The 55,459-nt window shown below is 69.5% G+C and carries 47 protein-coding genes and 1 tRNA gene; 28 read left to right on the forward strand and 20 right to left on the reverse strand.

Going from position 1 to position 55,459, the window contains the following annotated elements; genetic code table 11:
* Positions 1-121: 121 nt before the first annotated feature.
* The 6 genes from thrB to argS form a co-directional block, all read right to left on the reverse strand.
* Positions 122-1,063 (reverse strand): homoserine kinase, encoded by a 942-nt coding sequence (gene thrB, locus ACQ3HB_RS18345; protein ID WP_430922025.1) that lies wholly within the window; start codon positions 1,061-1,063, stop codon positions 122-124.
* Positions 1,060-2,139 (reverse strand): threonine synthase, encoded by a 1,080-nt coding sequence (gene thrC / locus ACQ3HB_RS18350; RefSeq protein ID WP_430922026.1) that lies wholly within the window; start codon positions 2,137-2,139, stop codon positions 1,060-1,062. The genes thrB and thrC overlap by 4 nt, the downstream gene beginning before the upstream one ends.
* Positions 2,139-3,458, reverse strand: a complete 1,320-nt coding sequence (locus ACQ3HB_RS18355; RefSeq protein ID WP_430922028.1) for a homoserine dehydrogenase — start codon at positions 3,456-3,458, stop codon at positions 2,139-2,141. Before ACQ3HB_RS18355 ends, thrC begins: the two co-directional genes overlap by 1 nt.
* Positions 3,455-4,858, reverse strand: a complete 1,404-nt coding sequence (gene lysA / locus ACQ3HB_RS18360) for a diaminopimelate decarboxylase (protein WP_430922030.1) — start codon at positions 4,856-4,858, stop codon at positions 3,455-3,457. The genes ACQ3HB_RS18355 and lysA overlap by 4 nt, the downstream gene beginning before the upstream one ends.
* A gap of 298 nt (positions 4,859-5,156) precedes the next feature.
* Positions 5,157-5,942, reverse strand: a complete 786-nt coding sequence (locus ACQ3HB_RS18365; protein WP_430922032.1) for an LmeA family phospholipid-binding protein — start codon at positions 5,940-5,942, stop codon at positions 5,157-5,159.
* Positions 5,943-6,130: 188 nt separating this feature from the next.
* Positions 6,131-7,807, reverse strand: a complete 1,677-nt coding sequence (gene argS, locus ACQ3HB_RS18370; RefSeq protein WP_430922034.1) for an arginine--tRNA ligase — start codon at positions 7,805-7,807, stop codon at positions 6,131-6,133.
* Between the two features lie 187 nt (positions 7,808-7,994).
* Between argS and ACQ3HB_RS18375 the strand changes: the two genes are divergently transcribed.
* Positions 7,995-8,069: transfer RNA gene (locus ACQ3HB_RS18375), tRNA-Arg, on the forward strand.
* A 44-nt stretch (positions 8,070-8,113) separates the two neighbouring features.
* Positions 8,114-8,830, forward strand: a complete 717-nt coding sequence (locus ACQ3HB_RS18380; RefSeq protein ID WP_430922036.1) for a 4'-phosphopantetheinyl transferase family protein — start codon at positions 8,114-8,116, stop codon at positions 8,828-8,830.
* A gap of 187 nt (positions 8,831-9,017) precedes the next feature.
* Here the strand turns inward: ACQ3HB_RS18380 and ACQ3HB_RS18385 are convergent, their stop codons facing one another.
* Positions 9,018-10,337, reverse strand: a complete 1,320-nt coding sequence (locus ACQ3HB_RS18385; protein WP_430922038.1) for a M1 family metallopeptidase — start codon at positions 10,335-10,337, stop codon at positions 9,018-9,020.
* 35 nt (positions 10,338-10,372) lie between these two features.
* The gene (locus ACQ3HB_RS18390; protein ID WP_430922108.1) at positions 10,373-14,356 is read right to left on the reverse strand and encodes a Pls/PosA family non-ribosomal peptide synthetase; all 3,984 of its coding nucleotides are present in this window, start codon (positions 14,354-14,356) and stop codon (positions 10,373-10,375) included.
* 359 nt (positions 14,357-14,715) lie between these two features.
* Here ACQ3HB_RS18390 and ACQ3HB_RS18395 point away from each other — a divergent pair, with 359 nt between their 5' ends.
* Positions 14,716-16,044, forward strand: a complete 1,329-nt coding sequence (locus ACQ3HB_RS18395) for an aminotransferase class III-fold pyridoxal phosphate-dependent enzyme (RefSeq protein ID WP_430922040.1) — start codon at positions 14,716-14,718, stop codon at positions 16,042-16,044.
* 172 nt (positions 16,045-16,216) lie between these two features.
* On the opposite strand, the gene ACQ3HB_RS18400 is transcribed toward ACQ3HB_RS18395, so the two are convergent.
* Both ACQ3HB_RS18400 and ACQ3HB_RS18405 read right to left on the reverse strand, forming a co-directional pair.
* Complete coding sequence (locus tag ACQ3HB_RS18400) at positions 16,217-17,050, reverse strand: DUF3097 domain-containing protein (RefSeq protein ID WP_430922041.1); 834 nt, start codon at positions 17,048-17,050, stop codon at positions 16,217-16,219.
* Between the two features lie 134 nt (positions 17,051-17,184).
* Positions 17,185-17,931, reverse strand: coding sequence for a gamma-glutamyl-gamma-aminobutyrate hydrolase family protein (locus ACQ3HB_RS18405; protein WP_430922043.1), 747 nt, complete (start codon positions 17,929-17,931; stop codon positions 17,185-17,187).
* A 418-nt stretch (positions 17,932-18,349) separates the two neighbouring features.
* Here ACQ3HB_RS18405 and ACQ3HB_RS18410 point away from each other — a divergent pair, with 418 nt between their 5' ends.
* The 6 genes from ACQ3HB_RS18410 to ACQ3HB_RS18435 all read left to right on the forward strand — a co-directional run bounded on the left by ACQ3HB_RS18410 (position 18,350) and on the right by ACQ3HB_RS18435 (position 25,402).
* Positions 18,350-20,389: a TPM domain-containing protein gene (locus tag ACQ3HB_RS18410; protein ID WP_430922045.1), complete on the forward strand. Its 2,040-nt coding sequence runs from the start codon at positions 18,350-18,352 to the stop codon at positions 20,387-20,389.
* Positions 20,390-20,546: 157 nt separating this feature from the next.
* A complete protein-coding gene (locus tag ACQ3HB_RS18415; protein WP_430922047.1) occupies positions 20,547-21,341 on the forward strand; it encodes a PspA/IM30 family protein in 795 nt (264 codons plus the stop codon).
* 148 nt (positions 21,342-21,489) lie between these two features.
* On the forward strand, positions 21,490-22,440 hold the full coding sequence (locus ACQ3HB_RS18420; protein WP_430922048.1) for an arginase family protein: 951 nt from the start codon (positions 21,490-21,492) through the stop codon (positions 22,438-22,440).
* A complete protein-coding gene (locus ACQ3HB_RS18425) occupies positions 22,437-23,846 on the forward strand; it encodes a dihydrolipoyl dehydrogenase family protein (protein ID WP_430922050.1) in 1,410 nt (469 codons plus the stop codon). The genes ACQ3HB_RS18420 and ACQ3HB_RS18425 overlap by 4 nt, the downstream gene beginning before the upstream one ends.
* On the forward strand, positions 23,843-24,241 hold the full coding sequence (locus ACQ3HB_RS18430; protein ID WP_430922052.1) for a Fe-S oxidoreductase: 399 nt from the start codon (positions 23,843-23,845) through the stop codon (positions 24,239-24,241). The genes ACQ3HB_RS18425 and ACQ3HB_RS18430 overlap by 4 nt, the downstream gene beginning before the upstream one ends.
* A gap of 126 nt (positions 24,242-24,367) precedes the next feature.
* Entirely contained in the window at positions 24,368-25,402 is a 1,035-nt protein-coding gene (locus ACQ3HB_RS18435) for an LLM class flavin-dependent oxidoreductase (protein WP_430922054.1), read from the forward strand.
* Between the two features lie 246 nt (positions 25,403-25,648).
* Here ACQ3HB_RS18435 and ACQ3HB_RS18440 read toward each other — a convergent pair whose 3' ends face one another.
* On the reverse strand, positions 25,649-26,107 hold the full coding sequence (locus ACQ3HB_RS18440) for an SIP domain-containing protein (protein ID WP_430922056.1): 459 nt from the start codon (positions 26,105-26,107) through the stop codon (positions 25,649-25,651).
* Between the two features lie 64 nt (positions 26,108-26,171).
* Positions 26,172-26,672, reverse strand: a complete 501-nt coding sequence (locus ACQ3HB_RS18445) for a carboxymuconolactone decarboxylase family protein (protein WP_430922057.1) — start codon at positions 26,670-26,672, stop codon at positions 26,172-26,174.
* A 270-nt stretch (positions 26,673-26,942) separates the two neighbouring features.
* Between ACQ3HB_RS18445 and ACQ3HB_RS18450 the strand changes: the two genes are divergently transcribed.
* The 10 genes from ACQ3HB_RS18450 to ACQ3HB_RS18495 all read left to right on the forward strand — a co-directional run bounded on the left by ACQ3HB_RS18450 (position 26,943) and on the right by ACQ3HB_RS18495 (position 37,491).
* Positions 26,943-27,953 carry an alpha/beta fold hydrolase gene (locus tag ACQ3HB_RS18450; RefSeq protein ID WP_430922059.1) on the forward strand — a complete coding sequence of 337 codons (1,011 nt, stop codon included), beginning with the start codon at positions 26,943-26,945 and terminating at the stop codon, positions 27,951-27,953.
* A 225-nt stretch (positions 27,954-28,178) separates the two neighbouring features.
* Positions 28,179-29,534, forward strand: coding sequence for an O-acetylhomoserine aminocarboxypropyltransferase/cysteine synthase family protein (locus tag ACQ3HB_RS18455; RefSeq protein ID WP_430922060.1), 1,356 nt, complete (start codon positions 28,179-28,181; stop codon positions 29,532-29,534).
* 10 nt (positions 29,535-29,544) lie between these two features.
* Positions 29,545-31,041, forward strand: coding sequence for an ABC transporter substrate-binding protein (locus ACQ3HB_RS18460; protein WP_430922061.1), 1,497 nt, complete (start codon positions 29,545-29,547; stop codon positions 31,039-31,041).
* Positions 31,038-31,997, forward strand: coding sequence for an ABC transporter permease (locus ACQ3HB_RS18465; protein WP_430922062.1), 960 nt, complete (start codon positions 31,038-31,040; stop codon positions 31,995-31,997). Before ACQ3HB_RS18460 ends, ACQ3HB_RS18465 begins: the two co-directional genes overlap by 4 nt.
* Positions 31,994-32,971: an ABC transporter permease gene (locus ACQ3HB_RS18470; RefSeq protein WP_430922064.1), complete on the forward strand. Its 978-nt coding sequence runs from the start codon at positions 31,994-31,996 to the stop codon at positions 32,969-32,971. The genes ACQ3HB_RS18465 and ACQ3HB_RS18470 overlap by 4 nt, the downstream gene beginning before the upstream one ends.
* Positions 32,968-33,762 (forward strand): ABC transporter ATP-binding protein, encoded by a 795-nt coding sequence (locus ACQ3HB_RS18475; RefSeq protein WP_430922066.1) that lies wholly within the window; start codon positions 32,968-32,970, stop codon positions 33,760-33,762. The genes ACQ3HB_RS18470 and ACQ3HB_RS18475 overlap by 4 nt, the downstream gene beginning before the upstream one ends.
* Entirely contained in the window at positions 33,755-34,639 is an 885-nt protein-coding gene (locus ACQ3HB_RS18480) for an ABC transporter ATP-binding protein (RefSeq protein WP_430922068.1), read from the forward strand. Before ACQ3HB_RS18475 ends, ACQ3HB_RS18480 begins: the two co-directional genes overlap by 8 nt.
* The gene (locus tag ACQ3HB_RS18485) at positions 34,636-35,625 is read left to right on the forward strand and encodes an LLM class flavin-dependent oxidoreductase (RefSeq protein WP_430922070.1); all 990 of its coding nucleotides are present in this window, start codon (positions 34,636-34,638) and stop codon (positions 35,623-35,625) included. Before ACQ3HB_RS18480 ends, ACQ3HB_RS18485 begins: the two co-directional genes overlap by 4 nt.
* Positions 35,618-36,238, forward strand: a complete 621-nt coding sequence (locus tag ACQ3HB_RS18490; RefSeq protein WP_430922072.1) for an LLM class flavin-dependent oxidoreductase — start codon at positions 35,618-35,620, stop codon at positions 36,236-36,238. Before ACQ3HB_RS18485 ends, ACQ3HB_RS18490 begins: the two co-directional genes overlap by 8 nt.
* On the forward strand, positions 36,235-37,491 hold the full coding sequence (locus ACQ3HB_RS18495) for an LLM class flavin-dependent oxidoreductase (protein ID WP_430922073.1): 1,257 nt from the start codon (positions 36,235-36,237) through the stop codon (positions 37,489-37,491). The genes ACQ3HB_RS18490 and ACQ3HB_RS18495 overlap by 4 nt, the downstream gene beginning before the upstream one ends.
* Positions 37,492-37,584: 93 nt before the next feature.
* Here the strand turns inward: ACQ3HB_RS18495 and ACQ3HB_RS18500 are convergent, their stop codons facing one another.
* Positions 37,585-39,030 (reverse strand): amidase, encoded by a 1,446-nt coding sequence (locus tag ACQ3HB_RS18500; RefSeq protein WP_430922075.1) that lies wholly within the window; start codon positions 39,028-39,030, stop codon positions 37,585-37,587.
* Positions 39,031-39,222: 192 nt separating this feature from the next.
* On the opposite strand from ACQ3HB_RS18500, the gene ACQ3HB_RS18505 reads away from it, so the two are divergent.
* From ACQ3HB_RS18505 to ACQ3HB_RS18515, 3 genes are read left to right on the forward strand one after another with little or no spacing between them, the layout of a single operon-like run.
* Positions 39,223-39,585 (forward strand): GntR family transcriptional regulator, encoded by a 363-nt coding sequence (locus tag ACQ3HB_RS18505; RefSeq protein ID WP_430922076.1) that lies wholly within the window; start codon positions 39,223-39,225, stop codon positions 39,583-39,585.
* Entirely contained in the window at positions 39,582-40,517 is a 936-nt protein-coding gene (locus ACQ3HB_RS18510; protein WP_430922078.1) for an ABC transporter ATP-binding protein, read from the forward strand. The genes ACQ3HB_RS18505 and ACQ3HB_RS18510 overlap by 4 nt, the downstream gene beginning before the upstream one ends.
* Positions 40,514-41,293, forward strand: a complete 780-nt coding sequence (locus ACQ3HB_RS18515; RefSeq protein WP_430922079.1) for a hypothetical protein — start codon at positions 40,514-40,516, stop codon at positions 41,291-41,293. The genes ACQ3HB_RS18510 and ACQ3HB_RS18515 overlap by 4 nt, the downstream gene beginning before the upstream one ends.
* Before the next feature lie 145 nt (positions 41,294-41,438).
* Here the strand turns inward: ACQ3HB_RS18515 and ACQ3HB_RS18520 are convergent, their stop codons facing one another.
* From ACQ3HB_RS18520 to ACQ3HB_RS18540, 5 genes are all read right to left on the reverse strand, one after another.
* Positions 41,439-42,020: a GNAT family N-acetyltransferase gene (locus ACQ3HB_RS18520; protein WP_430922081.1), complete on the reverse strand. Its 582-nt coding sequence runs from the start codon at positions 42,018-42,020 to the stop codon at positions 41,439-41,441.
* A gap of 9 nt (positions 42,021-42,029) precedes the next feature.
* Positions 42,030-42,863, reverse strand: a complete 834-nt coding sequence (locus tag ACQ3HB_RS18525; RefSeq protein ID WP_430922083.1) for a uracil-DNA glycosylase — start codon at positions 42,861-42,863, stop codon at positions 42,030-42,032.
* A gap of 126 nt (positions 42,864-42,989) precedes the next feature.
* Positions 42,990-43,541, reverse strand: coding sequence for a hypothetical protein (locus ACQ3HB_RS18530; RefSeq protein ID WP_430922085.1), 552 nt, complete (start codon positions 43,539-43,541; stop codon positions 42,990-42,992).
* Entirely contained in the window at positions 43,541-44,314 is a 774-nt protein-coding gene (locus tag ACQ3HB_RS18535; RefSeq protein WP_430922086.1) for a Type 1 glutamine amidotransferase-like domain-containing protein, read from the reverse strand. Before ACQ3HB_RS18535 ends, ACQ3HB_RS18530 begins: the two co-directional genes overlap by 1 nt.
* Positions 44,315-44,470: 156 nt before the next feature.
* A complete protein-coding gene (locus tag ACQ3HB_RS18540; protein ID WP_430922088.1) occupies positions 44,471-45,112 on the reverse strand; it encodes a phosphoribosyltransferase in 642 nt (213 codons plus the stop codon).
* 85 nt (positions 45,113-45,197) lie between these two features.
* Between ACQ3HB_RS18540 and ACQ3HB_RS18545 the strand changes: the two genes are divergently transcribed.
* Positions 45,198-46,712: an MFS transporter gene (locus tag ACQ3HB_RS18545; protein ID WP_430922110.1), complete on the forward strand. Its 1,515-nt coding sequence runs from the start codon at positions 45,198-45,200 to the stop codon at positions 46,710-46,712.
* Positions 46,713-46,835: 123 nt separating this feature from the next.
* On the opposite strand, the gene ACQ3HB_RS18550 is transcribed toward ACQ3HB_RS18545, so the two are convergent.
* The gene (locus ACQ3HB_RS18550) at positions 46,836-47,657 is read right to left on the reverse strand and encodes an SDR family oxidoreductase (protein ID WP_430922090.1); all 822 of its coding nucleotides are present in this window, start codon (positions 47,655-47,657) and stop codon (positions 46,836-46,838) included.
* Positions 47,658-48,007: 350 nt separating this feature from the next.
* Here ACQ3HB_RS18550 and ACQ3HB_RS18555 point away from each other — a divergent pair, with 350 nt between their 5' ends.
* The 5 genes from ACQ3HB_RS18555 to ACQ3HB_RS18575 all read left to right on the forward strand — a co-directional run bounded on the left by ACQ3HB_RS18555 (position 48,008) and on the right by ACQ3HB_RS18575 (position 53,960).
* A complete protein-coding gene (locus ACQ3HB_RS18555; protein ID WP_430922092.1) occupies positions 48,008-49,333 on the forward strand; it encodes a bifunctional o-acetylhomoserine/o-acetylserine sulfhydrylase in 1,326 nt (441 codons plus the stop codon).
* 207 nt (positions 49,334-49,540) lie between these two features.
* The gene (gene metX / locus ACQ3HB_RS18560; protein WP_430922094.1) at positions 49,541-50,746 is read left to right on the forward strand and encodes a homoserine O-acetyltransferase MetX; all 1,206 of its coding nucleotides are present in this window, start codon (positions 49,541-49,543) and stop codon (positions 50,744-50,746) included.
* 162 nt (positions 50,747-50,908) lie between these two features.
* Positions 50,909-52,084: a sensor histidine kinase gene (locus tag ACQ3HB_RS18565; RefSeq protein WP_430922096.1), complete on the forward strand. Its 1,176-nt coding sequence runs from the start codon at positions 50,909-50,911 to the stop codon at positions 52,082-52,084.
* Positions 52,081-53,313, forward strand: a complete 1,233-nt coding sequence (locus ACQ3HB_RS18570; RefSeq protein ID WP_430922098.1) for a hypothetical protein — start codon at positions 52,081-52,083, stop codon at positions 53,311-53,313. Before ACQ3HB_RS18565 ends, ACQ3HB_RS18570 begins: the two co-directional genes overlap by 4 nt.
* Positions 53,310-53,960, forward strand: coding sequence for a LuxR C-terminal-related transcriptional regulator (locus ACQ3HB_RS18575; protein ID WP_430922100.1), 651 nt, complete (start codon positions 53,310-53,312; stop codon positions 53,958-53,960). The genes ACQ3HB_RS18570 and ACQ3HB_RS18575 overlap by 4 nt, the downstream gene beginning before the upstream one ends.
* Before the next feature lie 65 nt (positions 53,961-54,025).
* Here the strand turns inward: ACQ3HB_RS18575 and ACQ3HB_RS18580 are convergent, their stop codons facing one another.
* Positions 54,026-55,300 carry an MFS transporter gene (locus ACQ3HB_RS18580; protein WP_430922102.1) on the reverse strand — a complete coding sequence of 425 codons (1,275 nt, stop codon included), beginning with the start codon at positions 55,298-55,300 and terminating at the stop codon, positions 54,026-54,028.
* Positions 55,301-55,459: the final 159 nt, after the last annotated feature.

A 55,459-nucleotide genomic window follows, 5' to 3' on the forward strand; every position in this document is an offset into this window, starting at 1 on the left:
CGAGTTGTCTCAGCTGAGGAATCGCTTTGTCTCAGCAGAGGAATCACTCGAATCGGGAACCACACAGACGCGATCAACTGGTGCGAAAGCGATGAATGTGCAGAATTGCCCCGGAAGCCGGTTACGTCGTAGCGACGGGATGGGCCGGGTGCACCCCTACTGTAGCACCCTTGAAGTCCACCGCGAGCAGGAGCGCCTGCCACGGCGTCGTGGCGTGTTCGGCTACGAGTGCAGCCGCTGCGAGACGCTGTCCCGGGTCGTCCGCGAGGACGAGGATCGAGGGTCCCGCACCGGAGACGACGGCCGCGAAGCCGTGTTCCCGGAGGAGCGTGATGAGCGAGTTGGTCTCCGGCATGGCCGCCGCGCGGTAGCTCTGGTGGAGTCGGTCCTCTGTCGCTGCGAGCAGGAGCTCAGGGCTCTGGGTGAGCGCCGCGACGAGCAGCGCCGAACGGGATACGTTGAACGCGGCGTCGGCGTGCGGCACGTTGGCCGGCTGCAGGCTGCGCGCGAGCTGCGTCGACATCGTGTGCTCCGGCACGAGCACGAGCGGCGAGACGCCCCGGTGCACGATGAGCTTCTTGTGCTGCGGGCCGGTCTCCGTGGTCCAGGCGATCGTGAGGCCGCCGAAGAGGGCGGGCGCCACGTTGTCCGGGTGCCCTTCCATCTCGGTCGCGAGGCGCAGGAGGTCGTCGGAGGTGAGTTCGACCTCGCCTTCGAGGAGGCCCTTGGCCGCCATGATGCCGGAGACGATGGCCGCGCCGGACGAGCCGAGGCCACGGCCGTGCGGGATCGTGTTGCGCGCGATGACGTCGAGGCCGGGCAATTCGCGGCCGACGTCGGTGAACGCGTGCGCGATGGCCGTGATGACGAGATTGCTCTCGTCCGTCGGGACCTCGCCCGCACCGACGCCGATGACGTCGACGAACACGCCAGGCGCCTCGCGGACCGTGACGGTCAGCTCGTCGTACTGCGCGAGCGCGAGGCCGAGCGTGTCGAAGCCGGGACCCAGGTTTGCCGAGGTCGCAGGCACCTTGACGGTGACGCTGCGACCGACGAGCGTCATGCCTGCGCCTTCAGGCCGAGCACGTCCGCGACCGCGGAGGTCTCGGCGGAGACGATCGTCGGCTCGGCCTGCGTGCCGTCCTCGAGACGGAGGCCCCACTGCGGGTCCTTGAGGCCGTGGCCCGTCACCGTGAGGGTCACGGTCGAACCGGCCGGGATCTCGCCGGCGGCGGCGCGCTCGAGGAGGCCCGCCACGCTGATCGCGGACGCTGGCTCGACGAAGATGCCGACCTCGGAGGACAGGATGCGCTGCGCTTCGAGGATCTTGGTGTCCTCGATGGCGCCGAAGTAGCCGTTCGTGCGGGTGCGGGCCTCGAGTGCGAGCTCCCATGAAGCGGGGTTGCCGATACGGATCGCGGAGGCGATCGTGTCGGGGTTCTTGACGACCTCACCGTGGACGATGGGGGCGCTGCCAGCGGCCTGGAAACCGAACATGCGCGGGAGCTTCGTCGTGACGCCTCGCTCGAGCTCCTCCGTGAAGCCGCGAGTGTACGCCGTGTAGTTGCCGGCGTTGCCGATCGGGATGAAGTGGAAGTCGGGAGCATCCTCGAGGACCTCGACGATTTCGAACGCGGCGGTCTTCTGGCCCTCGATGCGGTCGTTGTTGACCGAGTTGACGAGGTGGACCGGGTAGTGCTCGGCGAGCTCGCGAGCGATCTCGAGGCAGTCGTCGAAGTTGCCCTGCACCTGGATCAGCTGACCGTTGTGGGCGACGGCCTGGCTGAGCTTGCCCATCGCGATCTTGCCCTCTGGAACGAGGACGGCGGCGGTGATGCCGGCGTGCGCCGCGTAGGCGGCGGCCGAGGCCGAGGTGTTGCCGGTCGAGGCGCAGATGATCGCCTTCGCACCGTGCTCGACGGCCTTCGAGACGGCCATCGTCATGCCGCGGTCCTTGAAGGATCCGGTCGGGTTCATGCCTTCGAACTTGACCCACACCTTCGCGCCCGTGCGCGCGGAGAGCGCCGGAGCCGGGAGGAGGGGCGTGCCGCCCTCGCCGAGGGTGATCACGGGGGTCGCATCCGTCACATCGAGACGATCCGCGTATTCACGGAGAACTCCACGCCACTGCTTGGCCACTATTCGGCTCCTTCAACTCGTAGGACTGACACCACTGCCTCGACGTGGTCATGGGCGGCGAGCTGCTCGACCGTGGCCGCGAGGGCCGATTCGAGAGCTCTGTGGGTGCCTATGACCAGGGTAGCGGTCGATTTCGTGCCGTCGGTCGACGCCACGGACTGCTGGACGGTTTCGACGGACACGTCGCCGTCGCTCAGGACGCCGGCGATGCCGGCGAGGACACCGGGCTGGTCGACGACCTCGAGCGTGATCTGGTACCGCGTGGAGACCTTGCCGATGTCCAGCACGGGCAGGTCCGCGTGCGTCGACTCCCCCACACCGGGTCCGCCCGCGACGTGTCGTCGGGCTGCGGAGACGACGTCGCCGAGCACTGCGGAAGCCGTCTCCTTGCCGCCGGCGCCTGCGCCGTAGAACATGAGGCTGCCGGCGTTCTCCGCTTCAACGAAGACGGCGTTGTTGCCGCCGTGGACCGCGGCGAGCGGGTGCTCACGGCTGATGAGCGCCGGGTACACGCGGGCGGAGAGGCCCTCCGCACCGGTCTCGGGATCGACGATGCGCTCGGCGATCGCGAGGAGCTTGATGACGTAGCCCTCCGCACGCGCCGAGTCGACCTGCGCCTTCGTCACGCTCATGATGCCCTCGCGGTGCACGGCGTCCACCGGAACGGTCGTGTGGAAGGCGAGGCTCGCGAGGATCGTCGCCTTCTGAGCGGCGTCGTAGCCCTCGACGTCGAGCGTGGGGTCCGCTTCGAGGTAGCCGAGCTGGCTCGCGATCGCCGCGGCGTCCTCCATCGTGTCGCCGAAGCGGTCCATGCGGTCGAGGATGTAGTTCGTGCTGCCGTTGACGATGCCGAGGATACGGTTGATCCGATCGCCGGCGAGGCTGTCGCGCAGCGGACGGATGATCGGGATCGCGGCGGCGACGGCGGCTTCGTAGTACAGCTGCGCGCCGACCTGCTCCGCGGCCTCGAAGAGCTCGGGTCCGTGGTTCGCGAGGAGCGCCTTGTTGGCCGTCACGACATCGGCCCCGGCGTTGATCGCCTGCAGGATGAGCGTCTTGGCCGGCTCGATGCCGCCCATGAGCTCGATCACGATGTCGGCGCTCACGATGAGCTGCTCGGCGTCCATCGTGTACAGCTCCTGGGGCAGCTCGACGTCGCGCTTCGCGTCGACGTCGCGCACGGCGATGCCGATCAGCTCGAGGCTCGCCCCGGCACGAGCGGCCAACTCGTCCGCGTGCTCCAGGAGGAGCCGTGCCACCTGCGATCCGACCGATCCCGCGCCGAGCAGCGCGATCTTCAGTCCTCGGTACTCGATCATTCGCTGTCCAATCCGGCGTCGCGGCTCAAGAGGTCGTGTTCGGTCTCGCCGCGCACGATGACGCGGGCCGATCCGTCGCGCACGGCGACGATCGGCGGACGACCGAGGTAGTTGTAGTTGCTCGCCAGCGACCAGCAGTAGGCGCCGGTCGCAGGCACGGCGAGCAGGTCCCCGGCACGGACGTCGGAGGGCAGGTAATCCGCATTCACGACGATGTCGCCCGCTTCGCAGTGCTTGCCTGCGATGCGCACGAGGGCCGGTTCGGCATCGCTCGTGCGGTTCGCGATGCGCACGGCGTAGTCGGCCCCATAGAGGGAGGGACGCGCGTTGTCGCTCATGCCGCCGTCGACGCTCACGTACCGGCGGGGCGCAGTGCCGCCGTCGGGCAGCGAGACGGTGACGTCCTTGATCGTGCCGACCTCGTAGAGCGTGACCCCCGCGCCGCCGACGATGACGCGGCCGGGCTCGAAGGCGAGCGCCGGGATCGGCACGCCGTGCTCGGCCGCCGCCGCCGCGACGCCGTCGACGATCGCCGCGGCGAGCTCGTCGATCGGAGTCGGGGTGTCGACCGAGGTGTAGGCGATGCCGAAGCCGCCGCCGAGGTTGAGCTCGGGGACCGGGCCGCCGCCCAGCAGACGCGCGTGCACGGCGAGGAGACGGGCCGCGGACTCCGCGAAGCCCTCAGCGCCGAAGATCTGCGAACCGATGTGGCAGTGGAGGCCGAGGAAGCTGAGGCTCGCGTGGCCGCGGATCGCGTCGACGGCATCGGCCGCGCCTTCGAGGGGGAGACCGAACTTCTGGTCCTCGTGCGCCGTGGCGAGGAACTCGTGGGTGTGGGCGTGCACACCGCTGTTGACGCGCAGGCGGACGGACTGGACGCGTCCGGCACGCTCAGCGGCCTCGGCGACGCGCTCGATCTCGACGAGGCTGTCGATGACGATCGCCCCGACGCCCACCTCGACGGCACGTGCGATCTCGGCGAGCGACTTGTTGTTGCCGTGGAAGCCGAGCTTCGCGGCATCGACCCCGGCAGCCAGCGCGACGGCGAGCTCGCCTCCGCTGCAGACGTCGATGCGGAGACCCTCGGCGCTCACCCAGCGGGCGACCTCCGTGGACAGGAGCGCTTTGCCCGCGTAGTAGACGGTCGCGGTCGTGCCGTGCTTCGCGGTCTCGCGGTCGAAAGCTTCACGCACGTCGCGGGCGCGGGAGCGCACATCGGTCTCGTCGACCACGTAGAGCGGCGTGCCGAAGCGGTCACGGAGGCTCTCGGCGTCGACACCGCCGATCGTGAGCACACCGGCGTCGGTGCGAGCGGCACCGCGCGGCCAGACGGCCGGATCGATGTCATTGGCATCGGTCGGCTCGACGAGCCAACCGGGGGCGAGGGGATTTCTGGCCACGGGGTGTCCTGAGTCCTGAAGAGTCGGATGAGGAGGTCTCGTTGGGCGAGCGGACCCGGTTTGGCCCCTGAAGCACCGTATGAGTGTCGCGATTCACGGAAACAGGAAGCTTCCGCGGGACCGCTGAGCATCTGTGGACACGCACCGGACAGCCGCTGGTGAACCGCAGACGTCACCGCCGGATCATGCGGCGGGTGTGCGTCAGAGTCTACTGATCACCGGCCGTGGAGCCGAATCGAGGACGTCACAGAGCGGCTCGATCCGGCATCCGACCGCCAGCGCCACGAGACGGACAGCCTCAGGAGCAGGTGCCGAGGTCCTGCAGCGAGGCGGCGTCGAGACGGAGGCTCGCGGAGGACAGCTTCGCCGTCGCCCTCGACGGCGTGACCACGAGCTCATCGAGCACCGTGCCCTTCGGGAGGTACTGCGCGACGCAGATGCTCGGCGGGTCGTTCTGCAGCAGTGCCGTGGCCGCGCCGCTCAGGTCGACGACGCCGAACGCGCCCGTGTCCACGTTGACCGACGTCGGCGTGAGGGTCACACGATCTGCGGAGGCCGTCGGCTGCACCTCGAAGTCGTACGGGACCGTGAGACCGAGGACCCGCAACTCGTCCGCGTAGCCGATCGCATCGGTTCCGAGGGTGATCGTCCCGGACAGTCCTGCCGCGTTCGCGACCTGCTGAGTCGCCGTCGCATCGAGCGCGATCGTGGCCCGGACGTCCTGGATCGTCTTCGTCTGGTCGACGGGGACCCCCTTCGCCGTGACCTCGACGTTCAACGGGATACCGTCGACCGTCGTCTTCGGCGCCGACAGGCGGACCTCCTCGAACGAACCCGTGAGGTATTGGGCGATGACGGACGCGCCACCGATCGAGACGTCGACGTCCGCGCGCACGTTCGACGGGAGGTGCTGTTCGATCTCCGACTGCACGCGCTGCTGGGCGACGCCGCGGACGATCGTGTCCGCGAGGAAGAAGAGCGCGACCAGCACCACGAGGACGCCGAGGACGATGACGATGACGAGCGGCAACCAGGGGCGTCGACGGGGTGCTGTCACGGTCGTGCCTGGGGCCTGGGTCGTCATCGCTCCAGCGTATCCCCGCGACCTCCCCCGTTCGAGGGCCCGTCAACCGCCCAAACCTCCGTTTTCGTGCAAGAAGTGCCCTCGAAAACGGGCGTATTGCACGAAAACGGAGGTTTGGGGACGTTCAGGGATCGCGGCGACCGGGATCGGATCGTTACATGCGCTGACGCGTCGGCGGAGCTCCGGCGCTACATGCGCTCCGGAGCGGAGACGCCGAGGAGGTCGAGACCGTTGCGGATGACCACACCGGTCGCGTCGTTCAGCCACAGACGCGTGCGGTGGAGGTCCGTGACCGGCTCCTCGCCCATCGGCACGACACGGCAGTTGTCGTACCAGCGGTGGTAGAGGCTCGCGATCTCCTCGAGGTGACGGGCGATGCGGTGCGGTTCGCGCAGCTCGGCCGATTGGGCCACGATGCGCGGGAACTCCTGCAGCGCACCGAGGAGCGCGGATTCGGTCTCGTGCTCGAGCAGTTCGGGAGCGAACGCGCTGCGGTCGACACCCGATGCGGCGGCGTTGCGCCCCACGGAACTCGTCCGGGCGTGCGCGTACTGCACGTAGAAGACGGGGTTGTCGTTCGTGCGGCTGCGCAACTGCTCCGGGTCGAGCGCGAGCGGCGAGTCGGCGGGGTAGCGCGCGAGCGAGTAGCGGAGCGCGTCGGTACCGATCCACTCCTGCAGGTCGTTCATCTCGATGATGTTGCCGGCGCGCTTGGACAGCCGGGCGCCGTTGACACTCACCAGCTGGCCGATGAGCACCTCGATGTCGCGGTTCGGGTCGTCGCCGGCCGCACCGGCGAGGGCGCGCAGACGGTGCACGTAACCGTGGTGGTCGGCGCCCAGCAGGTAGATCTTGTGCTGGAAGCCGCGGTCGCCCTTGTTCAGGTAGTACGCGGCATCGGCGGCGAAGTAGGTGAAGACGCCGTTGCCACGACGGATGACGCGGTCCTTGTCGTCGCCGAAATCGGTCGTGCGCACCCACACGGCGCCCTCGTCGTCGTACACGTGGCCCTGTTCGCGCAGGCGGTCGACGGCCTGGTCGATGAAGCTCGTGCCGTCAGGGCCCTCCGCGTGGAGGGTGCGCTCGCTGAACCAGACGTCGAACTCGACGTTGAAGCGGCTGAGCGATGCCTTGATCTCGCCGAGCTGCAGTTCGTACGCGCGCTCGCGAGCGATCGCGGATGCTTCGTCGTCCGGGCGGTCCAGGAGGTCGGGGACCTCGGCGAGGACGCGCTCGGCGAGTTCGGTGATGTACGCGCCGGGGTAGCCGCCCTCCGGAGTGGGCTCACCCTTGGCCGCCGCGAGGATCGACGCCGCGAAGGTGTCCATCTGGTTGCCGGCGTCGTTGATGTAGTACTCGCTCGCCACGGTCGCGCCGGAAGCCTTGAGGATCCGCGCGATCGAGTCACCGAGCGCCGCCCAGCGGGTGTGGCCGATGTGGAGCGGTCCCGTGGGGTTGGCCGAGACGAACTCGAGGTTGATGGAGGCGCCCGCCTGCGACTCGTTGCGGCCGAACTCCGGGCCGGCGTCGACGATCGTCTTCGCGAGCGCACCGGCGGCAGCTGCGTCGAGGCGGATGTTGATGAAGCCGGGACCCGCGACCTCCGCGGAGGAGACCCCGTCGATGCCGACGAGCGCCTCGACGAGTTCCTGCGCGAGCTCGCGCGGGTTGGACCCGACGCGCTTCGCGAGCTTCATGGCGATGTTGCACGCCCAGTCGCCGTGATCACGGTTCTTGGGGCGCTCCAGCACGACGTCGGCGGGGCTCAGCGTGAACTCGTCCTCGATGCCGGCGGCCTGGCGTCGTCGTTCCGCGATGGGGAGGACGATGTCGAACAGGGCTTTGGCGAGGTCTTCAGGAGTCACGGGGAACGATTCTACCGGGCGGGCACTGGGGTGCGCGCCCGCTGTCCACAGGGGAACACGGCATCGGCGCACCACAGGACGACTTCCGCCGGGCGGCACGACCGATCCCGGGATCCGTCCCGCCATCCGGCCGAAGTCCTCCTGCCGTACCGATCGACGGCGCAACTCTGGTAACTTGATGGTGTCCGCCTTCGTAGCTCAGCGGAAGAGCGCTTCCCTCCGGAGGAAGAAGTCGCTGGTTCGAATCCAGTCGAGGGCACCACAGCACCGCCTGCATCACCGGCCCGTCTTCGGGATACTGGACGCATGGCATCCGACGCACCGAACGATTCGGCACGCTCCGCACCGAGCGTCTCGCTCCGTTGGGTCGACCCGCGCGACGACGTCTTCGACGAGGGCCTCGCCGTCCTCGCCCTGAGCGATGCGGAGCACGCTCGCCTCGCCTCGACCTCCGATCGCCGGCGGTTCCTGCTGGGCCGGGCGCTGCTCCGCGCGACCGCTGCGGAACTCCTCGGAGTGGAACCGGCAGCCGTCCGCATCTCCGCCGCCTGCCCCGACTGCGGCCGGGAGCACGGCAAGCCGGAAGCGACGACGGAGGACGGACGACGAGTCCACCTCTCACTCAGCCACTCCCCCGTCGCCACAGCCGCCACCGCCTCGCTCGACGGCGCCGTCGGCATCGACGTCGAACAGCTCGATGCGTCGCGGTTCGCCGGAGTGGAGGATGTCGCGCTCTCGGCGGCGGAGCGGGAGGACTGGCTGACGCTGCCCGAGGAGGACCGGATCGGCGCGCTCGCACACTTCTGGACGCGCAAGGAAGCGGTCGTGAAGGCGTTGGGGCCCGGGCTGCGGTTGGATCCGGCGACGATCGAGGTCACGACGCCTGGTCGCGACGGGGACGAGCCGCGCGTGCTGAGGGTGCCGGGTGTCGATGCTGCGACGATCACGCTGCAGGACATCGGGCTCGCCGAGGGGCTCGCGGTGAGCATCGCCGTCGTCGCACCCCTCGCCCCACCGTCATAACTCCTTCGATTTCGACATCGCTCGGGACCGATCCGCGGAATTCCGGGCTTCTGCCCGGAGCGACGGGTCGGATCGAAGGAGTTATGCGCGATCGGGACCCTTCGACAGGCTCAGGGACCGGGGCGTTCAGGGACCGGACGACCGGTCACTGAGCTTGTCGAAGTGCCCCCAGGGACCGGGCGCAGGCTCAGCGACGCGGGAAGGCCGGCAGCGCCGTGTCGAACAGCCAGGCGGCGAAGAGCTCGTCGAGCGCCGCCGCATCGGCAGGACCGGCGACCTCAGCGGCGAGCGCCGTGAAGTCCGCCGTGCGCACCGAGCCGTGACGGTGCCGGCTCGTCCAGGTGTGCAGGAGCTCGAAGAAGGCCTCGTCGCCGAGCAGCAGCCGGACGGCGTGCAGCGTGATCGCACCGCGCTTGTACACACGGTCGTCGAACATCAGCTCAGGCCCCGGATCCGCGAGGAGGAGGTCCTGCGGCGCGTGCGCCAGCTGCCGGTGGTGCGCCTTCGCGCATGCATCGGCGCTCTGGCCTCCCGACGCCTCCGACCACACCCATTCGGCGTAGCAGGCGAACCCCTCGTGCAACCAGATGTCCTGCCATCTGGCGGACGTGACGCTGTTCCCGAACCACTGGTGGGCCAGTTCGTGCGCGATGAGCCGTTCGGAGCCGCCGTGGCCGTCGACGTGGTTGCGGCCGAAGATCGAGAGCCCCTGTGCTTCGAGCGGGATCTCGAGTTCGTCATCGGTCACGACGATGCCGTACTCGGCGAACGGATACGGGCCGAAGCGCGACGCGAAGACCTCGATCATGCGGGCCTGGTCGGCGAAGTCGTGTCGGAACTCGGTGGCCAGCTCCTCCGGCAGGTGCGCGACGACCGGCACCCCGCCGCTCGCTGCGGGGTCTCCCACGACGAGTCGGCTGTACCGGCCGATCTGCACGGTCGCGAGGTAGCTCGCGGTCGGCGCCGGCTCTTCGTACACCCATGTGGTCGTCGACGACTTCTGGACTCGCGACACGAGTCGTCCGGGCGCGATGACGGCGTACGAGGACCCCGTCGTGATGCTCACGCGGTAGCTCGCCTTGTCGTCCGGGCGGTCGTTGCACGGATACCAGGTGCCCGCGCCGGAGGGCTGCGAGGCGACGATGACGCCGTCCTCGAGTTCCTCCCAGCCGATGTCCCCCCACCGGCTGCGGGTGGGCTTCGGCGCACCGCCGTAGCGGACGACGACCGTGAAGGTCGCGCCGTCGATGATCGCGCGACGCGGCGTGATGGTGAGCTTGCCGTTCGAGTGGGTCACCCGTGCCGCGGACGTCCCGTCGACCGTGACCTTCGCGACGCGCATGCCGATGAGGTCGAGCGAGAACCGGTCGAGGGCTTCCGTCGCGACGGCGCGGAGCGTCGCCGTCCCCCGCAGGCCGTTCCGGTCCACGTCGTAGGCGAGGTCGAGGTCGATGTGCTCGGTCCGGTAGCCGTCCTGGCCGCTCGACGGCGTGTACGGGTCGATCACCGGCCGACTCTGCGGAAGCCCACCGCGCGTGGGCGTCATGCGCCCGCCGCCAGCGTGCGGTACTCGGCGACCGTGACGTCCCGCCACGGGCCGATCGGGTTCCCGCTCCACCGGCTGCCCGTCGGCACGGTCTCGCCGCGCATCACGAGGGACACGGGTCCGACGGTCGCGTCGGCGTCGATCCGGGCGCCGGGCAGGATCACGCTGTGCGGGCCGAGGGTCGCGCCGGTCCGGAGTTCGACTTCGTCCATGCTCATGATTCGATCATGGAACAAGTGTGTCTGCACAACGCACCCCCGGTTGACCGTCGCTCCGTCGCCGAGTGCGACGAGGTCGGCTTCCGGCAGCCAGTACGTCTCGCACCAGACGCCCTTGCCGATGCGCGCGCCGAGGGACCGCAGCCACCAGACGAGTGCCGGCGTGCCCGTCGCCGGGACCGCGAACCAGGGCGCCGCGACCATCTCGACGAAGGTGTCGGAGACCTCGTTCCGCCAGATGAACGACGACCACAGCGGATGCTCGCCGACGTGGATGCGACCCACGATCACCCATTTCGCGATGGTGGTGACGATCGCTGCGACGGCGCCGGCCGCCAGCACGACCGCACCGCTCAGCACGATCGACCAGCCAAGGCCGAACATGTCGGCGAGCCACGCGAGCGCGAGCAGCACGAGGAGCCCGATGCCCGTCGTCACCATGACGGGGACGAGGCGTCCGAGCTCCCACAGTGCGCGGGCGACGCGGAGGCGCTTCAGCGGCTTGAACGTGCGATCGTCGTCGGTCTCCGCCACCTGGCGTCGGAGCCGCATGGGCGGGCTGCCGAGCCAGGAGGAGCCTGACTTCGCTTTGCGGGGCGCCGCGGAGAGCACGGCCACGAGCCCGTTCTTCGGCACGTTCGTGCCGGGCCCCGCCATCCCGGAGTTGCCGAGGAAGGCACGCTTGCCGACGGAGGCGTTGGCGATGCGGATCCAGCCGCCGCCGAGTTCGTAGGAGGCGATCATCGTGTCGTCGGCAAGGAACGCGCCATCGCCCACCGTCGTCATCTTCGGGAGGAGGAGCACGGTCGACGCCTCCACGTTCCGACCGACCTTCGCACCCAGCGCTCGCAGCCACACGGGCGTGATGAGGCTCGCGTAGAGCGGGAAGAGGAGCGTGCGCGAGGAGTCGAGGAGCCGTTCGGTCGCCCAGACCTGCCAGCCGACGCGACTCCGCACGGGGAAGAAGCCCTCGCTGAGCCCGAGCCCGAGGAGGCGGACGAGGAGGATCGTCAGGAGGGCGAGGACCACGAACCAGACGAGGGTGGCGACGGGCACCCACGCGAGTCCGCGCATCGTGAACTCGAGGAGCGTCGGCGCACCGGAGGCTCCCGCGGCGATGACGACCGCCCCGAGCGCGAATGCGAGGAAGGGGATGAGGGACAGCGCAGCGGATCCCGCGCCGTACGCGAACAACCAACGACGCTTCCGCGGCGGACGCTCGTCCGGCCAGACGGGCTTCGCCTTGCCGACACGCACGGCGGGCGAACCGGACCACAGATGTCCGGAGGGGACGCGGCCGAAGACGGACGAGCCGGATGCGATCTCCGCGTGCTTGCCGATGCGAGTGCCGGCGAGGAGGGTGCTGCGAGCGCCGACCGTCGCCCCCGCACCGATGTGGATCGCTCCGAGTCGCAGGACGTCGCCGTCCACCCAGTAGCCGCGGAGGTCCACCTCCGGTTCGATCGAGGCGCGGGAGCCGATCGTCAGGAAGCCCGTGATCGGGGGCACGCTGTGCAGGTCGACGTCGCGGCCGATCTTCGCCCCCAGAGCGCGCGCATACGTGGAGATCCAGGGTGCGCCGGCGAGGCTCACCGCACCGACGGAATCGGCGATGCGCTCCGCAAGCCACAAGCGCACGTGCACCGACCCGCCGCGCGGGTGGTCCCCCGGTTCCACGCCCGCGAGGAGGAGCCGGGATGCCACGACCGCGATCCCCATCCGCCCGATCGGCGTGATGAAGAGGACGAACGCCGCGAGGATCCACCACCACGAGATGATCGGGAGGTACGGGACGTCGACGACGAGGTCGAGCACCCGCGCGCCCGCGACGAGGTAGGTGAGCCAACGGAGCCCGACGAGGATGAAGAGGGGGATGCCGAGGAGCGTCTGCGCCCACTGCGTGCCGACAGGGGTGGGGACCGTGGGACGCGCGGCTCCCGTGTTGCTCCGACGTTCCGGATGGCGGCCTTCCAGTTCGGCCGCCATCGCGCCGAGGCGCGGGTGCCCGTAGATGTCAGCGACCGTGAACTCGGGGTCCTTCGTGCGGATGAGCGAGACGAGTTGCGCGGCCGCGAGGCTGCCGCCGCCGAGGTCGAAGAAGTTATCGGACTCCTCGGTGACCGTGACGCCGAGCACGGCCGTCCACTGCTCGCCGAGCCAGGCGGCCGTCCCGCTCAGCTGCGAGGAGGGTGCGCCGTCCGCGCCGCCCGTCCCGCCCCGACCTCCCGCGCGCGGGAGGGGCCACGGGAGCGCCGCCCGGTCGACCTTGCCCGAGGTGCGCGTCGGCAGTTCAGGGACGACGGCGAGGAGGGGGACGAGCGGCGCCGGGAGCTCCTCGCGGAGGCTCGCGAGCGCGACGTCCAGGTCGAACGCGTCCGGATCGCCCACGGCGAGGTAGCCGACGAGGACGGGGTTGCCCGCCGTCGTCTTCTGCACGGCAGCCGCCGCCCCGGACACTCCGGCGAGCGCCTGCAGCGCCGCTTCGATCTCCCCGAGCTCGACACGACGACCGCCGATCTTGACCTGATCGTCCGCGCGGCCCTGAAAGACGAGGCCGGCCGACTCGAAGCGGACGAGGTCACCGCTCCGGTACGCGCGCGCCCAGCCGAGGCTCGGCATCGGCGCGTACTTCTCCGCGTCCTTCGCCGGATCGAGATAGCGAGCGAGGCCCACCCCGCCGATGATGAGCTCGCCCACCTCGCCCTCGCCGACCGGCCTGCCCTCGGCATCGACGACCGCGAGATCCCACCCGTCGAGCGGCAGTCCGATGCGCACGGGCGACTCCCCCGTGAGGAGCGCACCGCACGCGACGACCGTCGCCTCGGTCGGTCCGTAGGTGTTCCAGACCTCTCGGCCGTCGACCGCGAGCCTCGCAGCGAGCTCCGGCGGGCACGCCTCACCGCCGAAGATGAGCATGCGGATGTTCTCGAGTGACTCCGGCGGCCACATCGCGGCGAGGGTCGGAACCGTCGAGACGATCGTGATGCCGCGCGCGACGAGCCACGGACCGAGGTCCATGCCGCTCCGGACGAGCGATCGAGGGGCTGGGACGAGGCACGCCCCGTGACCCCACGCGAGCCACATCTCCTCGCACGACGCGTCGAACGCGACCGACAGCCCCGCCAGCACCCGGTCGCCGGGGCCGATCGGCTCGTCCTGCAGGAACAGGCGTGCTTCGGCATCGACGAACGCGGCGGCGGACCGATGCGAGACCGCGACCCCCTTCGGCGTCCCCGTCGAGCCGGAGGTGAAGATGATCCAGGCGTCGTCGTCCGGGGTCGGCTGGGCGACGATCGGGTTCGCGCTGGTGCTCGGGTGCGGGGCGCGCGCGCTGAAGACGGTGGGGACCGGGGTGGCCTGTGCGATGTTCGCGGCGGCCGTGGTGGTGGCCGTCGCGTGTGCAAACGTGCTCGTGCTCGCCGTCTCGTTCGTGTCCGTGCCCGCCCGAGGCCGCACATCGAGCCTCCCGCCGTCCGTGATGACGGCTGCGACGTCCGCCTCCCCGAACACGAGGCTGGCCCGCTCCTCCGGATCGTCCGCATCGACCGGCACGTACGCGGCGCCCGCCGCGAGGATCCCGAGGATCGCGAGGTACAGCTCCCGCGTCCCGGACCCGATCCGCACGCCCACCCGATCCCCGCGACCGATGCCGGCCGTGACGAGCGACGTCGCGACCGCGTTGGCTCGCGCCATCAGCTCGCGGTAGCTGAGCGAACCGGCTGCGTCCTCCAGAGCTGAGGCCTCCGGATGCTTCGCGACCATCTCCCGCAGGATGTCGAGCAGCGTGCGCTCCGGCGGCGTGCGAGTGCTTCCGAGGAGCAGGCCCGGCGTCGTGGCCGAGTTCTCGACGTCAGCATCGTGCCCGGCGGCCTCGGCCACCGCATCGCTCTCGTGACCGGTCTCGCTCACGTGTCCCCAATCATCGCCGTGCCAGGTGTCGCGCGTGGTGTCCTCAGGTGGACTCCGGGGTCCCGTCCAACGGGCCCGTGAATCCGGTTCAACGCTAGATTCGCCGGGTGGACCGCTGGTGAACGGAGGGCAACCGACAGGTGTCGGCGACGTGATCCTGATCGCCTCCCCGCACTCAGGACCTCCCCACCGAGGGCCGATACGCTGGGACGGTGACCCTCGAATACAGTGTGCCCCAGGAACGCAAGCTCGTCACGGCCATCCCCGGCCCGAAATCGCTCGCTCTCACCGAGCGGCGCCGGAAGGCCGTCTCCCGAGGGGCCGGCAACCTGGCCCCCGTCTGGATGGACCACGGCTCCGGAGGCATCCTCGTCGATGTCGACGGCAACCAGATCATCGACCTCGGCACCGGCATCGGCGTCACGACGATCGGCCACGCCAACCCGGAGGTCGCCGCCGCGGCGGCCGCCCAAGCCCAGAAGCTCACCCACACCCTCTTCACCGTCACGCCGTACGAGAACTACCTGCGCGTGGCCGAGAAGCTCGCCGAGATCACCCCCGGCGACTTCGAGAAGCACTCGATCCTCCTCAACTCCGGCGCCGAAGCGGTCGAGAACGCCGTCAAGATCGCCAAGAAGTACACGGGGCGCCGCGCCATCGTCGCCCTCGACCACGCCTTCCACGGCCGCACGAACCTCACCATGGCGATGACCTACCGCCCCGCCCCCGAGCGCCTCGGCTTCGGCCCGTTCCCCGGCGAGATCTACAGCGTCCCCCTCTCCTACCCCTTCCGCGACGGCCTGACCGGCGACGAAGCGGCAGCCGTCACGATCGACTACATCGAACGGCACATCGGCGCGACAGAGGTCGCAGCATTCTTCGCAGAACCCGTCCTCGGCGACGGTGGCATCGTCATCCCTGCGCCCGGCTACTTCAAGCGCATCAGCGAGTGGTGCACGGAGAACGGCATCGTCTTCGTCGCCGATGAGATCCAGGCCGGCATCGGCCGCACGGGCGCGTGGTACTCGATCGAGCACCACGGCGTCGTCCCCGACCTCATCACCACGGCCAAGGGCATCGCGGGCGGCTTCCCGCTGTCAGCCGTCACGGGCCGCGCCGAGATCATGGACGCCGTGCAGCCCGGTGGCATCGGCGGCACCTTCGGCGGCAACCCCGTCTCGACGGCCGCCGCGCTCGCGACGTTCGACTTCATCGAGCAGAACGACATCCTGGGCGAGGCCCGTCGGGTCGAGGCGACGCTGCGTGCGCGCATCGGCGACTGGGCGGACCGTTTCGACGTCATCGGCGACGTGCGCATCATCGGCGCGATGGCGGGCATCGAACTCGTCGTGCCGGGGACCAAGCAGCCGCACCCCACGGCGCTCGCGTCGATCATCGACTCCTCGATCTCGCAGGGTGTGCTCGCGCTCGACGCCGGCTCGTGGGACTCGGTCCTGCGCCTCCTGCCGAGCGCGGTCATGTCCGACGCGCTCCTGCACGACGCCGCCGATGTCCTCGAGCAGGCCCTCGGGCGTCTCTAGTCGCTGCGCTGTCCCGTCCCACCTGGGGGTTGCACAATTCAGGGACATCCGCACAATTCAGGATGATCTGCCGCGACACGCCGGTCGATCGTCCTGAATTCTGCATCCGTTCCTGAATTGTGCGTGCTCCTCCGACGTCCGGGCGGGCGGGCAGTCGGGGGGGGGCGGCGGGTCAGGCGGGGGCGGTCGTGAAGTCGATGAGGTGCTCCACCTTGCCGAGGAGCTCCGGCTCCAGGTCGTTGAAGCTCCGCACCTGACCGAGGATGCGCTGCCACGCGCGGGCGATGTCTGCCTGCGAGTCGTGCGGCCAGCCGAGCGCCTGGCAGATGCCGTGCTTCCACTCGATGGATCGCGGGATGGTCGGCCACTCACGCAGGCCGACACGTGCGGGCTTCACAGCCTGCCAGACGTCGACGTACGGGTGACCGACGATCAGCACGTTGGAGCCGTTCGGTCCCGACATCACCGCATCGGCGATCCGCTGCTCCTTCGAACCCTTCACGAGGTGGTCGACCAGCACACCGACCCGGCGATTCGGGCCCGGCTTGAACTCCGCCAGCGCGGCGTCGAGATGATCGACACCCGCCAGGTATTCGACGACCACGCCCTCAACGCGCAGGTCGTCACCCCACACCCGTTCGACGAGTTCGGCATCGTGACGGCCTTCGACGAAGATGCGACTCGCGCGGGCGACCCGTGCCTTCGTCTCGACGGCGAATGAGCCGGATGCGGTGCGCGCACGGCCCTGTCTCGCGGCCTTCGGTGCGATGAGGATGATCGGCTGGCCTTCGAGCAGGAACCCGGTGCCGAGCGGGAAGACGCGACGTTTGCCGCGGTAGTCCTCGAGTTCGACCATCTTGGCCTCGACCCTGGTGACCGCGCCGCAGAATCCGCCGAGCTCCTCGATGACGAGATCGTTCACGGCTTCGACTTCGCGGGCGACGACCCGATTCTTCTTCCGCCAGTCGCCGGCGAGCACATCGGATCCGTACCTGTCTTCAGTCACCCTCCAACGTTACCCGCCCCGGGCTTTGCACAATTCAGGAGGATTTCCGGAATGCAGGACAATGCATCGGCGAGTCGGCCCGGATCATCCTGAATTGTGCAGATGTTCCTGAATTGTGCAAACCAGGAGGAGGGTCAGGCTGCGGCGCGCTCGGCCTCACGCGCAAGGCCGCCGAGGAGGAGCGAGAGCTGCTCATCGGTCGTGCCTGGGTCCTCCGGGTGCCACTGCACCCCGGTGATCGGCAGCGTCTCGTGCTCGATCGCCTCGATCGTGCCGTCCGACGACCACCCGACGGCACGGAGGCCGGCGCCGAGACGATCCACCGACTGGTGATGAGCGCTCTGCACCTGAACGGTGCGGTGGCCGAGCCGGAACGCGAGCGCGCTCGTGGGCGACAGCTCGACGGAGTGCGACGTCATGATCTGGTCGACCGGGACGCCCTCATTGCGGTGCGTCGTGTGCTCGCCGAGGTCCTGCACGAGCGTCCCGCCGAGCGCGACGTTGATGATCTGGTGTCCGCGGCAGATGCCGAGAAGCGGCGTCTGGCGCTCGACCGCACGACGCGCGAGGGCGAGCTGCGCGACATCGGCCCGCTCGAAGTGCTGTCCCTCGCCGCGGTAGCCGGATCGGCCGCCGTAGTGGATCGGATCGATGTCGGCACCGCCCATGATGACGATGGCCGAGGCGGATTCCGTGGCGGAGAGGAGGGTCTCCTCGCCGAGGTCGGCGGCGGCGAGACGGCTGACGCGCCATCCGGCACGCTCAGCGGCGGCGATCGTGCGGCCGACGAGCACCTGCACGTAGTCGTGGTAGGCCTGGTCGTCCTCGCGGAACCGGGTGACTTCGACGAGGGCGAGGAGCGGAGAGACGTGTCCCTGCATGTCGCGCCTCCCCCGATTCCGTGACCGTCCCGGACGATCGATGCCACGACCCTTCCGATCGCTGCATCCAGTCTCCGACGCCCCGCGTGAGAAGGCCAGCACGGGCGTAACAGGCTGTCACACACGCCGTCACACACGGCGTCGCACGCTCACTCGTACATCTGCTCCCGCACCATCGCGGCACAGGCGAGCACACGCGGGCACACGCGGAGACGCCGAGGAGGCCAGACGACCGAGAACGAATCGATGCCGTTCGGCGCGTTGCCGACCCCTCGTCCGCCCTCGCCGCGGCCCCTCTCTCTCACCCATCGGCGGCACCGCCGCCAGCCGGACATCAGCTGAGTGCTTCCTGTAGAGAATGCCAACCCGTCACCCTAGACTCGGGGTGAACCACAGGCTGATATGAAGAGGTGGGCCGATGCGGGCGCGATGGGCAGTATCGATCTGGGCGCTGTGCGTCGCACTCCTCGTCGGCGGATCCGGCGTCGCCGCCTTCGCGGCAGACCCCGTCCAGCTCGGCGGCAGCCGCGTCGTGGACGATTCGTCCGTCCTCTCCTCCTCGGAGCTGTCGCAGGTCGAGCAGGCGTCCGCGAAGCTGTCGAGCGACAAGAAGATCGATCTGTGGGTCGTCTACGTCCCGACGTTCACGAACCCGTCCGATGCCGAGGGCTGGGCCAACCAGACGGCCTCGGACAACGGGCTGGGTCCCACCCAGTACCTGCTCGCGATCGCGACCGACGGTCGGCAGATGTACCTGTCCGGCGATTCGAACGGTCCCGTCACGGGTGACCAGCTGGGCGCCATCGAACAGCAGCTCATCCTCCCCGCCCTGCAGAACGACGACTGGGCCGGTGCCGGCGTCGCGGCCGCCACAGGCCTCGCCACGGCTGCCGGCGGCGGCACGGTGAGCGCGGGGGGTTCCGGTGGGGGCGGAGGCGCCGGTTGGGTGATCTTCTGGATCCTCATCGCCGTCGCGGCCATCGCCTTCGTGATGTTCCTCGTGGCACGCAGGCGCAGGAAGGGCGCTGTCGCGGGCGGCGCCAAGGGCGGCGCGAAGGGCGGCCAGGCGGTCGATCCGCTCGCTTCACTCCCCATCGAGGATCTCAGCAGGCAGGCGGGGAGTGCACTCGTCCAGACCGATGACGCCGTCCGCACGAGCGAGGAGGAGCTGGGCTTCGCGACCGCTTCGTACGGCGAGGCGTCGACCGTCGACTTCACGAAAGCGCTCGACCAGGCGAAAGCGGACCTGTCGCAGGCGTTCGCCCTCAAGCAGCGCCTCGACGACGCCGAGCCGGACACGGAAGCCGACACGCGGGCGTGGAACATCCAGATCATCCGTCTGTGCGAGCGGGCGAACCACTCGCTCGACGAGCAGGCCGCATCGTTCGATGAGCTCCGCGCACTGGAGAAGAACGCGCCCGCGGCGGTCGAGGAGATGCGCGCTCGCGCCGCCGCCGCAGGTCCGTCCGTGCAAGCCGCCCGCGACACCGTCGCCTCGCTCGCGACCCGCTACTCCCCCGACGCGTTCGCAACGGTCGTCGACAATCCGGATCAGGCGACGGAACGCCTCGCGTTCGTCGGCACGGCGGTGAACGATGCCAGCACGAAGCTCGCCGCCGGAGATTCCGGCAGCGCGGCGGTCGGCATCCGCGCGGCCGAGGAGGCGCTCGACCAGTCCGCTCTCCTCCTCGGCGCCGTCAAGCGCGTCGAAGCGGACCTCGCGGCGGCGGACCAGGCCGTCGCCGCGCGACTCGCCGAGCTCGACAGCGACCTCGCCGGAGCGAAAGCCCAACCGGGCCCGAACGGTCAGCTCGGCCCCGTCATCGGCTCGACCACCGCGGCCGTCGCAGCCGTCCGTCAGGCGCTCGCCTCCGGTCGTACGAATCCGATCCCGCTGCTCGCCCAGCTCGACGCGGCCAACACACAGATCGACGGCGCGATGCAGGGCGTGCGAAGCGCGATCGAACAGCAGCAGCGTGCAGCGGCAGCCCTCGGACAGGCGCTCACGACGGCGCAGGCGCAGGTCTCCGCCGCCGAGGACTTCATCACCTCGCGTCGAGGAGCGGTCGGCGCGGAAGCCCGCACCCGACTCGCCGAATCGGGACGGACGCTCGTGCAGGCCCAGAGCCTCGCCGCGACCGATCCCGCCCAGGCGCTCGCCCTCGCACAACGCGCCAACAGCCTCGCATCGCAGGCCGTGCAGTACGCGCAGTCCGACGTCGGCCAGTTCCAGACCCAGTCGAACGGCGGAGGCGGCAACAACGGCGTCCTCGGCGCCGTGCTGGGCGGCATCCTCATCAACTCCGTCCTCGGCGGCGGAGGAGGCGGAGGCGGCGGGATGTTCGGCGGCGGAAGCAGTGGCGGCGGCCGCTCCAGTGGTGGCGGCGGCTCCTCGCGCAGCCCGGGCAGCTTCGGCGGCAGCGGCACCAGGTCCAGGCGCGGCGGCGGTCGATTCTGATGCGTTCACACACGCACGATCGGGCCGCGCCGGCGCGGGCACACGCGACCGAGATCGACGCCATGACCGCTTCGCGTCGGCACGCCCCGCCCCAACACTTCGAACACCGTCCACGATTCGCAGCAACCCGTTCGGCAGCATTCAGAGAGGAAACACCATGACCGCCAAACAGTCCATCTTCGGACGCATCGCCCAGCTCACCAAAGCGAACATCAACGCTCTGCTCGACTCCGCAGAGGACCCGCAGAAGATGCTCGACCAGATGGTGCGCGACTACACGAACAGCATCGCCGACGCCGAGAGCGCCATCGCCGAGACGATCGGCAATCTGCGCCTCCTGGAGCAGGACCACAAGGAAGACGTCGATGCTGCGGCCGAGTGGGGCGCGAAGGCCCTCGCCGCGAGCCGCAAGGCCGACGAACTCCGCCAGGCCGGGAACACGGGCGACGCCGACAAGTTCGACAACCTCGCGAAGGTCGCCCTCCAGCGTCAGATCAGCTCCGAGGGTGAGGCCAAGCAGGCCGAACCGCAGATCGCTTCGCAGACCAAGGTCGTCGACCAGCTGAAGAGCGGCCTCAACGGCATGAAGCAGAAGCTCGAGCAGCTGAAGTCGAAGCGCAGCGAGCTCGTCGCCCGTTCGAAGACCGCCGAAGCGCAGAAGAAGGTCAACGACGCCGTCGGCAGCATCGACATCCTCGACCCCACGAGCGAGCTCAGCCGCTACGAGGACAAGATCCGCCGCGAAGAGGCGAAGGTCCTCGGCCAGTCCGAGCTCGCCGCTTCGAGCCTCGACAACCAGTTCAAGGACCTCGAGGACCTGGGCGAACTGACCGAGGTCGAAGCCCGTCTCGCAGCCCTCAAGGGCGGCGGCAGCCCCGCCGTCTCCGCCGCACCCACGGCATCGGCCATCGAGGCGTCCGGCCCCGAGTACACGCCGGGAACATCCAACTGACGCGAGTCGTTCCATCAGGACAGGGTCCGGTTCCGAAGCCGTCAACGGCAGCTCGGAGCCGGGCCCTGTGCTGCTCCACCGGACCAGCCCACCCGGGAGCAGGCCGGTCCGCCGGCAGGCTCCGCTCGTACCACCTGAAAGGCACCGCATGACCAGTTTCGTCGTCGTCCCACAGTGGCAGGGATCCGGATCCTCGCGAGCGATGCAGCTCGTCGACGGTGCGCAGGCGATCCGCGGTGATCTGCCGAGCGCGGCGACGACCGTCGTCGACGTGCCCATCGAGGCCGGCGAATCGCTCGGGACGGGCATCCGCAGGCTGAGCACGCTCACGATGACGGCGGAACGGCAGCGCATCGCCCTCGGCCAGGTCGACGGGCCGGTCATCACGATCGGCGGGGACTGCGGTGTGGAGTTCGCGTCGGTCCAGCACGCGATCGCACGGACCGCTCCGGAGTCGACGCTCGCCCTCGTCTGGTTCGACGCCCACGGCGATCTCAACACGCCCGCCGGATCCCGCACGGGCGCGTTCAGCGGCATGGTCGCCCGCGCCCTCCTCGGCGACGGCGAGGAACCGCTCGTCGCCTCCCCCGCCGTCGACCCGTCACGATTCGTCCTCGTGGGAGCCCGCGACCTCGACGATGCGGAGGTCGCCTACCTCGCCGAAACGCCGCTGCCGGTGGTCGACGCCGACACCGTCACACCGGCCGAGGTCGTCGCCGCCGTCGAATCGACCGGCGCGACCCACGTGTACATCCACGTCGACCTCGACGTCCTCGACCCGTCCGACCTCACCGCCGTGAGCTCCGGCGTGCCGTTCGGGGTGCCGCTCGCGCGCCTCGTCGAGACCGTCACCGCCCTCAAGCAGCGGTTCGGATTCGCGGGAGCCGGGGTCACGGGCTTCGCACCGTCCTCGGCGGCCGCTGCGAGCGACGACCTCGGCACCATCCTGCGCATCATCGGCGCGCTCTCCCGTGAACCGAAACCTGTTGAGCAGCAGCCCGCCGAGCAGCCGTCCCCGGAGCAGCAGCCCGCGGAGCGGCAGCCCACAGACCAGAACGCCTCGAACACCGACACGAAGAACCACTCGGAGGAATCATGAGCACCACGTACGACCTCATCGTCATTGGAGCCGGCCCCGTCGGCGAGAACGTCGCGGACTACGCGCACCGGGAGGGTTTGAGCGTCGTCATCGTCGAGAGCGAACTCGTCGGCGGCGAATGCTCCTACTGGGCCTGCATGCCGTCGAAGGCGCTCCTGCGTTCCGGCTCGGCCCTCCGCGCCGCTCAGCGCGTCGCCGGCGCCGTTCCGGCCGACGTGAAGCTCGACCCCATCGCCGTCCTCGCCCGCCGCGACTCGTTCACGAGCAACTGGTCCGATGCCGGACAGGTCGACTGGCTGACGGGCGCCGGCATCGATCTCGTCCGCGGACACGGCCGCATCACGGGCGAACGAGAAGTGACCGTCGAGACGCCGGACGGCGAACACCGCATCCTCCGCGCCACCCACGCCGTCGCGGTGAGCACGGGCAGCGCGGCGCTGCTGCCGGACATCCCGGGCATCGCCGATGTCCAGCCGTGGACGAGCCGTGAGGCGACCGCCGTCGAGCAGATCCCGGAGAGCGTCGTCATCCTCGGCGGCGGTGTCGTCGCGACCGAGATGGCGACCGCCTATCAGGCCCTCGGGTCCTCGGTCACGCTCGTCGCGCGTGGCAGCGTGCTGGGCGGCCAGGAGCCGTTCGTCGGCGACCTCGTGTCCGCCGGGCTCCGCGAGCTGGGCGTCACGATCGTCCACGGCACCCCGACAGCCGTCTCGCGGGAGCACGGCGTCGTCACGCTCACCCTCGGCGACGAGTCCGTCACGGGCGCGGAACTCATCGTCGCGACCGGGCGCACCCCTCGCACCGACGACCTCGGACTCGACAGCATCGGTGTGAAGCCCGGCACGTGGCTCGACGTCGACGACCACCTCCAGGTGCACGGCTTCGACTGGCTCTATGCGGCCGGCGACGTCAACCACCGTGCGCTCCTCACCCACCAGGGCAAGTACCAGGCGCGTGCCGCAGGGAAGGTCATCGCCGCCCGCGCGAACGGCGACTCGATCGTCTCGACGCCGTGGAGCGACCACGTCGCCACCGCCGACCACGCCGCCGTTCCGCAGGTCATCTTCAGCGAGCCGGAGGTGTCGGCCGTCGGCCTCACCGCGGCCGCCGCCGAGAAGGCGGGCCTCCGCACCCGGGTCGTCGACTACGAGCTCGGGTCCGTCGCCGGATCCAGCCTGCAGGCCGACGGGTACGCGGGCAAGGCCCGCATCGTCGTCGACGAGGACCGCGGCGTCATCGTGGGTGCGACGTTCGTCGGGCAAGAAGTCGCCGAGCTCGTCCATGCGGCGACGATCGCGGTCGTCGGCGAGGTCCCGCTCAGCCGTCTCTGGCACGCCGTCCCCTCGTATCCGACCATGAGCGAGATCTGGCTGCGCCTTCTCGAGACGTACCGGAGCGAGGCGTGACAGAGGCTGCGACACCACGGTCTCGCCGGAGCGGCGGGTTCCTGCTCGACACCCCGATCAGCCGCCTCGGGTACCTGTACGCCACGCTCGTCGGGCTGATCTGGGGATCGATCTGGAGCACCGGGCCGGTCGAGCGTCGGGACGGCCTCTTCGTGTTCCGCGGCATGCCGAAGTGGACGTTCGGGCGCGGTGGATCGTGTGTGGGCGCGTGCTACCTGACCGACCAGAACGTGTCATCGGCGGTCCTCCAGCATGAGGCCGTGCACAAGCGGCAGTGGCAGCGGTACGGGATGCTGTTCCCGCTCATGTACGCGATCTCCGGGCGCGATCCGCTCCGCAACCGCTTCGAGATCGAGGCCGGACTCGAGCGCGGCGGCTACATCCGCCCGAGCTAAGCCTCCAAGTCCGCGAGGTGTCACATATGGCTCGTCCGACCCCGTTCCGACTGGCCATATGTGACACCTCGCGGGCCGAGGAATAGAACCGGAGCGCCGAGTGTATTCATATGTATGGAACTTGGCGTGTACACCTTCGGAGACATCCACCGCGACCCCGTGACTGGGGAACGCACGACACCGGCGCAGCAACTGCGCAACACGATCGAGCGCGTGAAACTCGCCGACGAGCTCGGCCTCGACTGGTTCGGCATCGGCGAGCACCACCGCACCGACTACTCGATCTCGGCCCCGGCGACCGTTCTGGCCGCAGCGGCGACCGTCACCGAACGCATCCGCCTCGGCAGCGCCGTCACCGTCCTCAGCACCGAGGATCCCGTCCGCGTGTACCAGCAGTTCGCGACGATCGACCTCCTGAGCGGCGGACGCGCGGAACTCACCGCCGGACGCGGCTCGTTCATCGAATCGTTCCCGCTCTTCGGGGCGACGCTGAACGACTACGACGCCCTCTACGAGGAGAAGCTGGCCCTCCTCCTCGAGATCGACCGGAACGAACGCGTCACGTGGTCCGGCCACTTCCGACCTGCGCTCTCCGATGCGCAGATCCTGCCGCGGCCGCTCAACGACCACCTCGACATCTGGGTAGCGACGGGCGGGAACCCGGCATCGTCCGCCCGCGCGGGCAAGCTCGGCCTCCCCGTGAACTACGCGATCATCGGCGGACTCCCGGAGCGTTTCGCGCCTCTCGTCGACCACTACCGCAAACACGCGGCGCAGGCCGGTCACGATGTCGCGGCGCTCAAGGTCGCCGTCTCCGGATTCGGGTTCGTCGCGGACGACAAGACGAAGGCCAAGTCGACCTTCCTCCCCTACTGGCTCGATTCGATGCGCACGATCAGCGCCGAACGGGGCTTCCCGACGCCGACGCCGCTCGCATTCGAGAACGAGACGTCAGCACGCGGCGCGCTCTTCGTGGGAGGGCCGAACGACATCGCGGATCGGATCATCGCGCTCCACGGACACCTGCAGCACGACCGCCAGGCGTTCCAGATGGACCTGTCCGGGATGCCGCAGCGCGAGGTGCTGCGCTCCATCGAGCTGCTGGCGACCGAAGTCAAGCCGCAGGTCGATCGCGAGCTCGGGGCGGCCGTCGCGGCGTAGTCGTCTCGGCCGGTCACCGAGCTTGTCGAGGTACTGCCACGCTGGACCCCACCCTTCGACAGGCTCAGGGACCGGAGTCCGTACACGACCGGCCACCGAGCTTGTCGGGTACTGCCACACTGCCCCACCCTTCGACAGGCTCAGGGACCGGAGTCCGCACACGACCGGCCGTTGAGCTTGTCGAAGCGCTGCCACACTGCCCCACCCTTCGACAGGCTCAGGGACCGGCGAGGAAGCGGAGCCGGGTCAGTGCGAAGCGCGCTCGGACGACGCCTGACGCTGCTTGGCAGCAGCGGAACTCGCGAGCGTCATGCGGAGTTCGTTGCGGAGCTCGACCAGGTGGGCGCTCCCACCGCCGACCCACACGTGGTAATCGGCCGACTCGTGCCCGTCGACGTCGAGCATCTCGCTCGCCCAGGCACGCGCTGCGCGCGAAACGGCCTGGCCGGATGCACAACCACGACCGCTCCCGGGCTCCCCCGTGCGGTCGGCGCGGACGAGCCACGTGACGACGACGCGACCGGGACCGGTGAGCGTACGGACGTCCTCGGCATGGTCGACCTCGACGAAGACCTGACCGCGTGCACAGATCGGCAGCAGACCCAGCACATCGCCGATTTCCGCGATCGACGACGCATCACCGGCGAGGAGCACGTGACGTGCGTCTGCGACGGCGAATTCAGCGGGATCTGCGAAGTAGCTCACGTTTTCAGTATAGGCATGCCTAACCTGACCTGAACACCCCACAGGTGTCGATCACACCGGACGTTCAGGCGACGGTGGGCGGAGTCGGCGCGTCCTGCGGCGCCTCCTCCGGTTCGACGAGGTACCGACTCGTGATCGCGACCCGGTTGAACGCGTTGATCGAGACCGTGATCCAGGCGATCGCCGTGTACTCGCGCTCGTTCAGCACCCGACGCACGCGCTCGTAGACCTCGTCCGGCACGTGGCCGTTCTGGATGAGCGTCATCGATTCGGCGAGGTCGAGGGCCGCGCGTTCGGTGTCGGTGAAGACGGACGTCTCCCGCCATGCTGCGACGAGTCCGAGTCGATCGACGCTCTCTCCGGCGGCGAGCGCCTTCGTCGTGTGCACGCGGAGACAGAACGCGCACCCGTTGATCTGCGAGACACGCAATTGGACGAGTTCTCGGAGGACGGGGCTGATCCCGTTGGCCTTCGCGATGTCACCGACTGTGCTCGCCAACGCGGCGAGCGCCTTGTACGCCTCTGGTTCGGTTCTGGACAGGTGGACTCTCGCGGCATCGGTCACTCCTTGATGGTACGCCGGGCAGTGGCCCTTCGACAGGCTCAGGGACCGCAGGCGACGCACCCTTCGACAGGCTCAGGGACCGCAGGCGACGCACCCTTCGACAGGCTCAGGGACCGGAGGAGACAGGGGCCGGACGGGACGTCAAGGAACGTCATCGACTTGGCGTGGGAGCCGAAGAGGCGAAGGATGGGGTCATCCCCGGCACTGCCGACCACCGGCCCGACCGGCCGCACTCGCACCCGCCAGCCGAACCAGGCACGAAAGGCCCCGATGTCGCACGACCAGCAGACGCAGACCGAGTTCGACTTCCTCCCGCGTGAGGCCGAGGACGTCGGGCACACGGGACCACTGCCATCGGTCCGTCGGGAAACCGTGAGCACCTCCGACGGCGACGTGAGCGCGCTCGTCTGGGGCGATACGGCGCCCGAGGTCGTGTTCCTCCACGGTGCAGGCCTGAACGCCCACACCTGGGACGGGACGTTGCTCGCCCTCGGCGTCCCGGCGATCGCGCTCGATCTGCCGGGTCACGGCGACTCCGCATGGCGGGACGACGCCGACTACCGTCCGTCGACGATCGCGACGGCTGCGGCCGAAGGCGCGACGGCTCTGCTCGCCGAATCGACGGAACTCGACGATGCTTCGGCTGGAAGTGCCGCGTCCGGCGACGCAGCGTCCTCGTCCGCGGGCGTCGTCCTCGTGGGCCAGTCCCTCGGCGGTCTCACGGCGTCGGTGATCGCAGCGTCGCATCCTCGGGTCCTCGCGGCCGGCGTCATCGACGAGCAGGCGCCGGCGCTCGTCCGTGCGCTCGTGATCGTCGACATCTCCCCCGGACTCGACGCCTCGACGGGCGCGTCCCAGGTGCGCGACTTCCTCGCGGGTCCCGCGGACTTCGGCAGCCGCGACGAGATCGTGGACCGCGCCATCGCCTTCGGCTTCGGCCCGACCCGCGACGACGTGAGCCGCGGCGTCTTCCTCAACACACGAGTGAAGGACGACGGTCGCGTAATCTGGAAGCACCACTTCGCGAACCTCGGCGGACTGGCGCCCATCGCTGCAACGAGTTTCGCCCCCATCTGGGACGACCTCGCGCAGGTCACCGTACCCGTGCTCCTCATCGCGGGGACGCGCGGTGTGCTCAGCGAGGAGCAGCGTGCGGAGTTCCAAGAGCGTTTGCCCGAAGCGACGGTCGTCACGATCGAATCCGGTCACAACATCCAGGAGGACGCGCCCGTCGCCCTCGCCGACACCATCCGGGACTTCATCGGCGGCCTTCCGGCCTGATCGGCGAGGTCACCCGACGCGAATCGGCTCCGACAGCGACGGCGGGGCGGGAAGCACCCACCGAGAAGCTCCGCCGACCGAGCCCAGAGGGTACACGCGGACATCACGATCGGATCACTGTGTGACGCCGTGCAACGTGCTGGCTGGCGACGCACGGGAGGGACAACTACGCTCGCCTCACCCCCTCGAAACACCATTTCCGTACCCGATCCAGTTGGAGCGAGCATGACCGCCAACGAGCACGCCGCAGCGGCCTGGCACTTCGACACCGCCCAGGTGCACGCCGGCGCCTCGCCGGATCCGCGGACGGGGGCGCGTGCGACGCCGATCTTCCAGACGACGAGTTACGTCTACGAGTCCTCGCAGGCGGCGTCGGACATCTTCACGCTCCAGGACCTCGGCTCGTATTCGTACACGCGCACGGGCAATCCGACGACCTCGGTCGCGGAGCAGCGGATCGCCGAGCTCGAGGGCGGTCGGGCGGCGGTCGCCTTCGCGAGCGGCCAGTCCGCGACGACCTTCGCCCTGCTCAACCTGCTCCGCTCCGGCGACCACCTCGTGTCGAGTTCCCACGTCTACGGCGGGACCACGGGCCTCTTCATCCGCCGTTTCGCGGAGATCGGGATCACGACGACGTTCGTGGACCACATCCACGACCCGGAGGCGTGGGCCGCGGCGATCACACCCCGGACGCGCGCCGTCTTCGCTGAGAGCATCGGCAACCCGCTCGGCAGCGTCCTCGACATCCGGGCCGTCGCCGATGTCGCGCACGCGGCGGGTGTGCCGCTCGTGATCGACAACACGCTCGCCTCGCCCTACCTCGTCCGCCCACTCGAGCACGGCGCCGACATCGTCGTCCACTCGACCACGAAATTCCTCGCCGGCCACGGTGCCGCGATCGGCGGCGCCGTCGTCGATTCCGGCACGTTCGACTTCGGTGCCGAGCCCGAGAAGTGGCCAGGGTTCACGGAGCCGGAGCAACCGGGCGAGACGCGTCGGTTCTGGCAGGACTTCGGCGACGACGGCATCGCCTACTCCCTCCGTCTCCGCGCCAATCTCCTCCGCGACTACGGAGCGGCCCCGTCGCCGTTCAACAGCTTCCTGCTCATCCTCGGCATCGAGACCCTCAGCCTGCGGATGCGCCAGCACGTCGCCAACGCGGAGACGATCGCCGCGCACCTCCTCGCCCACCCGTCGGTCGAGGCCGTGCACTACGCGGGCCTCCCGACGAGTCCGGAGGCCGACCGGGTGGCGCAGTATCTGCCGAAGGGCGCCGGATCCATCGTGTCCTTCGAGATCCGCGGCGGCTCTGCGGCCGGAAGCGCGTTCGTCGAGTCGCTCGACCTCTTCAGCCACCTCGCGAACATCGGTGACGTCCGCTCCCTCGTCATCCACCCCGCGTCGACCACGCACTCCCAACTGTCGGAGGCCGAGCAACGACGCTCGGGAATCTCCCCATCGCTCATCCGGTTGTCCATAGGCATCGAAGACGCACGCGATCTCATCACGGATCTCGATGCGGCATTCGACCGGGTGAACGCCATCGCGGCGTCGTCATCGCACCACCCACAGCAGTCCTGAAAGGAACACCATGCGTCATCGCAAGCTCCTGCTCGTAGCCGCAGCCGTCACCTCGGCCGTCGTTATGCTCAGCGCGTGCTCCAGCCCGTCCGCGACCCCGTCGGCGAACACCGACGGAACGCTGCGGGTCGCTCTGGTCCTCGAGCCCACCGACCTGAACATCAGGACCACCTCAGGTGCCGCGCTCGACCAGGTGCTCATCGACAACGTGTACCAGGGCCTCGTCTCCCGCACGGAGGACGGCAAGATCGTCGACACGCTCGCGAAGAGCCACGAGGTCTCGAGCGACGGCCTGACCTACACGTTCACGCTCCAGGACGGCGTGACGTTCCACGACGGCAAGGCGCTCACGGCAGACGACGTCGTCGACTCGCTCACCCAGGTGAAGACGAACGAGGCGTTCCAGGGCAACGCGGACCTGCAAAAGGTGTCCGAGATCACCGCACCGGACGAGAAGTCGGTGAAGCTGACCCTCTCGGCTCCCGACTCGAACCTCCTGTGGAACCTGACCGGCCGCGCCGGACTCGTCCTGGAGAAGGGCGACGCCAACGACCTCTCCAAGACGGCGAACGGCACCGGCCCCTTCACCCTCAAGACATGGAAGCAGGGCGACAGCATCACCTTCGACCGCTTCGACAAGTACTGGGGCGACAAGCCGAAGGTCAAGGAGGTCGTGTTCAGCTACATCCCCGACCCCGCCTCAGCGGTCAACGCGGTCCTCGCCGGTGAGGTCGACGTGCAGACGGCCCTCAACGCGAACCTGCGCGATCAGATCGCGAAAGACAAGGATCTGAAGATCACCGAGGGCAAGACGACCGACAAGTACACGCTCGCGTTCAACAACCAGAAGGCGCCGCTCAACGACCCGCTCGTCCGCGAAGCGCTCCGCTCCGCGATCGACCACAAGGCGATCATCAAGGCCGTCGGCGATGCTGCCGTCGAGCAGTTCGGCCCCATCCCCGAGCTCGACCCAGGCTACGAGAACCTCAGCAAGCTCGTCACGTACGACCCCGAGAAGGCGAAGAGCCTGTTGAAGCAGGCCGGCCAGGAGAACCTCACGCTGACGCTCACGATCCCGAGCTTCTACGGAACCGACGTCTCGAACGTCTTGGTCTCCGAGTTCAAGGCCGTCGGCGTCACCCTGAAGGTCGACAACGTCGAGTTCCCGACCTGGCTGAACGACGTGTACACGAACCACGACTACGACCTCAGCTTCGTCAACCACGTGGAGGCTCGCGACTTCGGCAACTGGGCCAACCCGAACTACTACTTCGGGTACGACAACGCGCAGGTGCAGTCGCTCTATGCTGAGTCCGTAGCGGCGACCGACCCGGCCGTCGCAGACGAGAAGCTCAAGGAGGCGGCGTTCCTCGTGTCCAAGGACAACGCAGCCGACTGGCTCTACACCGCGATCACCCTCACGGTTGTGCACAGCGGCGTCACCGGCTTCCCGGTCGACTCCGTGAACTCGCGCATCAACCTGGCGAAGGTCGCCGTGTCCGAGTGACCCGCTTCGTCCTGACGAGACTGATCCTGCTCGTCATCGGACTGCTCGCCGCCAGCGCCCTCATCTTCTTCACGTTGCGGGTGCTGCCGGGTGACGTCGCGCAGGTCATCGCCGGGACGGATTCGACGCCGGCGCAGATCGCGAGTCTTCGAGAGAAGTTGGGGCTCAACGAGCCCGTCCTCACGCAGTACCTCGGTTGGATCGGGGGCGTCCTCCGGGGCGACCTCGGCCTGTCGCTCGTCACGGGGACCCCCGTGGCGAGCGAGCTGGCCGAGAAGGCCCAGGTCACGCTCCCGCTCGGGATCATGTCGCTCGTGATCGCACTCGCCTTCAGCGTGCCGTTCGGCGTGCTGGCGGCGCTGCGTCGTCACCGTCCGAGCGGCGCGGCGATCGGGTTCGCTGCGCAGGGCCTCGCGGCGGTCCCCGTGGTGTGGGCGGGCATGATGCTCGTGCTGCTGTTCGCCGTGACGCTCGGCTGGCTGCCCGCGCAGGGCTTCCCGCGTGCCGGTTGGGATGATCCGTGGGCGGCGATCCGCGCCCTCCTGCTCCCGGCGCTCACGATCGGCATCGTGGAGGGCGCGGTCCTCCTCCGCTTCGTCCGCTCTGCCGCGCTCGACGCCATCGGGCAGGACTACGTGCGAACCGCCGCTTCGCAGGGCCTCACGAAGAATCAGGCCCTCATCCGCCACGGCCTGCCGAACGTCGCGCTGTCCGTCGTGACCGTCCTCGGTCTGCAGATCGCCGGGCTGATCGTGGGCAGTGTGATCATCGAGCAGCTGTTCACCCTCCCCGGCATCGGACGCATGCTCGTCTCCGACGTCGGCAACCGCGACCTCGTGAAGGTGCAGGGCGAGCTGCTCGTCCTCACGGGCGTCGTACTCGTCATCGGCGCGATCGTCGACATCGTGCACCGCCTGGTCGATCCGAGGCTCCGCGAACGGGAGGGCCAGTCGTGAGCGGCTCCGCCTCAGCTTCCCGTCCGACCGCGCCGCGCCGTCGGCCCTCCTGGTTCCGCGAGCTGCTCCGACAGCCGGCGGGGTGGTTCGGCGTCGGCGTGCTCGCGCTCGTCGTCCTGACCGCCGCCGTCTCGTATCTCTGGACGCCGTACGACCCGCAGCTCGCCGACCCGTTCAGCAAGTGGCTCCCGCCCTCGCCGACGCACGTCCTCGGCACCGATGCCGTGGGCCGCGACATCTTCAGCCTCCTGCTCGTGGGCGCGCGGGTGACGGTCTTCGTCGCCGTGGGCTCCGCGATCGTCTCGACGGTGTTCGGCATCGCCCTGGCCGCCGCGGGCTCGCTCACGAGGCGGTGGGTGCGGGAATCCGTCGCCGTGCTCATCGACATCCTCATCGCCTTCCCGACGCTGTTGATCGCGATGATGTTCGCCTCCGTCTTCGGCGGATCGCTGTGGGTCGTGATCTGGGCGGTCGGCATCAGCTTCGGCGTCAACATCGGCCGCGTCACCCGTCCGGAGATCCGGCGGGTGTCGCACAGCGAGTACGTCCTCGCGGGCCGTGCCTTCGGCCTCGGCCCATTGCGCAACCTCACGACGCACCTCTTGCCGAACGTGGCGCCCGTCTTCATCGTCCAGCTCTCCTGGTCGATGGCGGTCGCCGTCCTCGCAGAGGCCGGGCTCTCCTACCTCGGCTACGGGGCGCCGTCGACGACCCCGTCGTGGGGCCGGATGCTGAGCGAACTGCAGACCTACCTCGCAGTGCACCCGCTGTCGGTCCTCTGGCCCGGGCTCGCGATCACGGTCACCGTCCTCGGACTCAACCTCCTGGGCGACGCGCTCCGGGACGCGACCGATCCGACGCTCTCACGCGGCGGGCGATCCGGCACCGGCGGTCCTGGCCGTGCCGGGGGCGCTCCCGACGGCTCCGCGACCCCTCCGACCACACCGACCTCACCGCAGGGGGTGACCGCATGACGCTCGAGATCGACCGGCTGACGATCGACATCGGCGACCGCCGCGTCGTCGACGAGGTGTCCTTGACCGTCGCCGACGGCGCCAGATTCGGCATCATCGGCGAGTCCGGCTCCGGCAAGTCGCTCACGGCCCTCGCCGTCCTCGGCCTCCTGCCCGACGGCGCGCGCGTCGGCGGCAGCATCCGCTGGAACGGCCGCGAACTCGTGGGGCTCTCCGACCGCGAGATCGCCCGGATCCGTGGTGAGGAGATCGGCATCGTCTTCCAGGAACCGCGCACGGCGCTCAACCCGATCCGCACGATCGGCCGCCAGATGGGCGAACCGCTCCGCATCCACCACGGTGCGAGCAAGCGTGAGGCGATGGAACGCGCCGTCGAGCTGGCCGAGCGGGTCCGGCTCCCCGACCCCGTCGACATCGTGAAGCGCTACCCCCACCAGCTCTCCGGCGGGCAGCGGCAACGCGTCGCGACGGCGATCGCCCTCGCCAACCGGCCGTCGCTCCTCATCGCCGACGAACCGACGACGGCGCTCGACGTGACGATCCAGTCGCAGATCCTCGGCCTCTTCGAACGACTCGTGTCGGAGACCGGGGCGTCGCTCGTGTTCATCACCCATGACCTCGCCGTGTTGTCGCGCATCGCGACCGACGCCGTCGTGATGTCGCACGGCCGGATCGTCGAAGCGGGCCCTGTCACACAGCTCCTGAGCGCACCGGTGTCCCCCATCACCCAGCGACTCCTCGCCGCTGCGACGACGCTCAGCTGGAAGCAGGCGGGAGGCGCCGATGCCTGAGCAGTTCGCTTCGCCGGACGCGCCTGAGCCGTCGAGGCCGTCCACGTCGGCGGTACCCGCGCCTGCGTCCTCGCCCGCGCAACCCCTCCTGCGCGCGACCGGGCTGTCCCGCGCGTACACGCTCCCCCGGGAGACGCTCTTCTCCAAGCCGCGCATCACCCACGCGCTCAGCGACGCAGATCTCACCGTGGCCACCGGCGAGACGGTCGGCGTCATCGGCGAATCCGGGTCCGGCAAGTCGACGTTGGTCCGCCTCCTGCTCGCGCTCGACACCCCGACGAGCGGAACGGTCGAGTTCGAGGGCAAGCCCGTCACGGGCCGCAGCGCACGCGACCTCCACTGGTTCCGCCGGGAGACCGGCATCGTGTTCCAGGACCCGTACGCGTCGCTCGACCCGCGGATGTCGGTGGGCCGGATCATCGCGGAACCGCTCCTCGCGCTCGACATCCCGGGCGACCACCGCTCGAAGGTCCGTGCCGTCCTCCGGCTCGTGGGACTCGACGCCGACGCGGCCAACCGCTATCCGCACGAGTTCTCGGGAGGCCAGCGGCAGCGCATCGCCCTCTCCCGAGCGATCGTCCATCGTCCGAAGCTCCTCATCGGAGACGAGCCGCTGAGTGCCCTCGACGTCACCGTGCGCGCGCAGATCCTCGAACTCCTCGCGCAACTGCGCACGGAACTGGGGCTGACGATCGTGCTCGTGTCGCACGACATCGGCGTCGTCCAGCACCTGTGCGACCGCGTCGTCGTGATGAAGGACGGCCGCGTCGTGGAGCAGGGCTCCGTGAGCGAGGTCCTCAACCGGCCGCAGCACGCGTACACGAAGGAACTCCTCGACTCCGTCCCGACGATCACCGTGCCCGGAGGCCCTGCATGACCAGCCCGTTCCGCCTCGGCTTCCTGACCCACGTCCACGGCAAGGCACCCGCAGCCGAGCTGTATCCGGCCATCGTCGACCTGTTCGTCGCCGCCGAGGAGCTCGGCTTCGACTCCGGATGGGTGTCGCAGCACCACCTGCAGACGCTGCAGGGCCGGTTGCCGTCGCCGCTCGTGCTCCTCGCGGCCGTCGCTGCACGGACGAAACGGATCCACCTCGGCACCGCGATCGTCGTGCTGCCCCTCGAACACCCCGTCCGGCTCGCCGAGGACGCGTCCGTCCTCGACGCCCTGTCCGGCGGGCGCCTGGAACTCGGCATCGGCAGCGGCGGCCCCAGCGAGGACCAGTTCGCAGCATTCGGCCGCGACCCGGCCGACAAGCGCGCCCTGTACGCCGAGCACGACGCACAGCTCGCGGCAGTCCTCCGCGGCGAGCCGATCGCCGGTGGGCTCGTCCTCCAACCGCCGGCGGCGGGCCTGGCGGACCGGTTGTGGGATTCGCACGCGAGCGAGGATCGCGTGCGTGCCGCGGCGTCCGACGGACGCGGCATCCTGCTCGGCTTCGGCCCAGCGGAGTCCGTGCAGCTCCCCCTCGCGGTCGCGTTCCACGACGCCCACCGCGCGGCAGGGCTCACCGGAACGCCGCGCGCGGCGGCCGTCCGTGCCGCGTTCCCCGGTCCCAGCAAGTCCGAGGTCCACGACCGCCTCGCACCCGACACCGCCCGGCACCTCGGCTATCACGTGGCGAACGGCTGGCTCGGGCCGGACGCATCGATGCATGAGCTCCTCGATGCGATGAACGTCTCCCACGGCACGTCCTCCGACATCGTCGAGTCGCTCCGCGCCGACCCCGTCCTGCCGTACTCGAGCGACCTCGTGCTCGCCGTCCAGAACGAGAGCACCTCCGTCGACGAAGCGATCCGCACCCTGGAACTCATCGCGACCGAGATCGCCCCGGCGCTCGGGTGGAGCAGGGCCGATGGCTGAGCAGGCCGGAGGAGAACTGAACGGGAACGATCAGGACGGGAACGGCCCCGGGGGTCGCCCCGACACTGCGCACCAGGCGCACGTCTCCGTCGTCCGGCTGCCGAACGGAACCGGCGCGAGCTTCGCCGACATCGCGCTCGTCGCGACCGACGCCGAGCGGACGGGCGCGGCCGCCGTCGTCGCCGGACCCGCGACGGCCGGAGGCTTCGAACCGTTCACCCTCCTGGGTGCGCTGAGCGCCGTGACATCGTCCATCGGACTCGTCGCAGCCGTCGACCCGCTCACCGATCCGCCGTACACGGTCGCGCGGAAGGCCGTGTCGCTCGACCACCTGTCCGGGGGACGAGCCGGGGTCCTCGTGCCGAGCGGATCCGCCGTCGCCGACGAGTTCACCACCGTCCTCCACGCCCTCTGGTCCGCGGAGTCGGCCGATGCGTTCCCCCGTGACCGTGCGAGCGGTGTCTACGCGCGGGAGGGCGGCCGGCCGGCCATCGATCATGTCGGAGCGCACTTCCGCGTCGCGGGTCCGCTCAACATCTCTCGCGCCGCGCAGGGCTCGCCCGTCGTGTACCGCGGCGGCGAGATCGGCCCGGTCTGGGAGGATCGCGCGTGAATGCTGCAGCAGTGGACGGCCCGGAGACGAACGACACGGCGGGGAACGGCCCGGGGATGAACGACACGGCGGGGAACGGCTCTGGGACGAACAGCGCCCCCGCGCGCAGCATCGTCCTCGGCGCATTCCTCAAGCCGGCGGGCGAGTACCTGGCCGGATGGCGGCACCCCGGTGCACCCGTGGACGCCGGAGTGAACCTCCCGTTCGTCGTCGGCCTCGTCCGGAAACTCGAGGCCGCCGGCTTCGACGCGCTCTTCCTCCCCGACCTCGTCGGCGTCCCGGACGCCGATCCGGCCGTGCTCTCGCGCGTCGCCGTCGTCAATGACGCATTCGAACCGACGACCCTCCTGGGTGCACTCGCGACATCGACGACGCGGCTCGGCCTCATCGCATCGGTCTCCTCCACCTACAGTTCGCCCGCCGCCGTCGCGCAGACGTTCGCCTCCCTCGCACGCCTCTCGGGCGGCCGTGCAGGCTGGAACCTCGTGACGTCGCTGAACGATGCCGAGGCACGCAATTTCGGCCTCGACAGCCACCTGAGCCATGCCGAGCGGTACGCGCGGGCGGAGGCGTTCGTCGACGAGGTGCTCGCGCTGTGGGCGGCGGACGAGCTGCCGGGCGGGAACCCGATCATCGCGCAGGCCGGTTCGAGCGGGCCGGGTCAGGCGCTCGCGGCGAGAGTCGCGGACCTGGTCTTCACGCGCGCCCTGCCCCTGTCGCAGGCGATCTCGTACGCGAACGGTCTCCGGGAGGCAGCTGAGGGGTTCGGGCGGTCGCCGGAGGCGATCCGCATCTTGCCCGAGCTCGCAACGGTCGTCGCGCCGACCCGAGCGGAGGCCGAGGACCGCTTCGCCGCGATCCGCGACCTCCTGCACCCTCGGGTCGCGCTCGGCGACCTGGAGTACTGGCTCGGCGGCGTCGACCTCACGGGCTTCCCGCTCGACGGTCCCCTGCCCGAGACGCCGCCAGGCAACAAGAGCCTCGGCGCCAGACAGGAGATCTACGAGCAGGCGATGCGCGATCACCTGACGATCGGCGATCTCGCGAAGCAGGTCGCGGGTGGCGACGGCGCGATCATCGGGACGGCGGCCGATGTCGCGGATCACGTCGAGGAGTTCGTCGCCGCGGGTGCCGCCGACGGCTTCAACGTGTCGTTCCCATACCTGCCGGACACGCTCGACGCGTTCTGCGAGCTCGTGATCCCCGAGCTCCGGCGCCGAGGCCTCCTCGCCGCTCCGCGCCCGCGCCACTGAGCCCACTCAGCCGCTGAGCCCACTCATCGGTGTCCTCCTGCTGGCTGGACGTCACGCGAACCGCAACCGGCCGCCGACGAGCGGCTGACCGGGCTAGGCGCCGAGGGCGGGCACGCGGTCCTGCCAGCGGATGCGCCGCTCCAGCTGGGCCGCGATCGCGAAGAGCGTCGCCTCGCCGCCCGGACGACCGATGAGCTGCACGCCCGCCGGCATGCCCTCTGGCCCGGCATCCGCGAGGTGGTGCACGGGGATCGTGATGGCCGGCAGGCCGGTCACGTTCACGAACGACGTGTGCGGCGCATCGAGCACCTGCTGTTCGAAGTTCCGCTCGGGCGACTCGAGGTCGTAGGAGCCGATCGGGAGCGGCAGTCGGGCGAGGGACGGACTGATGATCGCATCGAACGGCGCGAACTGGGCGATGATGCTCCGCTCGAACCGCGCGAGGACCGCGAGCGTCTCCATGAGGGTGAGGGCAGACATCGCCCGCCCGCGCTCGACGAGCAGTCTCGTGATCGGGCTGAGCAGCGACAACTGCTCCTCGGTCGTCGCGGGGATGCCAGCGGCCGAGGCCTGCCAGATGGTCGTGAACGCGGCGGGGTAGACCTCGGCGCCGCGGAGGGTCAGCTCGTCGATGCCGTGGCCCATCGACGACAGGGCGTCGACCGCCCGCGTGACCGCCGCAGCGGCCCCGTCCTCGATCCTGATGTCGTAGGCGGTGTCCCAGGGCGTGCCGTTGAGGACCGCGAGCTGGAAGCGGCCCTCGCCGCGGATCGCGTGCCCGAGGAATCCGCCATCGTCCGCATCGGGTGCGCGGAGTGCGAAGCGGTGGGCGATCCGCCCATGATCGCGTTCGATGATGCCGTCGAGCAGGAGCGCCGCATCGGCGACCGTCCTGGCGATCGGACCGGACACGACGAGTCCGGCGAGCTTGTCGATCCCCGATGCCGCCGGCACGAGCCCGCGCGACGGTTTGACGCCGACGAGACCACATGCCGCTGCGGGAATACGAATCGATCCGCCGCCGTCCGAGGCTGGCGCGAAGGGCAGGAGCCTGGCCGCGACGGCCGCCGCCGCTCCCCCGCTCGACCCGCCTGAACCGCGCGACGGATCCCACGGGTTCCGCGTCGGCGGGCCGACGAGCGAGTCCGTATAGCCGTAGAGCCCGAACTCCGGCGTCGCCGTCTTGCCGAGGCTCACGCCTCCGGCAGCGTCCATGACGTCCGCCATCTCATCGGAGCCGGTGGGGACGTGGTCGGCGAACAGCTTCGATCCGTACCGGGTCGGAACGCCGGCGCGGGCGACGAGGTCCTTGTCTGCGAACGGCAGGCCCCAGAGCGATGCCGTGCGCGGGACGAGGTCCGCGAGGTGCTCCGCACGCTCGGTTGCGCCAGCGGCGTCCACGGCGGCGAACGCACCCAGCGAGCCATCGATCCGTTCGATGCGAGCGAGGTAGTGCCGGACGAGATCGGCGGGGCTCGTCTCCCCTCGGTGCAACGCGTCCCACTGCTCGAGGGCGGTGAGCTCGTGGAGTTCGGCCATCCTCCCAGCCTACGGCGGAACGACGGCCGACCGGCCTCTCGACGGGTCTCCACTCGGTGCACGGGCCAGCCTCGCCGACCGCCCGAAATCGATGCTTGACATCGATCAGCTTCAGTGGTTCATTAGTCAAGTAATGAACCAACGCACCACGAGTGCTACAGCACGTACAACGCACCACGAACGGAGCACGCCATGATCGAGGACGGACGTCCGATCTTCGTGCAGATCGCCCAACAGATCGAGAACGACATCCTCGACGGCGCGCTTCCCGAAGAGGGCCAAGTGCCCTCCACCAACGAATTCGCGGCGTTCTACCGCATCAACCCCGCGACCGCGGGCAAAGGGGTGAACCGTCTCGTCGACGACGGGATCCTCTACAAGAAACGAGGGATCGGCATGTTCGTCGCGACCGGCGCCAGGGAGCGCCTCATCGACAAGCGCAGGGACGACTTCCGTGAGGAGTTCCTGCGACCGCTCCTCGCCGAAGCGGCGAAGCTCGGGATCGGCGCAGCGCAACTGACCGACATGATCCAGAAGGAAGGGGTTCCGCAGTGAACGCCAGCAGCTCCCCCGCATCCGTCCAGCCACCGGTGCACACGGGTCCCGTCATCGAGGTGACCGGCCTCACCAAACGGTTCGGCTCCCTCGCGGCGGTCGACGACATCGCCTTCACCGTCCAGCCGAACACCATCAACGGCCTGCTCGGCCGCAACGGCGCCGGCAAGACCACGGTCATGCACCTCCTGACCGGCCAGGACTTCCGGACGAGCGGCGACATCCGCGTGTTCGGCCAGGACCCCGTCGAGAACCCGGACGTCCTCCGGAACATCTCCTTCATCAAGGAGAGCCAGAAGTACCCGGACGACTTCACCGCCCTGCACGTGTTCCGGAGTGCCCCGTGGTTCTTCGAGCGCTGGGACCAGGCGTTCGCGGAGCAGCTCATCGGTGAATTCCGGTTGCCGCTGAAGCGCCGCATCAAGAAGCTCTCCCGAGGACAGCTCTCCTCGATCGGCGTGATCGTCGGGCTCGCCTCACGCGCGCCGCTCACCTTCTTCGACGAACCGTACCTGGGACTCGATGCCGTCGCCAGGCAGATCTTCTACGACCGGCTGCTCGAGGACTACGCGGAGCACCCGCGCACGATCGTCCTCTCCACCCACCTCATCGACGAGGTCGCGAACCTCCTCGAGCGGGTGCTCGTCATCGACCAGGGCCGCATCCTCCTCGACGAGGACGCCGAATCGGTGCGCGACTCCGCGACGACCGTCGTCGGTCTGCGCTCCGCCGTCGACGCGTTCGTCACGGGCCGCGAGGTCCTCCACCGCGACGGCATCGGCGGACTCGCCTCCGTGACCGTCGGACGGTTGAGCGATGCTGAACGCAGCTCCGCGATCACGGCCGGACTGGAACTGTCGCCCGTCTCCCTCCAACAACTCATCGTGCAGAAGACCCGGTCTTCCGAGCAGGAATTCGAGAACGCATCATGACCACGACCACCGTTTCCCCGCACGACCTCCTCGGCACGCCGTCGATCGGCGGCAACCGCGTCTGGAACGTCGTCCGCCTCGGCTGGATCAACCGGTGGACGACCCTCTGGATCCCCGGGATCATCCTCGGCTTCATCCTCCTCGTGAACGTCGTCATCTGGGCACTGATCGTCGCCTACGCCGGGCCGGCCGACCGCGCCGACGCGCTCGAAGGCACGCAGTACACCGGCGCGACGAGCTACGTCTTCGTCTATCTGATGATCGTGGCCATCCAGGCGGTCAACCTCACCTTCCCGTACGCACTCGGCCTGAGCGTCACTCGGCGGGAGTTCTACGTGGGGACGGCCTCCTCGCTCGTCCTGCTGAGCCTGCTCTGGGGCGGCATCCTCACGACGCTCTCCTACATCGAGGAGTGGACGCACGGCTGGGGACTCGGCGGGCACATGTTCACGGTCGTCTACTTCGGCAACGGACCCGTGTGGGAGCGCCTGTTCACCTTCACCGCCGGCTTCCTGTTCTTCGCGTTCGCCGGCATCGCCTGGGGCACCGTGTACATGCGTTGGCGGACGAACGGGATGCTGATCGCCGGAGCGGTCTCGGTCCTCGCGGCCGTCGGCGTCGTCGCCCTGCTCACCTTCACGAACGGTTGGCCGACGTTTGGTGCCTGGGCCGCGGCCGCCGGACCGACGGGGATCGTCGCCTGGCTGCTCATCCCGACGGCGATCAGCGCGGTCGCCGGGTATTTCCTCCTGCGGCGCTCGACCCCCAAGTCCTGACCCGAACCTCCGTTTTCGTGCAAAAAGTGCCCTCGAAAACGGGCGGATTGCACGAAAACGGAGGTTTCGGGGTCGGGTGGGTCGGGTCGGGTCGGGTCGAGGGGTGATGAGGCCAGCCGTCAGACACGACAGACGCGGGCAGGCGTCAGCGCTTGAGCGACTTCTGCAGGAGCACAGTCCCGATCCAGCGGTCGAACTTGAAACCGACCCGGCCCATCCGACCCACCTCGGTGAAGCCGAACTTCTCGTGCAGGGCGATCGACGACTCCGCGCCCTTGTCCGCGATGACCGCGAGGATCTCCTTGAGGCCGGCGGCTTTCGACCGCTCGATGAGCTCGCCGAGGAGCGCTGTGCCGAGGCCTTTACCGGTCGCCGCAGCACCCAGGTAGATCGAGTTCTCGACCGTGAACCGGTAGGCCCGCTTCTGCTTCCAGGGCGAGACGAGCGCGTAGCCCATGATCTGGCCGATCGGCGAGACGGCGACGATGAACGGCATCCCCTGCTTCTGCAGGTACGCGAACTTCGTCTTCCATTCCTTCAACGTCATCGCGTCCTCGTCGAAGGTCACGACGCTGTTGGCGACGTAGTGGTTGTAGATCTCGCGGATGTACGGCAGGTCCTCGGCCGTGGCGTCGCGCATCGTGAACGCGAACGGCGTCTCGGGCGTCGGCGGCTTGCGCAGGTGCGGGGGCAGCACCCGTCGGTTCTCGTATTCCTCTTCCAGCACGAGGAAAGCCTAAGCGATCCGCCAGTCGATCGGACCCGCACCACGGGCTTCGAGGAGCGCGTTCGTCCTGCTGAACGGTTTCGAGCCGAAGAAGCCGCGCGATGCCGAGAGCGGGCTCGGATGCGCTGACTCGATGATGCCTGCGTCACCGAGGAGCGGGGCGAGGGTCGCGGCGTCGCGCCCCCAGAGGATCGCGACGAGCGGCTGGTCGCGTGCGGCGAGGACGCGGATGGCGTGCTCCGTGATCGCTTCCCAGCCCTTCCGCCGGTGCGAGCCGGCATCGCCGGGACGCACCGTGAGGACGCGGTTGAGGAGGAGGACGCCGTGTTCCGTCCAGCTCGTGAGGTCGCCGTGTTCCGGGGTCGGGACGCCGAGGTCGTCGCGCAGTTCGCGATAGATGTTGGCGAGGCTGCGCGGGAGGGGCCGCACGTGACGATCCGCGGCGAAGGAGAGGCCGACGGGGTGCCCGGGTGTCGGATACGGGTCCTGGCCGACGATGAGCACACGCGCGTCGTCGAGCGGGGTCTCGAATGCGCGGAGCACCCGATCGGTCGTCGGCAGGTACGGCCGACCCGCGGCGAGCTCGGCGTCGAGGAACGCGCCGACGGCCGTGATGCGGTCGGCGACCGGCTCGAGGGCCGCGGCCCAGCTCGGGTGGATCCGACCGGCGTCGACGAGCTGTTCGAACGTGCCGAGCGGTTCCGATGCGGTGGCGCCCTGGGCTGTCTGAGCTGGCTGGGCTGCTTGGCGGGCCGCATCCGCCGCCGCTTTCGCTGCGGCGTCGCGCTCCTCCTCCGGGTCCGGTCCCCAGAGCGGGACGGACGATCCGTCAGCGGGCGTCATCGCTGCTTCCAACTGCCGCTCCTACCTGTCCGCACGGCGCGGGGAGCACCGCACGGCGTGAGGACGACATCGCGGATCCCGTCCTCGTCTCATGCAGATCTCCTGCGCTCGTGCTCACGCCGTCGCTCAGACCTCGTCCTTGGCGGACGGCCAGAACTGCAGCGCCGCGGGGACCGGCACATCGTGCGATCCTGCCGCAGCGACGACCTCGAGATCGATGAGCCGCGCGGCGGGTCCACCCTTCCGGGACAGGAACCAGGAGCCGACGAGCCATTCGCGACCATCCGGCGATGCGACGGCCACGCCGATGAGCGAGAACGGCCCGTAACTCGGGTCGGCGAAGTAGGCGTGGACGACATCGCCCGCCTGAAGAGCAGACACGACCTCGGCGAGCTCTGCGCGATCCCGCACGGCTTCGACGTCCGTCGGGAAGTCGAGCGCCTCCTGCGCTTCGAGCGCCACGACGTCACGCGACGGCTTGCCGGCGGCACCGAGCTCGACGCCCGCGACGTACAGGCTCGACACCTGACGGGCGGATCCGACGATCGAGTACGTGCCGTAGCCGGGCGACGTGAAGGTCGCGCGGACGAACGACTCCGGGCTCGTCTCCGTCAGCTGTCGGCCGATCTCGGCGGCCTTGCGGCGCGCGGGGATGCGGAGCTGTTCGAGGCGTTCCATCAGGCGAGTCCTCCATCGGTGTCGTCATCGGTCCCGGCATCGGCGCCGTCGTGTTCAGCGCCCATCGTGCGGACGACGACACCGTGGTCGGCCGTGAAGACCTGCCAGACGCTGCCTCCGCCGAGGACGCGCAGGGCGCCCTGTCCCACGACGAGTGCGGTGTTCTCGTCGACCGCGAGCCCGCCGTCGATCATGCCGGCCTCCGTCGCCGCGACGAGCCGGCTCACGGTGCCCCACTGGGCGGCGTGGGCGTCGACGGCGAGGTCGACGAGGCCGAGGCCGTCGGCGAGGGTGACCTCGTCGAGTCCTTCTGCAGTTCCCTCCGGGCTGACCGGGACGTCGCCGATGCGCCATCCGCCGACGATCGCGTGGTCTGCAGCGATCATGGCACCGGCGGAGATGCCGAGGTAGGGCAGGCCGGTCGCGACGAGTCGGCGGACGTCGCCCGCGACCGGTTCGAGCGCTGCAGCGTACGCGGAGGGCAGGCCGCCGCCGACGACGATGCCGTCCACTTCGGCGAGCGCCGACTGCTCGACGGTCCCGCCGATGCCGAGTACCACGGGGACGGCTTCGATGACGCCTGCGCGTTCGATCGCCGCTCGGATCCCGGCCGCGTCCTCCGTGCCGTCCTCGTGGTGCACGACCACGATCGCGATACGGGGCGCCTGGCGTCCGGCGACCACGGCGAGTGCCGCGGCCTCCGCGAGGAAGGCGGAGTAGACGGTCGACTCGGTTTCAGGCAGACAGGGTCCGCCGACAAGGAATACGCTCACCCGTCGACCCTACCCGCCCCGGCGTCCCGCCGAGGTGAGGCTTCCGGTCGTCCGAGCGGCCCCGAGACGACCGGAAGCCTCACCTCGGCGGCAGGGCGACGGGTGGGGCTCGTCGAGCGGGAGTCGCGCGGGAGTCGCGTGCGGGAGTCGCGCGGGTCAGTCGACGAGGTCCTGAGCGACCGAGGTCGGCGTGATCGTGGGCTGCGTCGACCACGGGAACGAGATCCAACGGTCGACACGCTTCCAGACGTAGTCGGGGCGGAGGACCGTGCCCGGCTTCTCGTACAGGGTGACGGTGCGCACCTCGGCCCCACTCGCCTTCATGAGTTCGAGGACGAGCGCGAGGGTGCGGCCGGAGTCGGAGACGTCGTCGACGAGGAGCACACGGCTGCCGGGGAGACCCGTGATGTCGAGGAGCGGCGGGAGCAGGACGGGCTCCGGCAGGCGCGCGTCGACCCCGGTGTAGAACTCGACGTTGAGGGCGCCGCACGTCTTGACGTCGAGCGCGTACGCGAGCGCCCCGGCGAGGAGGAGACCGCCGCGCGCGATCGCGACGACGGAATCGGGAACGAATCCGCTCGCCACGATGTCCGTCGCGAGCTGTCGGGAGGCATCCCCGAACCCGTCCCAGGTGAGGACCTCGCGAACAGGCGCCGGTGTGACTTCGGGTGCGGGGGCATTCGACCCAGAACCTCCAGGCAGCACGGCTTCCGGGGTCTCAGCGGCGGGGCTCGAGGCACCCGTCTGCGGTTCCTGCACAGCCTCTGCGGACGCTGGGCCCTGGTTCGTTGTCGACATGCTCCAACGCTATCCTGCGCGTGTCGGCTGCCTGTACCATCCGGTCATGACGAAGGCGACTGGTCCCTCACCGACGACGGACCGAATGGCACTCTTCCGCGGTTCGGCCGCCGGGATCACGTTCGGGCTGATCGGCTGGCTCTTCCTCGTGGAGATCACCTCCGGCGTGCTCCAGGGCTACTACGTCCCGCTCATTCCGGACCTCGTGAAGCATCTCGGCATCCACGACGCCGACTTCAACTGGTTCGAGGCGGCGCAGCTCCTCCTCTCCGCGCTCGTCGTCCCGGTCCTCGCGAAGGTCGGCGACATGTTCGGCCACAAGCGCGTCCTCCTGATCGCGACGGTCCTCACGGCCGGCGCGAGTTGGTGGCTCGTGTTCGCCGACTCATTCTGGACCTTCCTCGCAGCGTGGGCGTTGCAGGGCTTCTACGTCGTCTGGCTGCCCCTCGAGATCGCTCTCATCTTCGAGCGGGGCCGCCGAACCAACACGGGCGCCTCGCAGACCAGGCGCGCGGCCGGTCTCCTCGTCGTCGCCCTGGAGGCGGGAGCGATCATCGGCGCGCTCTCCGGTGGACGGATCTTCGAAGCGCTCGGCGGCAACGTGCAGGTGACGCTCATGCTGCCCGCCGTCGCCGTCTCCCTCGTCTTCTTCGCGATTCTCTTCGGCGTTCCGGAATCGGAACCGCTGCCGGGCCGGAAACTCGATCTCGGCGGCTTCGTGCTGCTCTCCCTCGCGCTGCTCCTCATCACGTCCGGGCTCACCTTCCTGCGGTTGAACGGGCCTGAGACGTGGTGGGTGTGGGCGATCATCGCGCTCGGCGTGCTCGCGTTCATCCCGTTCGGCCGTCACGAACTGCGCCAGCCGGACCCGGCGATCGACCTCCGCGTCCTCCGGCAGCCGAACATGTGGCCCGTGCAGCTCACCGCCGGGCTCATCGGCATCAGCCTCCTCGGTGCGCAGGCACCGCTCAGCACCTACGCCGGGACCCCGCGCGAGAACGGGTACGGCCTCGGGCTCGACGCCGGGGACATCTCGACGCTCATCGGCGTGTACCTCATCTCGATGATCATCGGCGCGTTGCTCTTCCCGCTCGTCTCGAAGTGGCGGACGCCGCGGTTCGCGCTCATCATCGCCGCGTTCCTCGTGGCCGGCGGGTATCTGCTGTTCCTGCCGTTCCATCTCGAGACGTGGCAGGTGTTCATGAACATGTGCATCGCGGGCATCGGCTCCGGCGCGCTCGTCGGGGCGATGCCTGCTGCCGCGGCCGCTGCGGCCCCCAGGGGCCAGACGGGTGTCGCGTCGGCGCTCACGAACACGACGAAGACGATCGGCGGTTCATTCGCCTCCGCGGTGTTCGGCGTGGTGCTGTTCGCCGGGGCGTCGGCTGCGGTGACCGCTTCGGCGTCGAGTCTCAGCGGCTATCTGATCGTCTGGTCGGTGTGCGGTGGCGGTGCGCTCGTCGCGGCAGTGCTGCTGTTCTTCGTCCCGAAGCTGGCGTTCGCCGATGCCTCCCCTGACACCGAGCTCGTCCCTGAGCCCGCGTCTCAGTCCACTCCTGACACCGCTCCTCAGCCCGCCCAGCAGCCCGACCCACAGTGACCACAATTCCGGAGAACGTGTGACAGGAGTGACGACGGAAGCGCTTACCGGGTCGAACAAGCGTTTTCCGGCGGCAGACTTCCGGAATTGTGGACGTACTCGGGCAGGGAGGCGAGGCAGCGCTCAGGCGCGGAAGCGCAGGTCGCCCTTCGCGAGCTTGTACGGTGCGGCCTGGGCGACGGGCTTGATGGTGATCTGATCGAGGTTCACGTGCGCGGGCAGTTCGACCGCGTGCACGATCGCCTCGGCGACGTCATCGGCGCCGAGCGGATTCGGGACCTCCTGGTACACGGCATCCGCACGCGCCTGATCGCCGCCGAAGCGCACGAGCGAGAACTCCTCGGTCTGGACCATGCCAGGAGCGACCTCGATGACGCGGATCGGCTCGCCGTTCAGCTCCAGACGCAGCACCTCGAAGAGGGCGCGCTCCGCGAACTTCGCCGCGTTGTAGCCGCCGCCGCCCTCGTAGGCGACGTGCCCGGCGATCGAGGTGATCCCGACGATCGATGCCGTCCCGCCGGCGGGCGAGGCGGGTTCACCGGCCGCAGACGCAGCAGCGGCTTCTGCTGCTGCGCCGCGTCGCAGCTCGGGCAGGAGCGCCGTGAGGACGCGCTTCGTGCCGAGCACGTTGATGTCGAACATGCGACGCCAGTCCTCGACGTCGCCGTCCTCGACCGACGCCAATCCGAACGCGCCGCCGGCGTTGTTGATGAGTGCGGTGGCGCCGCCCAGTTCGGAGACGCGTGCGGCGAGCGCATCGACGTCCGCCTGCACGGTCAGGTCAGCGACGACCGCGACACCGCCGATCTCCGCGACGAGCGCATCGAGCCGATCCTGCCGACGCGCGACCGCGACGACCTCCCACCCGTGAGCGGCGAACAGTCGTGCCGTCGCCTCACCGATTCCGGAGCTCGCACCGGTCACCACCACACGTCGTTTCGTCATGGTTCCAGCGTACCGAGGCGGCCGGGGCCGAGACCCCGGAGCGGATGGGAACCGGTCGGGATCACGGGGCGCGAGTCGCGCCCGCGCCCCGTACGGCCGCGCGATCCCGCGGTTTCCGGCGCCGGACCGGTTACGCCGTGTTTCCGCACTCTTGGCCGATGCGCCGGGCCCGGGTAGCCTCGCATCACGACCTTCCGCAGGAGAGCATCACCGCATCGTCGCACGGTGCACTCTGCGCCAGCTGGCCGGCCCGGCCAGCGCAGGTCCCGCACGACCTCGACCCAGCAGCACCGCATCGCCCACCGACATTCGTCAACACCACCCGACACCCGATCGACCAAGGGGACATCATGACCGAAGCATCCGACGCCTGGCGTTTCGAAACCAAGCAGATCCACTCCGGTGCCGCGCCGGATCCGGTGACGAACGCACGCGCGACGCCGATCTACCAGACGACGAGCTACGTCTTCAACGACGCCGACCACGCGAAGAACCTCTTCGCCCTCGCCGAGTTCGGCAACATCTACACGCGCATCCAGAACCCGACGCAGGCCGTCGTCGAGGAGCGCGTCGCCGCGCTCGAAGGCGGCACCGGCGCCCTCCTCCTCTCCTCCGGCCAGGCCGCTTCGACGACCGCCGTCCTCAACATCGCTCAGGCGGGCGATCACATCGTCTCCTCCTCCTCGATCTACGGCGGCACCTACAACCTCTTCAAGTACACGCTCGCGAAGCTCGGCATCGAGACGACCTTCGTCGAGAACCAGGACGACGCCGATGAGTGGCGCCGTGCGGTCCGCCCCAACACGAAGCTGTTCTTCGCCGAGACGATCGGCAACCCGAAGATCAACATCCTCGACATCCGTCTCGTCGCCGACGTCGCGCACGAGTCCGGTGTGCCGCTCATCGTGGACAGCACGATCGCGACCCCGTACCTGATCCGCCCGTTCGAGCACGGCGCCGACATCATCGTCCACTCGGCCACGAAGTTCCTCGGCGGTCACGGCACGGTCATCGGCGGCGTCATCGTCGACGGCGGCACGTTCTCCTGGACCGAGCACGCCGACAAGTTCCCCGGCCTCACGACGCCGGACCCGTCGTACCACGGCGCGGTCTACACGGACGCGGTGGGCGACGGCCTCGCCTACATCATCAAGGCGCGCGTGCAGCTGCTCCGCGATCTCGGTTCCGCGATCGCTCCCGCGAGCGCCTGGCAGCTCATCCAGGGCATCGAGACGCTCAGCCTCCGCATCGAGCGTCACGTGCAGAACGCGCAGGACGTCGCCGAGTGGCTCGACGCCCACCCGGACATCGCGAGCGTCAACTACTCGGGTCTCCCGTCGAGCCCGTGGTACGCGGCGGCCAACCGGTACGCGCCAAAGGGTGTCGGCGCGGTGCTGTCGTTCGAGCTGAAGGGCGGGGTCGATGCCGGCCGCGCGTTCGTCAACACGCTCTCGTTGTTCTCGCACCTCGCGAACATCGGTGACGTGCGCTCGCTCGTCATCCACCCCGCCTCGACGACGCACTCGCAGCTGACGCCGGAGCAGCAGCTGACGGCCGGTGTCACGCCGGGCCTCGTCCGCCTGTCGATCGGCCTCGAGAACATCGAGGACATCAAGGCGGACCTCGAAGCCGGTCTCGCGGCCGCCAAGGAGGTCGCGGACGCAGCTCGCGTCTAGCGCCGTTCGGCTCCTTCGACGTCGTCGAACCCCGTCAGTCCCCTGGGCCTGGCGGGGCTCGTCGTTGCTGCGGAGCCCGTCCGGAGCCGAGACGGACCCGATTGACGCCGATGCAAAGCCGATGCAAAGCCGTCGCGACCCCCGCGCTGGGCCGGCGGTCGTAACACAGTCACGGGTGGTGTCCCCGGTACACGAGAATGGTGACCTATGGACTGGCAGACTCCCGAAGACAGCGTCCCGTCCCGTTTCGTCACCGAAGCGGAGGTCGGTGCGCTCCTCGCGAATCCGCCGTCGAGCGGCGCGTGGCGCGATGGCGACCGTCCCGGGGACCGACTGTTCGCCTCAATCGGCGAGCTGGCGTTCGAGCACGGCGGCTCGATCCCACACGCCAGGCTCGCATACGAGACGTGGGGGACGCTCTCCGAGAGCGGCGACAACGCGCTCCTGCTCCTGCACGCGCTCACGGGCGACAGCCACGTCCTCGGAACCGCCGGCAACGGCCACTCGACGGCAGGCTGGTGGCCGGGCATCGTGGGCCCTGGGCTCGCGATCGACACGGACCGCTGGTTCGTCGTCGCCCCGAACATGATCGGCGGCTGCCAGGGCAGCACCGGCCCGTCATCGTTCGCGCCCAACGGCGTCGAATGGGGTTCACGGTTCCCGTACACCTCGGTCCGCGACCAGGTGGCCGCCCAGCACCGTCTCGCCGAGCACCTCGGCATCTCGAAGTGGGCCGCCGTCGTCGGCGGGTCGATGGGCGGGATGCACGCGCTCGAGTGGGCGGTGACGTATCCGGACGAGGTCGAACGGCTCGCCGTCATCGCCGCCCCGCCCGTGACGACCGCGGACCAGATCTCCCTCAACTTCGTGCAGCTCGAGGCCATCCGCACCGACCCGCACTTCGACGGCGGCGACTACTACGATGCCCCCGACGGCGCCGGCCCCCACCGCGGACTCGCGCTCGCGCGCCGCATGGCCCTGCTCAACTACCGCAGCCCCGGAGAACTCAACGCGCGCTTCGAGCGCAGCTGGCAGTCGAGCGTGAGCCCGCTCGGCCACGGCGGACGCTTCGCCGTGGAGTCGTACCTCGACTTCCACGGCAACAAGTTCACGCGCCGCTTCGACGCGGGGAGCTACATCGTCCTCGTCGAGGCGATGAACTCCCACGACATCGGTCGGGATCGCGGCGGGGTCGCAGCGGCCCTCCGCAGCTACGGCGGTCCGGCGCTCGTCCTCGGCATCGACAGCGACCGCTTGTTCCCCGTCTCCGGTCAGGAGGAGATCGCGCTGCACCTCTCGGGCAACATCGACGGGACGGTTCCGGCGGTCATCCGGTCCGACTTCGGACACGACGGCTTCCTCATCGAGAACGCGCTCGTCGGGCCCCACCTGCGGCGGCTCCTCGACGCCTGAGTCGAAGCGCCCGCTCGCGGGCCCGGCACACGCGCGGCACTCTCCCGGCACGGGTTCGCCATCCGCTCCTCCGCCGCTCGTCCCCCGCTCATCGACAGCTGTTGCGCAGCGATACCCCGGGGTGGGTGGCACCCGATAGGGTGACTCCAGAGGTGCATCTGCATGGAGCGTGTGGCGAAAGCCCAGCGGCGTCTGCTGCTGAGAACGACGCGGTTGTTCGGTCTCGCCGGGTGTGTGACCGCAGCGGTGATCCTCAGCGTGCCCGGAGTCGTGAGCCCCGCCCGCTACGCGATCCTCCTCGCCCTCGTCACACTCCTCGCCCTCGCGCACATCGCGGCCGAACAGTTCGCGAATCCCGTCTGGATCGCCCTCATCTTCGCGCTGGGCATCACCATCCTCGTGGTCATCGGCGGCTCGTCAGCCACCGGGTCCGCGACCGACAACGTCGGCGCCGTGAGTGCGGCGGGGATCATCGCGTCCTTCGGCATGGGCGCGATAGCCGCACGCCTCGTCCCGCCGAAACCGTCCTGGCCCCTCCTCCTCGGTCTCTTCGCGGTCACGCTCGTGACCGTGTCGCTCGTCACGATCCCGTCCGGACGATCCCTCTCCGCACTCGCCCTCACGGTCGTGATGTGGATCACGATCGGCGCGTTCGGCGTGTGGCTCGGCACGAGCATCCCCCGGCTCATCCGTCGGGTGGACAACATCGGCAGCGCGTTCAACGCCGAGCGCGTCGCGAGCCAGGCGGAGGCGCAGCGCCGGCAGGACGCGAGGCTTCTCCACGACACGGCGCTCGCGACGCTCACCCTCCTGGCCCACTCCGGCATGGGCGTCGACGAATCGGCGCTCCGTGCGCAGGCCCGCGACGACGCGCGCCTCCTCCGCAGCCTGCGGCTCGGCGAGGAGCTCACGCCCGTCTCCTCCGGGTCGTACATCCTCCAGCGAGGCTCGGACATGTCCCTCGACGAGGGTGTGAGCGCCGTCACGGAACGGTTCAAGGCGCGCGGGCTGACCGTCAACGTCTACGGCGGCGGCCGGGTGGAACTGGATCCGGCGGTCCGCGAGGCGTTCCTGCTCGCCCTCAGCGAGTGCCTCGAGAACGTCCGGCGCCACGCAGGCGTCGACACGGCCGACGTCACCGTCACGAGCGACGAGCAGAGCGTCAAACTCCTCATCACCGACACGGGGCACGGGTTCGACCCGCGCACCGTCGCACCCGGCCATCTCGGCATCAAGGAGTCGGTCATCGCGCGCATCGAGGACGCCGGAGGGCACGCCCGCGTGTTCGCCGCTCCCGGCGCCGGCACGACCGTGATCCTGGAGGTGCCCCAGTCATGACTCCGGAAACCGTGAACGGACAATCGAATCCGACGAAGCGCTACCGGCACCGCCGGGCGCTCGACCGTCAGCGCTCCACGCTCGGAACCCGCCAGCTGGGCATCGGCCTGTCCGTCTCCGGACTCGTCCTGGTCGTCTACGCGCTGACCCGGTTCCTCAACTACCTGCCGGCGTACCCCCGACCGGCGATCGCCGTGCTCGCGTGGGTGATCCTCGTCGCCGGCCTCGCGACGACGTTCAGCCTCGTCCGCCGTGCCGGGTTCCATCTGTCGGACCGGGTGTTCATCGCTCTGCTCCTCGAACTCGCGGTCGTCGTCGCACTCGATCTCACGGCCGTGTGGGGGCTCAACGTCAACGGGCTCTACCCCACCGCGGCGGCCGCGGTCGGCGGAGTGCTGCTCGCCGCCGTGACCCTCCGGCCCGTGCGCGACATCGCCGTCGCCAGCATCGCGCTCGTCGTGATGCTCGTGCTCGCCGTCCTCACCGAGACGCGCGGCGAGAGCGCGACCCTCGGCGTCGAGATCCTCGTCGCGGCGATCGCCGTCGTCCCCCCGCTCATCGCCTGCGCGATCGTCGCCCAGTACCGTCGCATCGTCCGTCTCGAACTCGACCGCGTCATGGTCGCGTCGACGGTCGTGAGCGCCCGCGACGCGCTCGGCTTCTTCGATTCGGAAGAGCTCGTGACGCTCGACCTCGAAGCCGAGGAACTCTTCGACGGTGTCGCCGACGGCTCGGTCTCGCTCCCCCTCAGCCCGGAGCTCGCGGCACGCGCATCACGCCTTGCGACGGAGCTCCGGCGCCACCTCACCCACGGTGGCCACGAGACGTGGCTCGAGCACGCGTTCATGGAATCCTCCGTCCTCTCGGACGGCGCCGTCCTCCGCGATCCCGACCGTCTCGCGACATATCTCTCCACGGATCAACGGGACGGGCTGCTCTCTGCAGTATGGTTGCTCCTCGGGGAGGCGGATGCGCCGAGCGCGACAGCCGTGTTGACACTCGGGCCGCTCGACCGCACCGAACACCAGGGACGACCTGGCCCGCTCACCATCCCGATCGTGCTCGAAGCGACCGGGATCCAACGGGCCAAAGTGGAACCTGCGGTGTGGGAAGCGCTCAGCCGAGTCGGCAGTTCTGTCGACACGTATCAGAAATCTCGTATCAGGATCGAGGTCGACAGTTTCGTCGACAATCCTGCCGCGAGTCAGCGGAAAGGGGAACGTCAATGACGTCACAGCTCACTCGGATCAGGGTCGGAATCGTCGACGACCACCGCATGCTCCTCGGGGCCCTCACCGAATGGATCAGGAGCGTCGCGGACGACATCGAGCTCGTCGTCGTCACGCCGTCCTGGCCGGAACTCCTGACGCACCCCGCGTTCCCGGTGGACGTGCTGCTGCTCGACGTCGACCTGAAGGACAACATCCCCGTCGCCGTGAAACTCGCCACGTTGAAGACGACCGGCGTCACGACCGTACTCATGAGCACGTACAGCGATCCGGCAGTCGTCCGTGAGGCGCTCGCGGCCGGCGCCCTCGGGTATCTCGCGAAGAGCGAGGACGCCGAGACGATCGTGCACGCGCTCCGTGCCGCCTCACGCGGCGAGTCGTACATCTCCCCCGAGCTCGACCTCGCGCTCGCGAGCGGTGCGACCGGTTCCGGTCCGCGCCTCAGCGCTCAGGAGCGTCGGGTCATGGCCCTGTATGCGGCCGGTGAGCCCGTGAAGATGGTCGCGGAGAGCCTCGGCATCTCCGATGAAACCGCGAAGAGCTACCTCAAGCGCATCCGCGAGAAGTACCGGAACGCGGGCATCGACGTGGGGACGAAGGTCGCGCTGCGCAAGCGTGCGATCCTCGACGGCATCATCGTCGACTGAGCCGCGTCTCCTCTGACCGGCCGCGTCCCTGACCACCACACCAGGACGACGCGAGACCCGAATCCCTACACGCGCGCCTTCGCGGGCATCGTCGCGATCGCACCGGTCTCGATGCCACGACGCTGCCGGCTGCGCTCGACGGCGAAGCTCGTGATGACGAGCAGCAGCCCGAGCACGGTCAGGAGCGCGCCCAGCCACACGGGTGACACGTAGCCGAAGCCCGCCGCGATGACGAGTCCGCCGAGCAGCGCGCCCATCGCGTTCCCGATGTTGAGGGCCGAGTGGTTGAGCGCAGCCGCGATCGACTGGCTGTCACGCGCGACGTCCATGAGCCGCGTCTGGATGGTCGGGCCGATCCCCTGCGAGGAGAAGCCGACCGCGAAGATGAAGACAAAGAGCGTCGGCACCCAGGCGGCGGTGAGCGCGAGGCCGAGCAGCATCACGATCATGAGCGAGAAGAACAGGTACAACGTCTTCTGCACGTTCTTGTCCGCCAGGTGCCCTCCGACGAGGTTGCCCGCGGTCATGCCGAGGCCCATCGTCGCGACGACCCACGGCACGAGCGATTCCGATTGCTTCGTCACCTCGGTGACGAGCGGCGCGATGTAGCTGTAGACGGCGAAGAGGCCGCCGAAGCCGATCGAACCGATCGCGAGGACGAACCACACCTGCGTGCGACGGAAGACCGCGAGCTCCTTGCGCATCGTCTGCGCCGGATTGCCGGGCTGCGCGGGGACCGCGAAGAAGATCGCGATCGTCGCGAGCAGGAAGATCCCGGCGACGATGACGTAGGCGGCGCGCCAGCCGAGGCCCTGGCCGACCCAGGTCGCGAAGGGAACGCCGATGACGTTGGCGAGCGTGAGCCCCGTGAGCACCAGAGCCACACCGCGAGCGCGCTTGCCCGGTCCCATGAGACCGGCCGCGACGAGCGCAGCGATGCCGAAGTACGCGCCGTGCGGGAGTCCGGCGATGAAGCGTGACGCGAGGACGAGGCCGAACGACGGCAGGACGGCCGATGCCAGGGTGCCGACGGTGAACGCGACGCCGAGCCACAGCAGCACCTTGCGACGCTGGTAGCGGGCGACGAGGGCGGCGATCGTCGGCGCACCCACGACGACGCCGAGCGCGTACGCCGTGATGAGCCAGCCGGCCTGCGCGTTGGCCTGCTCGTGGCTCGCGCTGTAGAGCTCGGGCAGGAGGTCCGCGGCGATGTTCGGCAGCAGACCCATCGCGACGAATTCGGTCGTGCCGATGCCGAAGGCCCCCACGGCGAGGGCGAGCAGGGCAAGACGAATGCGGGTCGGCGACAGCTGCGTCGACCCGTCCAGAGTTGGGGGCATGTCGACAGTATATTGCCGAGCGCACGCCTGATCGAATCGATTCGACTCTGAACGTGAGCCGTCGTCCTTCCGCGAGCGCGCCCCGGCGCCGCGAGCGCGAGTTCGGTCGGCCCCGCGCTCGTGGCTTGGCCCCGCGGACGCGCGAGCGCATCGCGCTGC

It is taken from the genome of Plantibacter lichenum (genome assembly GCF_050587525.1).
Taxonomy (GTDB): domain Bacteria; phylum Actinomycetota; class Actinomycetes; order Actinomycetales; family Microbacteriaceae; genus Plantibacter.

What these genes read in the sequence shown, in the direction of transcription:
- thrB (WP_430922025.1), bottom strand. Translation starts at nt 1,063, where the DNA reads ATGACGCTCGTCGGTCGCAGCGTCACCGTCAAGGTGCCTGCGACCTCG.
- ACQ3HB_RS18355 (WP_430922028.1), bottom strand. Translation starts at nt 3,458, where the DNA reads ATGATCGAGTACCGAGGACTGAAGATCGCGCTGCTCGGCGCGGGATCG.
- ACQ3HB_RS18365 (WP_430922032.1), bottom strand. Translation starts at nt 5,942, where the DNA reads ATGACGACCCAGGCCCCAGGCACGACCGTGACAGCACCCCGTCGACGC.
- ACQ3HB_RS18380 (WP_430922036.1), top strand. Translation starts at nt 8,114, where the DNA reads ATGGCATCCGACGCACCGAACGATTCGGCACGCTCCGCACCGAGCGTC.
- ACQ3HB_RS18390 (WP_430922108.1), bottom strand. Translation starts at nt 14,356, where the DNA reads ATGGTCGCGAAGCATCCGGAGGCCTCAGCTCTGGAGGACGCAGCCGGT.
- ACQ3HB_RS18405 (WP_430922043.1), bottom strand. Translation starts at nt 17,931, where the DNA reads ATGCAGGGACACGTCTCTCCGCTCCTCGCCCTCGTCGAAGTCACCCGG.
- ACQ3HB_RS18410 (WP_430922045.1), top strand. Translation starts at nt 18,350, where the DNA reads ATGCGGGCGCGATGGGCAGTATCGATCTGGGCGCTGTGCGTCGCACTC.
- ACQ3HB_RS18415 (WP_430922047.1), top strand. Translation starts at nt 20,547, where the DNA reads ATGACCGCCAAACAGTCCATCTTCGGACGCATCGCCCAGCTCACCAAA.
- ACQ3HB_RS18420 (WP_430922048.1), top strand. Translation starts at nt 21,490, where the DNA reads ATGACCAGTTTCGTCGTCGTCCCACAGTGGCAGGGATCCGGATCCTCG.
- ACQ3HB_RS18425 (WP_430922050.1), top strand. Translation starts at nt 22,437, where the DNA reads ATGAGCACCACGTACGACCTCATCGTCATTGGAGCCGGCCCCGTCGGC.
- ACQ3HB_RS18450 (WP_430922059.1), top strand. Translation starts at nt 26,943, where the DNA reads ATGTCGCACGACCAGCAGACGCAGACCGAGTTCGACTTCCTCCCGCGT.
- ACQ3HB_RS18455 (WP_430922060.1), top strand. Translation starts at nt 28,179, where the DNA reads ATGACCGCCAACGAGCACGCCGCAGCGGCCTGGCACTTCGACACCGCC.
- ACQ3HB_RS18460 (WP_430922061.1), top strand. Translation starts at nt 29,545, where the DNA reads ATGCGTCATCGCAAGCTCCTGCTCGTAGCCGCAGCCGTCACCTCGGCC.
- ACQ3HB_RS18475 (WP_430922066.1), top strand. Translation starts at nt 32,968, where the DNA reads ATGACGCTCGAGATCGACCGGCTGACGATCGACATCGGCGACCGCCGC.
- ACQ3HB_RS18480 (WP_430922068.1), top strand. Translation starts at nt 33,755, where the DNA reads ATGCCTGAGCAGTTCGCTTCGCCGGACGCGCCTGAGCCGTCGAGGCCG.
- ACQ3HB_RS18485 (WP_430922070.1), top strand. Translation starts at nt 34,636, where the DNA reads ATGACCAGCCCGTTCCGCCTCGGCTTCCTGACCCACGTCCACGGCAAG.
- ACQ3HB_RS18490 (WP_430922072.1), top strand. Translation starts at nt 35,618, where the DNA reads ATGGCTGAGCAGGCCGGAGGAGAACTGAACGGGAACGATCAGGACGGG.
- ACQ3HB_RS18500 (WP_430922075.1), bottom strand. Translation starts at nt 39,030, where the DNA reads ATGGCCGAACTCCACGAGCTCACCGCCCTCGAGCAGTGGGACGCGTTG.
- ACQ3HB_RS18505 (WP_430922076.1), top strand. Translation starts at nt 39,223, where the DNA reads ATGATCGAGGACGGACGTCCGATCTTCGTGCAGATCGCCCAACAGATC.
- ACQ3HB_RS18515 (WP_430922079.1), top strand. Translation starts at nt 40,514, where the DNA reads ATGACCACGACCACCGTTTCCCCGCACGACCTCCTCGGCACGCCGTCG.
- ACQ3HB_RS18525 (WP_430922083.1), bottom strand. Translation starts at nt 42,863, where the DNA reads ATGACGCCCGCTGACGGATCGTCCGTCCCGCTCTGGGGACCGGACCCG.
- ACQ3HB_RS18530 (WP_430922085.1), bottom strand. Translation starts at nt 43,541, where the DNA reads ATGGAACGCCTCGAACAGCTCCGCATCCCCGCGCGCCGCAAGGCCGCC.
- ACQ3HB_RS18540 (WP_430922088.1), bottom strand. Translation starts at nt 45,112, where the DNA reads ATGTCGACAACGAACCAGGGCCCAGCGTCCGCAGAGGCTGTGCAGGAA.
- ACQ3HB_RS18545 (WP_430922110.1), top strand. Translation starts at nt 45,198, where the DNA reads ATGGCACTCTTCCGCGGTTCGGCCGCCGGGATCACGTTCGGGCTGATC.
- ACQ3HB_RS18550 (WP_430922090.1), bottom strand. Translation starts at nt 47,657, where the DNA reads ATGACGAAACGACGTGTGGTGGTGACCGGTGCGAGCTCCGGAATCGGT.
- ACQ3HB_RS18555 (WP_430922092.1), top strand. Translation starts at nt 48,008, where the DNA reads ATGACCGAAGCATCCGACGCCTGGCGTTTCGAAACCAAGCAGATCCAC.
- metX (WP_430922094.1), top strand. Translation starts at nt 49,541, where the DNA reads ATGGACTGGCAGACTCCCGAAGACAGCGTCCCGTCCCGTTTCGTCACC.
- ACQ3HB_RS18565 (WP_430922096.1), top strand. Translation starts at nt 50,909, where the DNA reads ATGGAGCGTGTGGCGAAAGCCCAGCGGCGTCTGCTGCTGAGAACGACG.
- ACQ3HB_RS18570 (WP_430922098.1), top strand. Translation starts at nt 52,081, where the DNA reads ATGACTCCGGAAACCGTGAACGGACAATCGAATCCGACGAAGCGCTAC.
- ACQ3HB_RS18575 (WP_430922100.1), top strand. Translation starts at nt 53,310, where the DNA reads ATGACGTCACAGCTCACTCGGATCAGGGTCGGAATCGTCGACGACCAC.
- ACQ3HB_RS18580 (WP_430922102.1), bottom strand. Translation starts at nt 55,300, where the DNA reads ATGCCCCCAACTCTGGACGGGTCGACGCAGCTGTCGCCGACCCGCATT.